The organism is Streptomyces sp. SudanB182_2057 (assembly GCF_964272715.1).
Classification (GTDB): Bacteria; Actinomycetota; Actinomycetes; order Streptomycetales; family Streptomycetaceae; genus Streptomyces; species Streptomyces rubradiris.
Genome location: NZ_OZ186798.1, coordinates 8199518 through 8257188, shown reverse-complemented (window position 1 = coordinate 8257188; position 57671 = coordinate 8199518). Strand labels below are relative to the sequence as shown.

Here is a 57671-nt window from a genome sequence, read left to right as displayed (position 1 = left end):
TGGCCGAACGGGTGGCACGCTTCACCCTTGAGGGGGGCAAGCGCACGCGCGCGCGGCTGCTGTGGTGGGCCTGCCGGGCCTGCGCCGGCCGGGACGCGGCGGCCGCGGGGGCGGCCCTGCGGCTCGGGGCCGCCCTGGAACTGCTCCAGACGTGCGCGCTCGTCCACGACGACGTGATGGACCGCGCGGTACTGCGGCGTGGCCGGCCGGCGCTGCACACGGATCTGGCCGACCGGTATGCCGGCCGGGTCGGGCCCGAGCGGGCCGGGCGGTTCGGGCAGTCGGCAGCGGTCCTCGCCGGGGATCTCGCGCTGGCCTGGGCCGACGATCTGATGGCGGAGACACCGCTGGCGCCGGGGACGGGGAAGGTGGTGCGGCGGCTGTGGAGCGACATGCGCACGGAGATGGTGGCGGGCCAGTACCTGGACGTACAGGGGCAGGTCACCGAGGCGCGGTCGCTGCCCCGTGTGCTGCGCGCCGCCTGCCTGAAGAGCGCCCTGTACTCGGTCGAGCGGCCCCTCGCCCTGGGGGCCGCGGTGGCGGGCGCCGACCGGGTGACGCTGCGCCGGCTGGGCGACGCCGGGCGCTGTGTCGGCATGGCGTTCCAGCTGCGCGACGACCTGGACGACGTCTTCGGGGACCCGCGGGTGACCGGCGAGGTGTGCGGCGACGACATCCGGGAGGGCAAGCCCACCTATCTGGTCGCGGTCGCCCGCGCGCGGGCGGAGGCCGCCGGTGACGGTGCCGCGCTCGCCGTGCTGGACCGGTGGCTCGGTGACCCGGCCCTCACCGAGCGCGGCCTGGACGAGGTGCGGGAGGTGCTGGTCGCGACGGGCGCGCGCGCCACCGTGGAGGCCGAGCTGGACCGGCTGGCCGCGCGGGGGCTGCGGCACTTCGACGGCGCCGTCCTCGACCCGGAGGGCGCCGGGCCGCTGCGCGATCTGCTGCTCGCCACGGCGGGGGCCCGGCCGGAAACGGACGCCACGGTAGGTCCGGCCGCCCGTGCCCGCGGTGGCGCGAGGGGTGACCGGTGACGCGTACCGTGCCCGGTCCGACGGACCGGGTGGTGGTCGTCGGTGCCGGGCTCGCCGGGCTGTCTGCGGCGCTGCACCTGCTGGGCGCCGGACGCCGGGTCACCGTCGTCGAGCGCGAGGAGCTGCCCGGCGGCCGGGCCGGGCGCATGGACCTGGCCGGTTACCGGATCGACACCGGGCCGACCGTGCTGACCATGCCCGACCTGGCCGACGAGGCGTTCGCCGCCGTGGGGACGAGCCTGTACGACCGGGTGGAGCTGATCCCCCTGCACCCCGCCTACCGGGCCTGCTTCGCGGACGGCAGCGGCCTCGACGTGCACAGCGACGCCGAGGCGATGGCCGCGGAGGTGGAGCGGTTCGCCGGGGCGGCGGAGGCGGCGGGCTACCGGCGGCTGCGCGACTGGCTCCAGCGGCTGTACCGGGCGCAGCTGCGCCGGTTCATCGACGCCGACTTCGACTCGCCGCTCGGTCTGCTGCACCCCGATCTCGCCCGGCTGGCCGCCCTCGGCGGTTTCGGCCGCCTGGACGCCCGGATCGGCCGTTTCCTGAGCGACGAGCGGCTGCGCCGGGTGTTCTCCTTCCAGGCCCTGTACGCGGGTGTGCCCCCGGCGCGGGCGCTGGCCGCCTACGCGGTGATCGCCTACATGGACACCGTCGCCGGCGTGTACTTCCCCCGGGGCGGCATGCACGCCCTGCCCCGGGCGATGGCGGAGGCCGCCGCCGCGGCCGGGGCCGATCTGCGGTACGGGCAGCCGGTGACCCGCCTGGAGCGGTCGGGCGAGCGCGTCACGGCCGTGATCACCGACGCCGGCCGCATCCCGTGCGACGCGGTCGTCCTCACCCCGGACCTGCCGGTCGCCTACCGGCTGCTCGGCCGCCGGCCACGCCGGCCGCTCGGACTGCGCCACTCCCCCTCCGCGGTCGTGCTGCACGCCGGCACGGACCGCACCTGGCCGCACCTCGCCCACCACACGATCTCCTTCGGCGCGGCGTGGCACACCACCTTCGACGAACTCACCCGCGCCGGAAGCCTGATGAGCGACCCGTCACTGCTCGTCACCCGGCCCACCGCGACCGATCCCTCTCTCGCGCCGCCCGGCCGCCACCTGCACTACATCCTCGCCCCCTGCCCCAACACCGACATCGGCCCGGGCCCCGCGGCCTGGTCCGACCTCGGTCCGCGCTACCGGGACACGCTGCTGCGGGAGCTGGAGCGGCGCGGACTGGACGGCATCGAGGCCGCCATCGAGGAGGAGTGCCTGGTCACCCCGGCCGACTGGCACGCGCGGGGGCACGCCGCCGGCACCCCCTTCTCGGCCGCCCACACCTTCGCGCAGACCGGGCCGTTCCGGCCGCGCAATCTGGTACGCGGCACGCGGAACGCGGTCCTGGCCGGCTGCGGCACCACGCCCGGCGTCGGCGTGCCGACCGTGCTGCTGTCGGGGAAGCTGGCGGCGGCCCGCATCACGGGCCTACCCGGGCGTGGCGGCGGCCGCCCGCGCCCCTCACCGGCCGCCGCGAACGCTCCGCGGCGGGCCGACGCCCCGGCCCCCACGGGCTCGCGGGCCGCCCGGCGGGAGGCGGCCGCCGCCCCACGGGCGCATGCGGAACGCCCCCACCGCCTCGCCCCCGCGCGGGAACCCTCAGCCTCGTCACCGGACCGTCCGGCCTCCTCACCGGACCGTCCGGCCGCCGCACGGCAGTCCCCGCCGCCGGGGAGCCCCCGGGCCGACCCCACGGCCCCCGCGACCGAAGGCAGGACCGGATGACCGATCGAGAGCTGGACGCGGCGGGAATCGACGATCCGGCGCTGCGCGCGGCCTACCACCGCTGCCGGGCCCTCAACGCCCGCCACGGCAGGACCTACTTCCTCGCCACCCGGCTGCTGCCCGTCGCACGCCGGCCCGCCGTGCACGCCCTGTACGGCTTCGCCCGCTGGGCCGACGACATCGTCGACTCCCTCGACCCCGGCACGGGAACGGACGTACGGGTGCGGGCCCTGGCCCGGCTCCAGGAGGAACTGGCGGAGGGGCTGCGGCGGGGCGGCAGCGGCGAGCCGGTGGTGCGCGCGCTCGCCGACACCGCCCGCCGCTACGCCATCGACCACGCCCACTTCCGGGACTTCATGACCGCGATGCGCTCCGACCTGGTCGTGACGGCCTACCCCACCTACGCCGACCTGCGCGCGTACATGCACGGCTCGGCCGCGGTGATCGGGCTCCAGATGCTGCCCGTGCTGGGCACGGTGGCGCCGCGGGAGGAGGCCGAGCCGTACGCCGCCGCGCTCGGCGTCGCCTTCCAGCTGAGCAACTTCCTGCGGGACGTCGGCGAGGACCTGGACCGCGGGCGCGTCTACCTGCCCGCCGACCTGCTCGCCGGGCACGGCGTCGACCGGGACCTGCTGGCCTGGAGCCGCGCGACGAGCCTCCCGGACCGCCGGATCACCGCCGCGCTCAGGGAATTCGCGGAGCTGACCCGCGGGGTGTACCGGGAGGCGGTGCCCGGCATCGGGCTGCTCGAACCGGTGGCCCGGCCCTGTATCCGGACCGCGGCCGTCCTGTACGGCGGCATCCTGGACGCCGTCGCCCGCGACGGCTACACCGTGCTGCACCGGCGCTCGGCGGTGTCGCGGCGGCGCCGGGCGGTGGTCGCCGCCGACGGGCTGGTCCGGGTGGCGGCGGTCCGGCTGCGGACGCGGGCCGCCCTGCCGCACCGGCCGGCCGCTCGCGCCCGCGCGCTGCCCGCGGCCCCGCTCGCGCCGGTGCCGGTCCTCCGCTCTCCCGAGGGGGTCGCGTGAGCCGCCGTCGCCTGCCGCTGTCGCTGCGCCGCCGTGCAGTGCCCTGGGCGGAACAGCGGCCCACGTGGCGCGAGGCGCGGCCCGCGCTGATCGCCGGGGCGCTGAAGCGGGCACAGGCGCGGCCGTCCGGGAACTGGTACGTCGTCGGCGCCTCCCGGGCCCTGCGCGGGGACGGCAAACTGGCGCGGACCGTGGCGGGACAGGAGATCGTCGTGTGGCGGGGGCCCGACGGCCGGCCCGTCGCCGGCCCGGGGAGCTGCCCGCACCTGGGGGCGCCGCTGCGGGACAGTCCGGTGCGCTGCGGCACCCTGGTGTGCCACTGGCACGGACTGGCCCTGGACGGCACCCCGTACGCGGGCTGGTCGCCGCTGCCGGTGCACGACGACGGGGTGCTGGTGTGGGTACGGCTGGACGCGGTGGGTGGTGAGGAGCCCCTGGACGCACCGGCCGTCCCGCCCCGGCCCGAGCCCGCGCGCGCCCTGACGGCCGTCTACACCGGGGTGGGTGTCTGTGAGCCGGAGGACGTGGTGGCCAACCGGCTCGACCCGTGGCACGGGGCGTGGCTGCACCCGTACTCGTTCGTCGATCTGACCGTGGTGGACTCCCCCGCCGACCCGGCCGACACGGTGGACGACGGTACGGACGCCCTGACCGTCGACGTGTCCTTCAAGGTGGCGGGCCGCATCGTCGTACCGGTCCGCGCCGTCTTCACCGCGCCCGGCCCCCGTACGGTCGTCATGCGCGTCTGCGAGGGCGAGGGCACGGGGTCCGTCGTGGAGACACACGCCACCCCGCTCGGCACGGACGGGGCCGGGCGGCCCCGCACCGCCGTGATCGAGGCGGTGCTCGCCGCCTCCGCCCGCCCGGGCTTCGCCGCCGCCCGCCGGGCCGCACCGCTGCTGCGCCCCCTGGTACGCGCCACGGCCGGCCGCCTGTGGCGGGACGACCTGGCCTACGCGGAACGGCGCTGGCACCTGCGGTCCACGGGCCGCTTCCCGAACTGAAACGGACATAAGCGATGAATAGTACGGAAGTGGGGGGTTACTCCAGGAGGGACACCCGAAAGAACGGAGACGCCCGATGATCATCCAGAAGATGCACGACATGGGCATCCGCAGCGAACACGCCTACCTGGCCGCCTTCGCCTCCATCGGCCTGAGCGTCGCCTCCTGGGCCGGCTCCCTCAAGATGGAGCCGGGCACCGGCCTGGCCCGCGCCGACCGCTGGGGCCTCTTCGTCGGTGAATGGGCACCCACCTTCTTCGGCCTCGGCCTCGCCCTGTCCCACTACGAGCAGCAGGACGGCACCCTCACCGGCACCGTCCATCCGCTGCGCGAGGCCGGCTGACCGGCGCTCGCGGACAGACTCCGAGGCAGGCGCACGCGGTCCGGTGACCGGCGCCCGCCTCGGAAGGGCCCGTCCCCTCAGGCACGTCGCAGGAGCACGACGTTGTTGTGCCCGCCGAAACCGCAGGAGTTGCTGGCCACGGCCTCCATGCGCTGGGGGCGCGGCACCTTGGCGACGACATCGAGGTCGATGTCGGGGTCGAGCTGATCGAGGTTGGCCGTGGGCGGGATGGTCTGGTGCTCGAGGGTCAGTGCGGCCAGCACCGCCTCGATGGCGCCCGCCGCGCCGAGCGTGTGACCGGTCACCCCCTTGGTGGAGGTGACAGCGAGTGGCTGCCTGTGGAACAGGCGGGCGAGGGCGGCGCCTTCGATGCGGTCGTTGATCGGGGTGCCGGTGCCGTGGGCATTGACGTGCCCGATGTCGGCGGTACCGAGGCCGGCGTCGCGGAGGGCCGCCGTGAAGGCACGCTCGACGCCGGTACCGTCGGGGCGCGGAGCCGCGTAGTGGTAGCCGTCGGTGGAGGATCCGTAGCCGCTGAAATAGGCGCGGACACGGGCTCCGCGCGCACGGGCGTCCGCCGCGCGTTCGAGGACCATCAGACCGGCGCCTTCCGCGAGCACGAAGCCGTCGCGGTCCACGTCGAAGGGCCGGCTGGCGCCCTGCGGATCGTGCAGGCGGCCGGAGAGAGCTCCCATCTGGGCGAAACACGCCGAGGGGAGAGGATGGCAAGGGGCCTCGGCACCGCCGGCCAGCGCGATGTCGCAGCGGTCCGCCAGGAGGAGGTCGCGGGCGGTACCGAGAGCGGTCGCCCCGGACGCACAGGCGGTGGTGACCGCCATGCTGGGGCCGTGGGCGCCCAGCGCGATGCAGATCTCCGCCGGTGCCGCGTTGGTGGTGGTACGGGGAACCAGGAGCGGCGAGAGGCTGTGGTAGGCGCCGTCCATGAGTTTGCGGACCGCCGGGACGACGAGGTCCTTGCTGTCGTAGCCGACGCCGATGACCACCGCGACCCGGGCTCCGTCCCAGGTCGCCGGATCCAGGCCGGCGTTCCGTACCGCCTCGTGAGCGGCGATCAGGGCCAGGTGGGTGAACCGGTCCATCCGCCACACCTGAGGTCCGATCAGGGCCTGGGCGTCGAACGGCGGCGCCCGGCAACTGAGCGGGACGGGGACGTCGCCCAGCGCCGGATCGATCACGGCCGTGGGGGTTCCGGCACACACGGTGCGCCACGTGCTCTCCGCGTCGGTTCCGGCCGGCGTGATCAGGCCGATGCCGGTGACGGCGATGTCACGGGTGGTCATGCCGGAACTTCGGCCGCGCGGGCGGCAGGCTGCGCTGCGTCGATGAGGGCCACGGTCTCGGCGAGCGTGAGCCGGAGGGACTTGAGGCCCTCGTGACCCGTGGGGACGGTCATACCCAACTCGTCCTGGAGCACACAGAGCAGTTCGACGACGGCGAGCGAGTCCAGACCCAGGTCCTCCAGGGTCGAATCGGCGCGGACCGTGTCGGCAGGGATGTTGAAGTGGCTGGTCAACGCGGTTTTACGGTGTCGTAGGTAGAGGTCATCGCGAGATCCTTCGGCGTGGAGGGCGGGCTTTCACAGGCGGAGCGCCAGCAGGCCGGCGCTGCTGCCGGCGGCGAGGCCGATGAGGGCGACGAGGTCGCCGGGGTGGGCCTTGCCGGTCTCGATGGCGCGGGTCAGCTGGAGGGGCAGGGAGGCGGAGGCGACGTTTCCGTGCCGAGGGAGGGTGACGATCAGTTTGTCGCGGGGGACGCCGATCTCCGGTCCGCAGAGTTCGTCGAGGTCGGCGAGGGCGACTTGGTGGACACCGATGAACGCGAAGTCATCGAAGCCAAGGCCGAGTTCGGTCAGCGCGCGATGCAGATGGTCACGCCCGAGGGCCCGCAGGCTGTCCCGCATGCGCATGCTGTCCATGCGGAAGAACGCGGTGTCCTCCGGTCCCGTTCGCCGGCGCAACGAGGCGATGCCGCCGTGCGGGACGGTGGCCGAGGGCCAGGCCGCGGAGTCGGCGGCGAAGCGGCAGCCGAGGATCCCCCGGGGCGGCTGGTCCCCGGGCGCCTCCCCCGCTGTCAGCAGGAGGGCGGCGCCGGCGTCGGAGAATCCGTAGGCCGGCAGTGATCGGGCGAACGCGGAGGCGTCGGGGACCCGGAGCCGGGCGGAGACCGAGGGGGCCTCCCCGCAGGTGATCAAGACGGTGCGGTAGCGCCCGGACGCGATCAGGGCCTGGGTGATCTCCAGGGCGTTGAGCACACTGTTGCAGGCGTTCTTCACGTCGAACACCGGGCAGGACAGCCCGAGTTTGGCGGCCACGACGTGCGACGTGGCCGGCTCGATCATGTCCTGGCTGGCCGCGGCGAAGATCATCAGGTCGACCTCGGCGGGCTGGACTCCGCTGTCGGCCAGGAGCTTGCGCGCGGCGCTCACCGCGAGGTCGGACGCCTGCTCGTCGTCGCCGCTGAGGTGTACGCCCTGAACCCCGGTCAGTTGGGTGATCAGCCCGGGGGGCGGGACGAAGCCGTCGCTGGCGGCCGCGATCTGGGCTTCCCTTTCCTCCATGCTTACCCAGCGCTCGGGCAGATGGACGGCAACCCCTGCCAGGTGGGCTCGAACGTTACTCATGTGACCACAATGGGTCGGCGGAGACGCCTTTATTCTGTCGATGCGTCATTAGTGTTGCTATATGGCCGCTTTGGCGGCGCGATGCTCGCCCGACGGGGTGGCAGCATGTTGCCGCCTTCCGTCCCTGGCTACACATGAGCCCCGACAGGGTGACGATGCCTGCCTGGCGAAGGACGGTCGCGATGATGCGTGGATCCCTTGGCTCCAGGTCCAGGCCGTGGGTGGTCCTGGCGGTGGCCGCGGGACTGGCGGCGGTGTGCGCCTGGTTCGGTGCCTCGGCGCACGCGCGACTGTCTCCCGGAGGCATCGTGCCGACCACGACCGAGGCGGCCCGTGCGGACCAGGCATTGCAGCGCGGATTCGGCGCCACCCCGCCCCAACTCGTACTCGTCGCCCGCGTAACGGGCGCCCGGACCCTGGCGGACCCTGGCGCGGCGGCCGAGGCGGAACGGCTGGCACAGCGCCTGTCGGCCGACCGCTCGGTCTCACAAGTGGTCTCCTACTGGCGCACCGGGGCACCGTCGCTCCGCGCGGCCGACGGACGCAGCGCCCTGGTGCTCGTACGGCTCCGAGGGGGCGAGCAGGAGACGACCCGGACGGCCGAGCGGCTGTTGCCGCGGCTGGCCGGGCACCACGGCCCGCTGGACATCGCGGTCACCGGTGAGGCGGCCTCACGCGCCGAGGCGCTGCGCACCGCGCGCGAGGACCAGGTGCGCGCGGAGCTGCTGGCCCTGCCGCTGACCGCGCTGCTGCTGGTCGTGGTGTTCGGGTCGGTGGTGGCAGCCCTGCTGCCGGTGGCCGTGGGTGTGCTGGCGGTGCTGGGCACCACGGCCGTTCTGCGGCTGCTCACCTCCGTCACGGAGGTGGCGGTGAGCGCCGCCAACGTTTCCTCCGCGCTCGGTTTCGCCCTCGCCGTCGACTACAGCCTCTTCCTGCTCGCCCGCTACCGAGAGGAGAAGGCCGCCACCGGCACCGAGGCCGCCCTCCGCACGACACTGCGCACCGCGGGCCGGGCGGTGGCGTTCTCCGCGGGGACCGTCATCCTCTCCCTGGCCGCGCTGCTGGTCTTCCCGCACACCATCCTGCGCTCGGTCGCCTATGGCGGTATGGCGGTCACCGCCTTCGCGGCCGTCGGCAGCCTGGTCGTGCTGCCGGCCCTCCTCGTGGTGCTGGGAGACCGCGTCGACCGGTTCGGCATCCGTTCCCGCCGGCACCGCGCCCGCCCGGTCGCCGAGCACCGGGCGGAGGCACTGGGACGGTGGGGACGGACGGCCCGCGCCGCCATGCGGCGCCCCGGTCTGGTGACCGTCACCCTCACCGCCGCGCTGCTGCTGCTCGCCGCCCCCTTCACGCGCGTGCAGACCAGCCTGTTCGACGACCGGGTGGCGCCCGCCTCCTCCACCGTTGCCGAGGCAGGCGCGCTGCTGCGGGCGGGCTACCAGCTCAACGCCGTCATCGCGCCGACGACCGTGGTACTGCCGCACTTCGACCTGCGACGGCAAGCCGCGGCGCTCGATGCCTACGCCCGGCGTGTCGCCCGCCAGACGGGCGTGGACAAGGTGGAGACGGCGACGGGAACGTACACCGCGGGCGGACGCGAGAGGCCACCGGACGCCACCGCCGCGGCCTTCGCCTCCTCCCGCGGCGTCTGGCTGTCGGTGGCCACCTCCGGCGAGCCGTACTCCGCCGCCAACCGCGATCTCGCCCGGACCTTGCGCGCGCTCCCCGCTCCCGCCCCCGTCCTCGTCGGCGGCCCCGGCGCCGTCCTGAACGACGTGCGGCAAGCGCTGTTCACCCGCCTGCCGCTGTGCCTGTTCCTGGCGGGCGCCGCGCTGTTCGCCCTCACCCTGGCGCTGACCCGGCGACCGGTCATGGCCCTCACGGCACTGCTGCTCAACGCGCTGAGCCTGGCGGCCAGTTTCGGCGCCCTGGTCTTCGTCTTCCAGGAAGGGCACCTGGCCGGCCTGCTGGGCGGCTTCCCCGTCACCGGCACCACCGACGCGCTCACGCCCGTCCTCGTCTTCGGCATCGCCTTCGGGCTGTCCATGGACTACGAGATCCTCCTGCTCGCCCGTATCTGCGAGGAGTACCGGCGCACCGCCCCCGACGGCGCCGCCGCCATCGTCCGCGGACTGGACCGCACCGCGCGGCTGTTCACCTGGGCCGCCCTCACGCTGGCCGTCGTCATGGCCGCCCTGGCCGCCTCGGAACTGATCCTGCTGAAGATCATCGGCGTCGGCCTCGCACTCGCGGTCGTACTCGACGCCACCGTCGTCCGCGGCCTGCTCGCCCCCGCCGTACTGGCCCTGGCCGGACGCGCCGCGTGGTGGAGTCCGTGGCCCCGCCCCAAGTCCCCCGTACCGCCCCTTACCGGAAGCCCGGCCCTCGCTCCGGCAGGGCCGACGGGCGCCGAGCACCCCAGGAGTGATCGCTGATGACCCACCAGGCCCTGCAGTCTTCCCGGACCCCCGACGCCGTCGCCCGGCGGCTCCTGACCGCCACCGCGGCCCGCTCCTACGACCCCGACACCGAGATCGACTGGGACACACCCCTGCCGGCCGACACCTGGTTCTGGCCGCCCGAGCGTCTCACCCTCTACGGCACCCCGCTGTGGGAACGCATGGACCACCGCCGGCGCGTCGAACTCTCCCGCCACGAGGCGGCACACATGGCAGAGCTGGGCCACTGGTTCGAACTGGCCATCATCCGCATGTTCTCCCGGTACCTGATGTCCCGGAACGGCCTGGACGCCCGCGCCTTCTACGCCCTGACCGAGATGGCCGACGAGACCCGGCACATCACCATGTTCGGGCGGCTGCTGAACAGACTCGACCGCCCGTACCACGGTGTCCCCGCCCGGGTCCGGTACCCCTTTCCGCTGGCCGACTCGCTCTTCCAGGACATCACGACCTTCGCCGGCGCCCTGATCGTCGAAGAGGTGCTCGACCGGCTCCAGCGCGAGGTCGCCCAGGACGAGCGCGTCCAGCCCCTGGTCCGGGCGGTGTGCCGGCTGCACGTCAGCGAAGAGGCCCGGCACGTCGGCTTCGCCCGCGCCGAGCTGCGCGAAGCGGTCCGCCTCGCGTCCCGCGGACACCTGGCCCGCCACCGGGTCCTGACCGCCCTGGTCGCCTTCTACACCGTGCCGCCGCTCCTGCGCCCCGACCGCTACGGCGACGTGGGGCTGCCCGCCAAGGAAGCCCGGCGCCAGGCGCTCCGCAACCCGCATCACCGCGCGACCATGCGCTGGTCCGGCGAGAAACTGCTCGCCTTCCTCACCGAGGTGGACCTGATCAGGCCCGCTCAGCACCCTCTGTGGCGCCGCGCGGGCCTGATGGCCTGACCCTCACCACGGAGTGCACCAGCGCCGGGCCGCGTACGCGACCAGCGGATGAGCCTCGGCGCCCATCGCCGCCCGCTTGACGTGGTCCTTGACCCGTACCGGCGCCAACGCGTCGGCGACCGGCCCCAGTCTCGCCTGCCGGCCGACGACATACCTGGGGCGCGGGCGGGCGGCGAAGAGTGCCCGGCACACGGCCGACGCCACGGGCTCCGAGCCCGGCAGACGGGTGGCGGACTCCCTGAGCCCCGCCTCCGCCGCCCTATACAGATCACCGAAGACCGTCTGCCCGCGGGCCGCCAGTGCCGCCAGAGCGTCAGCCGCGCGGTTCTGGATCGCGCTCGCGTAGGCGCCCGCCTCGACGACGACCACCTGGACGCCGCCGGGCCCCGCCTCCATCCTCAGCGCGTCGTTCAACGCTCCCAACGCCGATTTGCCGGCGCAGTACCATCCCATCGCCGGCGCAGTGACGCGGCCTGCGAGGGAAGAGACGTTGACGATGCGCCCGTCGCCGCGCTTCCGCATGCCGGGCAGCAACAAGCGCGCCATCCGCGCCGCGCCCACCACGTTGACCTCCAGCAGATGCCGCGCGGCCGCGTCGTCGATGTCCTCCACCGCGCCCGCCAGCGGGATGCCGGCGTTGTTCACCAGCGCCCAGGGGCCGCCCCCGGTCGCCTCCGCGACCTGTGCGCACGCGTCACGGCAGGAGCCGGCGTCGGCGACGTCCAGCAGCACCGTCCGCAACGTCACGTCCCGTTCGGCTGCCTCCGCCCGGAGCTTCTCGGCCTTCTCCTCGTCCCGCGCTGTCGCGAAGACCTCGAATCCCGCCTTCGCCAGCTTCAGCGCGGCCCCCCGGCCCACGCCGCTGGTCGCGCCCGTAACCAATACACTTCGACGCACCACACACCTCCTGGAGGACTACGGTCTGCGAACACGATGCGCCACCCGTCCGCCCTCCAAAGCCGAAGAGCCCGGCGTGTCCGACAGCCACCCGCCCGGTTCAGCCGTTCACCTCGGACCCGGGGCCGCTCGGGGGGCGGAGGCCGCGTCGCAGGCGCTGCGTGACAGGGGTCCGCCCACGCGGCGCGTCCCGTTCCGGACAATGAGCGTATGGATATTCGATCCCCTCGTGTGAGCGAGCTGCCCGTTCTCCAGGACATCGAGAGGGCCGCCGGTCAGCGGTACCACGAGATAGGCATGCCGGAGATCGCCGAGGACGAGCCGCTTCCGCTGGACGCGCTCGCCCGGTACCAGCGCGACGGGAGGGCCTGGATGGCAGTCGACGCGGCCGGTATCCCGGTCGGCTACCTGATCGCCGACCGCGTCGACGGCAACTTCCATGTCGAGCAGGTCTCGGTGCACCCCGGCAGCGCCCGGCGCGGGGTGGGCAGGGCCCTGCTGGAGCATCTGGCCGACCACGCCAGGAGCCGGCAGGCGCCCGCCCTGACCCTCACCACCTTCGCCGACGTCCCGTGGAACGCCTCCTACTACACGCGCTGCGGCTTCCGGGTCCTGACCGACAGCATGCTCACGCCCGGCCTGCGGGAGATCCGTGAGCGCGAGGCGGCCCACGGCCTGGACCGGTGGCCGCGCGTGTGCATGCGCAGGAATCTGTGACGTCATGGGCGGTCGCCGCGGGCGGGGCGCGGTCCTGGGTCAGCGCAGGCGGCAGATCGTGTGCGGATCGGCTCCCTTCGGGCCGGGGGGTGCGACGAGGGGCGCCTCGCTGCCCGCGGGCCGCCCGCACACGTTCACCGAGCGCACCTCACCGCCGTCGTAACTCACCCGCACGATCGCGTGAGCGTGGCCGCGCTGGTCGGCGTAGGGCCGGCTGCCGGCGAAGCCGACCGTGCCGATCGGCAGGTTCGGGACGGGGTGCCAGCGCAGGTCAGCCCAGGTCTCCGCGGCGGTCTGCGGGACGTCGCCGTTGCGCGCGGCCCGGTACAGGACGGCCGTGGCACTGTAGGACAGCACCGTCTGCCCGCTGGAGAACAGCGCGTCGGTCCACGGCCGGGCGGGATCCGCGAGCGCCGTCCGCCGTGCTCCGGCCGGCAGCAGACGCATGAGGACGCGGTGCGCGTCGATGTAGAAACCGGTCCTCGCCGCGAGGTCCATGGGCGCGAGGGCGAAGTGGTAGAGGGTGACCTCGTCGGGGATGCGGAGGACCTCCCCCTCCTCGTAGTTGCTCTTGGTGAGGTCGTCCCCGGTGAACACGGTGATGCCGCGTCCCGAACAGCCCGGGGTGGAGCCGAGTTGGGACATCAGGTTGGGGACGTCCTCGACCCGGCCGGCGAAGTAGAGGGCCTTCGGCACGGGCCGGCTGCCGCAGATGTCGCCGATGGGGGTGGTCAGTTCGGGTTCGCCCTCGGCGCTGAGCCGGTACGTCCGCGAGGGCGCCGGGGCGAAGCCCGCCTCGGCCAGCATGCGCTTGCCCACCCTGGCCTGTTCGGTGGTGTAGAAGTCCTTCTCACTGCCGACCGACCGGGACAGCACGGCGCCCTGGGCGCCCTTCTCCCGGGCGGCCAGCTGACGGGCGACGACCAGCAGGGCGTTCGCCTCCTCCTCGTCGGTGGCGGCCAGCCCGAACCAGTTGGACAGCCTGCGCGCCAGGTGGCTGCCGGAGTTGGTGGTGCCCACGACGGGCAGGCCGGCTCCCTTGAGGATGCGGACGGCCTGCTCGGTCTCGGTGGTGTCGCGTCCCACGCCCACGACGCCGACGACGGAGCGGTCGCGGCGTGCCAGGTTCGCGATGTGCCGGGCCATGGGGACCACGTGCAGCATGTTCTCGTCGGCGTTGGCGAGCAGGACCTTGATCTTGGTCGGCTGATCGGTGCTGACGTTGGCGTAGTGCTGGAAGAGGTACACCCCCGTGATCTCCTCCAGCCCCTTGCGGGTGTCGGCCTGCCTGGCGGCGGTGACCGGACCGGCGTAGACGATCGTCACATAGGCGTCGCGCGGTCCGATGGCCGCGTTCTCGGCCCGGATGGCCCGCTCCACCGCGTCGAAGGTGACGCCCTTGCCGGCGCCGGACAGACTCAGTGCGTTGCCCTGCGCGAGCCGTACGTTCCCGGTGGCGACGCCGACGCACTGACCGTCGTACAGGCCGGAGTCGGTGTTGGAGCCGAGCAGCCGGCCCTCGCAGTAGCGTCCGGCGAGGTAGTGGTTGCCGAGGAAGCCCGCGGCCAGGCCGAGGGCGAGGACCACGGCGAGGCAGGGCCGGGACCACAGGAGCCAGGCGGGCGTCCGGCGGATGCGGTCGGTGGAGTGCTGTGCGGAGTGCCGGTGGCGCAGCGCGTCGCCGGGTATCGGGATGTACAGGATCCACGGCAGGGTGGCGGCCCGGCCCGGGGACTGGCCGGCGCTGAGGTTGGTCACCCACCGCTGGTACCTGGTGTCCGCTCCGAATGCCTCGTCGTCGGCGTCGGGGAGACCGGGTGCGGTGGCCGGCACCGGGGCGGCGGGAACCTGCGGCCGCAGGCGTTCGGCCGCCGGGACCGCGGCCAGCACGAGCAGGGGGTCGACCTCGCTGCGGCGGCTGCGCACGTCGCTGATGGTGCGCAGCAGGAGCAGACCGCCGTCCTCCTCGGTGACCCTGGGCAGATACACCACGGGCGGCACGGTGCGCTTGCGGCGGCGCAGGTCCAGCGCCCGCGGCCGGAAGTTCTCGCGCAGGTCCTCCAGCAGCGCCAGCACGCGCAGTTCGAGGTGGAACTGGCGTGCCGTCGAGTCGCCCGCCTGTGCCGCGACCACCTGCTGGGCGACGGCGAAGGCGCGGCCCCGGATGGTCTCCCAGGACTTCGTGGGCCGCCAGCGCGACCAGTCGGCGGCGGCCGGCCGGTCGCTGAGCGGGGCCAGGAAGGTGGTCGTCGCGAACCAGCGGGTGGCCCGGCGCAGCCACAGCAGCGGCGGCGCGCTCCGCGCGAGCAGGTGCAGCAGGCAGAACACCGTCAGTGCCAGGGCGCCGCCCCATAACGCCGTACGCCAACCGCCCGCGCCCAGCAGCACGCTGAGGCAGGCGATGAACGTGGCCCCCGCGAATCCGGAGGGGTTGACGACGGCGCCGACGGCCTCCGCGAGTGCCGGAACGCGGCGCCGGCCCTCCTGGTCGCCGGAGCCGCCGTCGGGACGCCAGCGCAGCTCGGCCAGCCGGCGCAGCAGGCGCTCGCGGCGCTCGGCCGCCGTCCACACCGTCGTCACCTCGGCGCCGACCTCGGGCGCGGCCTGCTCGATGGCTCGCAGCAGGCGCGAGCGCGGGAAGGTGAACGGTTTGTACTGCGACTGCCGTGCGTTGTCCCAGGAGTGCTCGCACAGCTGGCGCACCATGTCGACGGCCGAGGAGTACGGGTTCGGGCCGCCCCCGCCGTCGAGCCGCTTGGCGATCAGCCCCCGCGGCTGCTGGCTCTGGCGGACGAACTCCACCACCTGGGCGACCCGCCGGTCGAGGGCGCCGGTCTCGTCCTCCTCGGTGGCCTGCAGCACCACCAGCGGGGTCACCGGCGGGTTCGCCCGGAAGCCGTCGATGAGCCGTCTCATCAGCGCGAAGACAGCGTCGGCGGCCTCCACCCCGGCGCTGCCTGTCCAGACCCGTCTGCCCATGTGCTCCGCCCCCGTCGCATCGACCTCATCGGACATCGAGTTCGATGGGGATACCCAGACCTGAGCGAGGAGGAACACGCGTTCCGGGCCTTCGTGCCCGTCGAGCACACCGCGCGGGCCCGCCGGGCCATGGGGCCGGATGCGTTCCTCGCGGCAGAGCAGGCCGTCGTACCGTACGCCGGCTCGGCTTCGGCACTGACCCGCCTGTCGTGCGTCCCGCGCGGCGGGGGTGTCGGTCAGTTGCCTGTCATCGACAGGTGGGCGTGCGCGGCTCGCAGGAGCGTCGCCGCGCCGCGGACCGCGGCGGTGTGCGGGGCGGGGACCGTGTGCAGCCGTGCGGGGAGCAGGGTGCCGAGCCGGTGCCTGATGTCGGGGCGCAGGGCGCCGCCGCCGGCCAGGAGGATGTCGCGGCGCAGGGCGTCGGCGGTCAGCGAGGTGCGGTCCTGCTGGAGCATCGCGGTCAGCATCCGGGCGACCGCTCCGGCGATGTCCCCGGGCGTGGTCGTGTCGTCCAGGTCGCTGGTGCCCAGGGCGGTGCGGCGCGCGTCGGTGACGGCGCCGTCGCTCAGCAACACCACTTCCGTGAGGTGGGCGCCGACGTCCACCACCAGCAGCGGGCGGGTCAGGTCCGCGCCGGAGGCGAGGGCGATGCCCCGCGCGCCGGGCACGGTGAGGACGGCACGCGGTCGCAGCACGTCGACCGCGGCACGGGCCTGGGCGCGGTAGGCGAGCCCGTCGAGAACGGGTGCGGTGACGATGACCACCGGGTGTACGTGGCGGGGCAGGCGGTCCGCGAGCAGGCGCCGCAGCATCCGAGCGCAGCCGGGGGTGTCGATGATCGTGCCGCGCTGGACGGGATGGACCGCGTCGACGCCGGGGAAGGTCACGGTGGGCGCGTCCACGATCACCCCGCGGCCGGCGATCAGGACGCGGGTGCGGGCGCTGCCCATGTCCAGGGCGATGCCGCAGCAGTGCCGGCACAGCGGCCAGGGCCGGTGCCGCCCGGGGGCGGCGTACGGGCGCCGCGCGCCGGTCAGGAGGCGAACTCCTTGGCCTGCTGGCAGCGGGCGCAGTAGCGGGCCTGCGGCACGATCTTCAGGCGTTCGAGATCGATGGTGCGCCGGCACAGGCGGCAGATGCCGTAGGAACCCTCGTCCATGCGCTTCAGGGCCGCCTCCACGTCGGTGAGCACCATACGCGCGGACGCGGCGAGCTTCGCGCCCACTTCGGCCCGTGCGGCCGTCTGCCGTGCCGCCACTCCCCCGGCCCGGGGAGCCGGCGGTGACGCCAGCCGGCGCAACTGCTCCCGGCGGAACAGGCGCTGCTCGTTCAGGTTCTCGCGCAGCGCGGCCAGGTCCTCGGCGGACAGGGCGGTCGTACTGCCGTCGTGGGTCTGGCGGTTCACCTGGTCATCCCTCGTCATGGTGCCGCGATGAAAGACGCGTACGGGTGGTGTCAGGAGGCGCGAAGCCGGCAGGCGACGCAGTAACGGGTGTGGGGAAGGATCTCCAGCCGTTCCGCGGGAATCGGTGTGGCGCACACCAGACAGGTTCCGTAGGTGCCGTCCTCGAGCCGGGCGAAGGCCTCCGCGATCTCTTCGAGGGTCTGCTTGATGGCGGCCTTCTGTTCGGACAGCAGGGGATCGTCCGTGCCCCGTCCGCTCTCGTCGAGCGCCTGGACCTGTGCGAGCCGGGAGGAGCGCGCGTGCTCCAGGCGCTGCCGCACGTCGTGCGGGTGGAGACCGGCCCGGGTGGCGTCGAGCGACATGGCTGTTTCCTTTCTGGCGGCGTACGGCTGTCCCGAGCTCGTACGGGCCACGCGATGGCGGGGCGGTGGGACACCGGCGCGCCGGTCTGTGACAGGGCGCGGGTGGTCCGGAGGCGCCTCCGGACCACCCGCTGGTGGGGTGACCTCTTCCAGCCTGGCCGGGCCGGCCGGCCACGCCTATCGGGCGCGGGCCCCATTTGCCTGGGGGCGGAAGATCCATGCGTGCCTCCATGGGTGGTCGCGACCAGCGCGAATGGGGTGCGCGCCCCATGGACGGCGCGCGTCGGCAGGGGCAGGCTGGCCGCGGGCTCGTTCGAGCGTTCCGGCACCATGGACGCCGGTGAGGATGCCGCGTCGCCCGACAGCGGGAGTGAACCGCCGGCATGGTGAAGGGGAGGCGCGAGCCTGTGTCGTTGTTCTGGCGGATTTTCGCTCTGAACGCCGTGGTACTGGGTACGGCCACGGCACTGTTGCTGTGGGCACCGGTGACCGTATCGGTGCCGGTGCTCCTCACCGAGGCGATCATCCTGGTGGGCGGACTGGTGGTCATGCTGGTGGCCAACGCCGTGCTGCTGCGGCTCGGCCTCGCCCCGCTGGACCGCCTGACGAGACTGATGGCCACCGTGGACCTGTTGCGCCCGGGCCAGCGTCTGGCCACGCAGGGCGGCGGCGAGGTCGCCGAGGTGATCCGCACGTTCAACGCCATGCTGGAGCGGCTGGAACAGGAGCGGGCCATCAGCAGTGCCCGGGTCCTGATGGCCCAGGAGGCCGAGCGCCGCCGCATCGCGCAGGAACTGCACGACGAGGTCGGCCAGAGCATGACCGCGATCCTGCTGGGGCTGAAGCGGGCCGCGGACAACGCTCCCGAGCCGCTGCGCGAGGAGTTGAGGGAGGCTCAGGAGATCACCCGGGAGAGCCTGCACGAAGTACGGCGCTTGGTGCGTCGGCTGCGGCCCGGCGTGCTGGACGATCTGGGGCTGGTGAGCGCGCTGACCTCGCTCGCGGAGGGCATCGCCACGCACACCGGGATGCGGGTCGGCCGGCGTTTCGACGCCGAGCTGCCCGAACTGGACCCGCAGACGGAGCTGGTCCTCTACCGCGTCGCGCAGGAGTCGCTGACCAACGCCGCCCGGCACGCGGACGCGGAACGGGTCACCGTCGCCCTGCGGCACACCGAGGACGACGTGGTACTGGCCGTCACCGACGACGGCTGCGGCATCACGACGCCGCGGGAAGGCGCGGGCATCCGTGGCATGCGCGAACGGGCCCTGCTCATCGGAGGAAGCCTGGAGATCGCCCCGGCCTCCCCTGCCGGCACCCAGGTAACGCTCACCGCGCCCGTCTCCAGGAAGCAGCCCTGACCATGTCCGACACCCCCATGAGCGACCGTACCGGCGGCGGCACCAGCACCAGCGGCGGCACCGGCACCGGGACGAAGGCGATCCGCATCCTGCTCGCCGACGACCACGCCCTGGTCCGCCGCGGTGTGCGGCTCATCCTCGACCAGGAGCCGGACCTCGAAGTGGTCGCCGAAGCCGGTGACGGCGCCGAGGCCGTGGAACTGGCCCGCACCCACGAGGTCGACCTCGCCGTGCTCGACATCGCCATGCCCCGGCTGACCGGACTGCAGGCCGCCCGTGAACTCGCCGCGGCCGTGCCCGGGCTGCGCATCCTGATGCTCACCATGCACGACAACGAGCAGTACTTCTTCCAAGCCCTCAAGGCCGGGGCCTGCGGATACGTCCTGAAGTCCGTCGCCGACCAGGATCTGGTCGCCGCCTGCCGGGCCGCGATGCGCAACGAGCCGTTCCTCTACCCGGGCGCGGTCACCGCGCTGATCCGCAACTACCTCGCCCGGGTCCGCCACGGCGAGGAGACCGCCGACCAGATCCTCACCCCTCGTGAGGAGGAGGTCCTCAAACTGGTCGCCGAGGGGCACTCCTCGAAGGGGATCGCCGACCTGCTGTTCATCAGCGTGAAGACCGTCCAACGGCACCGCGCCAACCTCCTGCAGAAGCTGGGGCTGCGCGACCGCCTCGAACTCACCCGCTACGCCATCCGCGTCGGCCTGATCGAGCCCTGACCTCCCGTCGAAGCCGGGGCCGGGATCGTGCCGTCCCACAGCGAGTGACCAGCATAGAAGGGGACGGCGCATGCTCCACTCGGCTCGTTCCGGCCCCGGCGCCCACACCACCGACGGCGTGGACCGGGCCTCCGGCACCGGCACCGTCCCCCCTCGCACGGCCCGCACTTCCGCCACCGCGGCCGTCGCCGCCCTGCTCTGGGCACTGCTTGCGGTGTTGCCGTACGCGTTCGGTGCCTTCGGCCACGATGCCGCGCCGGGCGGACCGGCCGCCGCCCGCGTGGTGGCGGCCGACGGTCGCGGGGAGGCGGCCGACGGTCGCGGGGAGGCCGTACCGCGCGTCGACGACAGGTGCGACACCGCCTGTACCGTCCACGCGGCCGTCCGCGCCGCGCACACCGAGCACGCCGCCCCCCGCGGCGACCTCGCCGCCTGCCTCGGTACCGCGGTGCTCGTCCCGCCCGGCCCGGCGCGGCTGCCGTCGACGGCCGGGCGCGTCGCCGCCACCGCTCCTCCCCCACCTCCTGACCGCGGGCGGTCGCCTCCGGCGCCCTCCGGTGAACCGCACCCCTTCCCTTTCCCCTGAACACCACCGGGCCGTTCCCTTTTCCGCGGCCGTGGTGCGCCTGCCGGAGGCTTCCTGTGACCCGCTCCGTCCGGGTGAGGGCGCTGCTCGCCCTCACCGTGATCGCCCTGTCCGTGTACATCACCGTCACCGTGCCGCTCCGACTCGGGCTCGACCTGCGCGGTGGCACTCAGATCGTGCTCGAAACCCGCTCCACCCCCACCGCCCGCGCCGACCGCGAGACGACCGACCGCACCCTGGAGGTGCTGCGCGGTCGCGTCGACGCGCTGGGCGTCGCCGAACCGGCCCTCGTCCGTTCCGGCGCGAACCGCATCATCGTCGAACTGCCCGGTGTGCGGGACCCGCGGAAGGCCGCCGAGGTACTGGGCCGCACCGCGCAGCTCACCTTCCACCCGGTGCTCGACACCGTCCGGCAAGACGGGAAGACCCCGCATCCGCTGCCGGAGCGGTCCGGGCAACGGATCCTTCCGGACGAGTCGGGGACACCGCTGCGCCTGGCCTCCCCGGCGCTGACCGGTGGTCACGTCAAGAAGGCCGCCGCCCGGTTCGACCCGCAGGGCGGCGCGGGATGGCACGTCACCGTCGACTTCGCGGGCGCCGGCCGGGACGGCTGGGCCAGGCTCACCGGTGAGGCCGCCTGCCGCCCGGTGGGCGATCCGGCCCGGCGGGTGGCCATCGTCCTCGACGACAAGGTCATCTCCTCCCCGCAGGTCGATCCGTCCGTCTCCTGCACATCGGGCATCCGCGACGGGGCCACGCGGATCACGGGTTCCTTCACCCCGGAGGAGGCCCGCGAGCTGGCCCTGCTCATCAACGGGGGCGCGCTTCCCGTGCCCGTCGAGACGGTGGAACAGCGCACCGTGGGCCCGACCCTGGGCGCGCGGGCCATCGCGGCAAGTGCCTGGGCCGCGGTTCTCGGTACGGCCCTGACCGCCCTGTTCGTCATCTTCGTGTACCGGTTGATGGGCGTGCTCGCCACGGTGGCCCTGGTCTGCTACGGCCTGGTCTCGTACGCGGCACTGGCCGCTCTCGGGGCCACGCTGACCCTGCCGGGGCTGGCCGGTTTCGTCCTGGCGATCGGCATGGCGGTGGACGCCAATGTGCTGGTCTTCGAAAGGGCCCGCGAGGAGTACACCGCCGGGCGCCGCCCCAGTACCCGCTCGGCGCTGGCGGCCGGTTTCCGCAACGCTCTCGGCGCGATCGCCGACTCGAACATCACCACACTGATCGCGGCCGGCTTGCTGTTCTTCCTCGCGTCCGGGCCCGTGCGGGGCTTCGGCGTCACCCTCGGCATCGGCGTGCTCGCCTCCATGTTCAGCGCCCTCGTGATCACCCGTGTGCTCGCCGAGTTCGCGGCGAGCCGCACCACGGTCCGCCGTCACCCGCGGGTCACCGGCCTCGCGACCGCGGGGCGCGTCCGCGAACGGCTCGCTCGCCGCAGCCCCCGGCTGATGCGCCACCCGGGCCGCTGGCTGGTCACGGCGGTCGCCGGGCTCGTGCTGGCCTGCTCCGGCATCGTGGTCCGGGGGATCGACCTGGGCGTGGAATTCACGGGCGGCCGCCTCATCGAGTACGCCACCAGTGTCCCCGTCGACCCCGGCCGGGCCCGTGCCGCCCTCGCCGACGCCGGATTCCCCCGCGCGGTCGTGCAGTCCTCGGGCGAGAGCGGACTGACGGTGCGCACCGGGGCACTGACCAACGCGGAAGAGGGCACGGTCACCGGAACCGTGCGGGGCCTCGCGGGCGGGGTGGACAAGTTGCGCGACGAACTGATCGGGCCCAGCCTCGGCGAGGAGCTGCGCCGAGACGCCGTGATCGCGCTCGCCGTGGCCCTCGCGGCGCAGCTCTGCTACCTCGCGTGGCGCTTCCGCTGGCTGTTCGGCACCGCCGCGGTCGCGGCCCTCGCCCACGACGTGGTGATCCTCGTCGGAGTCTTCGCGTGGCTCGGCAAGCCCGTCGACGGAGTGTTCCTGGCCGCCCTGCTCACGGTCATCGGCTACTCGGTCAACGACTCGGTGGTCCTCTTCGACCGCATCCGGGAACTGGCCCGGCGCACGCCCAAGGCCCCGCTGGGCGACCTGGCGAACGACGCCATCCTGCAAACCTTGCCCCGCACCGTGAACACGGGCATGGGCGCCGCCTTCATCCTGACCGCTCTCGCCGTGCTCGGCGGATCCTCGCTCACCGACTTCGCGCTGGCCCTGCTCATCGGGCTCGCCGTCGGCACGTACTCCTCCGTCTTCACCGCGGCACCCACAGCCGTCGCCCTGCATCGCCGCCGCCCGCCGGAGCGGTGACCGACACCGGTCCGAACGCGAACCGCATGCCACCGGCCTTCCCCTCCGTATATACGTGCGCACCCCCGCCGGGTGGGCGGGGGTGCGGGCGCGTTGTGGGGTGCTGTCGGCTGGGCTCAGTACCAGCCGTTGGCCTGCCAGAAGTCCCAGACCTTCACGGGGCTGCCGTAGCGGGAGTTCATGTAGTCGCGGACGCTCGGCGGCGGAATCAGTCCTCACCTGATCACCATGCCGCTGGTCCGGGCCGCGTCGGAGCGGTGGGGATGGTTCCGCGCCAAGGCTGCGGCTCGCGAACCCGGGTGAGATCCGGCGCGCTGGGTGAGAGAGAGCCGAGGTCTTGCTCGCGGCGAGGTGGGCGCAGCAGGTCCTGGAACTGATCGCCTACGCCGAACTCCCGCTTCGCCACGGGCGGCTTGAGGATCTGCGCGTGCTGGGTACCGGCGAGCGCGCGGGTGCTGGAAGACGTCGGGCAGCCGATGTGACCGAGACCGTGCTGCGGCGTTTCATCGTCACCGCCAAGCATCCGGGCCGGTTCCGCTGGCCTCTGATCGAACTGCTGGGCCGCCATGGGTCCCACCGGTACCTGTCATGTGCCTGGCGGGGTGGGACGTAGGGCGAGGAGGGCGATGTCGTCGGTGCTGCCGGCCCCGAGGCTGAGGATCAGTTCGTCGCAGAAGACGTCGAGGGGTGCCTGGGCGAGGGCGGCGGTGTGCCCGCGCAGGCGGCCCATGGTGTCGCTGAGGGATACTCCTGGGCGTTCGATCAGGCCGTCGGTGAACATCAGCAGGGTCGAGTGGGCCGGCAGCGGGTCGTGGGCAGTGGGTCGGGGAAGGGTGCTGTCCACGCCGATGAGGAGGCCGGAGGCGGAATCCAGGTAACGGGTGTCGCCGTTGGGAGAGGTCAACAGCGGGGGGAGGTGTCCGGCGGATGAGTGGTGCAGCTCCCATGGGCCGTTGCGGGGGCCTTTGACGACGGCGTAGGCGCAGGTCGCGGTGGAGTGCGGATACAGGGTGAGGGTCGCGACATCGAGGCGGCGCAGTACCTCCGAGGGCCGGTCCTGGCAGTCGACGGCGATGCCGCGGAGCATGTTGCGCAGTTGGCTCATCGTCACGGCGGCGTTCAGATCGTGCCCGGACACGTCTCCGATGACCAAGGCCGTGTCTCCGTCGGGCAAGGTGAAGGCGTCGAACCAGTCGCCGCCGACCTGGGCGGTGGTACTGGACGGGGCGTAGCGGGCGGTGATCTCCATGGACGGGATGTGCGGGAGGCGGGGCAGCAGGGAGCGCTGAAGGCGCTCGGCCGCGGTACGGGTGTGCTGGTGCAGACGGGCGTTGTCGACGCTCAGCGAGATGCCTTTCACGATGTCGGCGACGAGGAGCGCGTCCTGTTCGGTGAAGGGGGCGTCGTGGCCGGTGCGTACGACGATCAGGGCGCCCAGCACCTCGCGCCGGGCCCGCAGCGGGGCCATGATCGTGCTGTCGGCGCCCAGTCGCTCGAACAGCCTGAGCTGCCGAGCGTCCAGGGCGCTTTCCGCCTGGTCCGGTGAGGGAATGTCGGTGATCAGCAGCGGGCCCGCGCCGTTCAGGACCCGGGCCAGCGGTCCTCGCGCGTTCTCGGACACCGGGGGCAGCCGGCCGAGGTCCACCCCGGCGCTCAGTGCCCGGGGCTCGCGGTGGACGACGCAGACCCGTTCGGCGTCCCCGTGCTCGTCGAGCAGGTCGACCACGCACCAGGCGGCCATCCGCTGGGTGAGGACCTGGCACACTCGGCGCAGTCCCTCGCGCAAGTCGAGTGTGCTCGACAGCGCGCTGATGGTGTCGGCCAGCAGCCCCAACCGCTCCCAGGACCGTGTCGCCTCGTCATCGCCGGCCCGCGGTGCCGCTGTCACGCCGGTGTGCGGCCGTACCAAGGGCCCGGGATCAGGACGTGATACCGGCCGGTCCTCTCCGGGAGCCGTCGCTCTGGGCATGAACTGGCCGATCCGTACCGTGCGGCCGTCCACCGCCTCCTGACTCTGGACGTGCAGACGCACATGGACCAGGCTGCCGTCGCGGTGCAGCGCCGGCAGCGGGATGGACCGGCCCATGATGCGGGACCGGCCGGTCAGCCGGAGCGCGGTGAACCCAGCCCGATGGCGCTCGCGCAGGTGCTCGGGAATCAGCACGGTCAACGGTCGGCCGATCAGCTCGTCGGTCTGCCATCCCAGCAGGTCGGCCAGAGCGGCGTTGGCCGCGATGATCCGGCCGTCGTCGTCGGCCGCGACAGTCGGGACACTGTTGTCCTCCACGTCACCGGCGTCCCACGGCATCAGTTCGACGGAGGTCGCGTCCGGTACGCCGGGCAGCAGCGTCCACGCGGTGGGCGGGCCTCCGGAGAGTTGAGTGACCAGTTGGTCGAGCACCCACTGGAAGTGGCTCCGCACATGCGGCGGAGCCGGGAGAGTGAGCAGGACCCCCAGCTGCGCCGCCGCGTCGCCTTGTTCGCACACGTGCCGCAGCGTGTCCACGGCGGGCGCGGCGTCCAACGGGAAGGCGACGTCCAGGGTCACCGTGGGGCCGCCGGTGACCGTCTCCTCCAGCGCGGATGTCATGCACGCGCTGATGACGTTGGCCACATCGCCGGCGACGAGCAGGTCGGGGCTCGACACGCCGGCACGCTCCTCGACACGTGTGGTCAAGATCAGTTCGCGCAGTATCTCGTCACCGTGCTGCCGCGCCGCGAGGAAGAGGATGTGGGGCACGTCGATCAGTGTCACGGTGGCGGTTCGGCCGCACATGGGTACGGACTCCCACCCGGAGGTCGGCGGCACAGGGGCCTTGGGCCACAGCTCGAACCAGACCGTCTTGCGGCCCCCCGCGATGTGGGCTCCATGGCTGGAAGCCAGCTCCTCGACCACGGCAAGGCCCCGTCCGGCACCGGCATACGGTCTGGGCTCCCGCGGCACGAGCGGGCGGTCCGGGCGGCCATCGCCCACTCGGACGCGCACTCGCCCCTCGTGCGACCAGATCCGCACCTCCACCTCGGTACGCGCGTGCAGCACCGCGTTGGTCACCAGTTCACTGGTCAGCAGCTCGGCGGTGTCCACCACCTCCGGCGCGACACCACGCAACGCCGACCGCACGAACCGCCGGGCCAGCGGCGCACTGCGCGTCTCTGGAGGAAAACGCCGAAAGCGAACCCCGGATGCACTGGAGCTATCCATAGCGCTATCAATCCCTCTGAGAAGCGGAAAAATAACTCGCCCGCGCAGTGTGGTCCACTGGTGCGGGGACATCTCTCACTCCTGGTTGTGGGTGATGAAGCACGCTGGATCCCGCGACCGGCCGCTCCTCGGTTCCACGGCCTGAATTCTGGTAGTTGGCCTCCGGGCCCGGCATGACCGGCCCCGTCGCCGGCACGCTGATCACCCGCTCGTCAGGGGGAGATCTCCGGACCAGGTAGCGCACCGGACACCGCCGGAGTCGAAGATGATGCCCAGCGCGAGTCGCCCGCTGTCCGGGGCGATCTCTTCGCGCACGGCCCGGACCGTCTCACCGAGGTGACCGGCGAACGGAGTCTCCTCGCTGACCGGCGCCACTGGAGACGGCCCAGCTCCCCCATGTCACGTCCCTCGGAAGGAACCGACGACTCCACGTTCAGGCACGAGGAACCTTTCGGACCCTGCGGAAACGCGCCTTACGATCTTCTCGCAGAGGCTACGGCGCACAGGGGGCGGCACCGTGGATTCCGAACCGGCGGACTTCTGCCTGCGGGTGACCGGCTTCAGCGCGGTGACGTTGCCCACCACGGGCAAGACGACCGAGGCGCGCCGGCGCTGGGTGCTGGAGGCCGACGGGCTCGTGATCCACGAGGCCGACGTCCGCCTCGACGGCTCGACTTGGCAGGTCGATGCCTTCCGGGATCTGCAGACTTACTCGCGCTGGCGGGCGGATCCCCGTCGGCGGCTGGAGCACGAGAGCGAACTTCTCGACGAACTGGGCCGGTGGATCGCCCGGTACGCGCTCCTAGGGGATCGGCGGCATCCTGGCGACCGAAGGCCCTTGTGTGGTGCGGATGAAGGTTCCTCGAGAGGCCCGCTTCGTCGCGGGACTGCCCTGGGAAGCGGCGGTGGTCGACGGCAAGGCGCTGCCGCCGCACCGCGTCACCCTCGTCCGGGACCTCACCGCGGCACCCGTCTCACCGGCACGGCGGGCGAAGCAGCCGATCGGGCAGGCCCTGCGGGTACTGGCCCTGTTCAGCCTGCCGGACGACACCTCCGCCCTCAGACGGGAACGCCTGCGACTCGGGCCCGTAACGGCAGCACGGCACGTCCGGCCACGCGACGGACCCACCGGCCTGGCTGCGCCACGGAGCCTGGCGTGCGCGTGCGGCCGCCGACGGGAGCGGTCGGCCCGCAACACGTCCCGGCGTCCACATCCCGGGGCCGGCCATCTCGTGGTCACATCCCGTGCGACGCGCCGCACAGCTCCCACTTCACGGGCGACGCGCTCCATACGGGCCTCTGGTGCGGCGGCATGCGCGGCCACGGGCCGACCGCCTGTCGGTGCGGCGTCACCAGGGCGCCCTCGCCGTTACTCGAAGAACTTCAGGCCCCAGCCGGTGTCGGTGTTCGGGCCGGGGACGTTGGCTCGGCTGTAGGTGGTGTTGCCCCACCAGCAGAAGCTGCCGGTGTACCAGTACCGGTTCTCCCAGGAGTACGGAGTGCCCTTGGGCACCGCGTGGAACATCAGGGGGAACTTGGGGCCGGCCGGGGGGCTCGTACCGATGTCGCCGTCCAGCAGGACGAAACTGTGGTGCCCTGGGCCGTCGGCATACAGCGTCGGGTCCCAGCCACGCATCATCGTCTCCCGGTGCGAGCCGAAGAGGCAGCCGTTGGACTTGTACCAGTCCCAGACGTACGTCGGGTCGCCGCCGGCCCGCAGTCTCAGGTCGGCGAGGCAGTACTGGTCGCTCCAGCTCCCGTTGGCCGAGTACACGATGTGCAACTGCCCGTTCGGGTCCTTGATGGCCTCCGGGCCCTCGTTGATGTACGGGTTGCCGACCACGCGCTCCCAGCCCTCGCGGGGCTGGGAGATGATGTACCGACCGCCGGTCGGCGTGGTCGGGCTGCTCATCCGAGCGATGTAAAGATTCTGCTCGACGTTGGTGTCTCCGGCCCAGCCGGACCAGACGAACCAGCGCTGTCCGCCGAAGGTGAACAGAGTGCCGTCTATGGCCCACTTGTCGTCGGGCAGCGCCAGACGGGTCTCCGCGGTGTACCCGCTGTCGGGGGCCGCTGAGCTGATGACATACATACGGTGAGCGGCTCCGCGGCCCGCCGAGAAGTAGATGTAGTACCGGCCGCCGTCCCTCACGACCTCGGGGGCCCATACCTCACCGAGGGCACGGGTGTCCGACCAGACCTGGCGGGCCGGTGCCGAGGCCAGCGCTGCTGTCGACGGGGCCAGCCGCACGGCGATGCCGCCGCCGGTCGACTGGACCGACATGTAGGTGTCCCCGACGCGAAGCACGCTGGGGTCGGCGGCGCGCAGGCCCGTCCGCTCCGCCCGCGCGGGCGGAGCGGACGTCAGAGACAGCACGGCCGCGAGCAGGCCGGCCAGCAGGAAAGCGGCGGTGTTGTAAAAGCGGCGGGACGGCTTCATGACCGCGTTCCGTTCTCGATGTCCGCATCGCTGGGAAGGGTGACGCCAGCATCCGAGACTTGCCTGGAACATGTCAATATAAGGCCGAGCAACCGGACCCACCAGGTCCCCACCCGGCCAAGTGGCGGGCGAGAGTGTCGGCGCCGAGACCGGTTGAGCGGTGTGTCCCCCGCCCCCACGCGACCGGGGCTACAGATCTCCGATCTGCGCGCGGACGGCCATCGGCCGGGGACCGGGGGGCGCCGCCCCTGGAGGGCTCAGCGCCCCCCAGGAGAACCGGGCGCCATCTGCGGCACGAGCTCAGTACCAGCCGTTGGCCTGCCAGAAGTCCCAGGCCTTGACGGGGCTGCCGTAGCGGGAGTTCATGTAGTCGAGGCCCCACTTGATCTGGGTGGCCGGGTTGGTCTTCCAGTCGGCACCGGCGGAGGCCATCTTGGAGGCCGGGAGGGCCTGGACGAGGCCGTAGGCGCCGGAGGAGCTGTTGGTGGCGTGGGGGTTCCAGCCGCTCTCGTGGGAGACGATCTTGCTGAAGGCGTTGAACTGCGCGGCGTCCGGGATCATCTTGTGCGCGATCGCCTGGGCGGAGGAGGCCTGGGCCGGGGCGGCGTGAGCCGGAGCGGCGGTGAGTGCCATGCCGGCGGTGGCGGCGGCCACGGCGGCGGTGGTGAGGACCTTCTTCGGGGAAGCGATGCGGCGGATGACGGAGACGGTCACGAAGTACCTCTTGCGTTCGGGGACAGGAGCGTCGTCCGCATGCGGTGGACCACTTGGTGTGTCCGGCATGCGTCGGCGCCGCGGCCCGCTGCGGGGCTCGTGGCGCCTGGCGACGTCATCCAGATAAGCAGGCCCGGCAGGGGCCCGCAATGACCCCCTTTACTAGTGGTGGCCGGATTCATGAGGGATGCGAAGTATGTGGCGTGCGTCTCAATCCGCAGGTCAGGCGGGGCGCAAGGTGGAGTGAATCGGGCAAAAGGTGCTACGGCTCGGGGTCGTAGGTGACGTGCGTCATGTGGGGTCCTTCACCGGCCCGCTCACACCCCGCGCCCGGATCGCCGCGCCAGGTCACCGTCCGGGAGCTCAGGTGGCGGCGTTCCGTCGTCGGGATTCAGGGGCGCAGCCGGTCGATCTCGGCGAGTACGTGGTCCACATGCGGACGCACCTGTGCCCGCAATGCGTCGCTCCAGCTCTCCTCGGCGTAGGAGCAGGTGAGGTAGAGCTGCCTGGCGCGTGCGAGGGCGGCGCGGTGCTCGGGCGGGAGGTGGGCGAGGGCCCAGTCGGCGGCGGCGTCCTTCGGCTTGATCCGGCCGGTGGCGAGCGTGGTCCAGATGCGGGCGAAGGTCAGCAGGACGTTGCGGGTGTCACCGTCCAGGTCGTCGAGCAGGCTGGGGATACCCACCACACTCGCCCGGATCAGGTCGGCCCGCGGAACCGGGTCGAGGACCCGCGCCGGGCGTGGGCCGGAGAGGGGTTGGTCGCCGGTCAGCGCCATGGTGATCAGCAGGGCCAGGTCGGGCATCGGCTCCGGCCGGGGGACCTGCCCGGCCTCGTATTCCGCGCGCAGCCACTCGCCGTAGAGGAAATCGCCGGTCGGCGGGTACCGCCACGGCCGGATCTCGGACTGCACGACCACGGTGAGCTCGACCGGACGGGCCCGGTTCCGGGAACCGGAGATTCGGAGCAGTCCGTCGAGGAGTGTCCGGCGATCCCGCTCGTCCATTCGCCGCCGGGAGACGACTAGGACGTCCACGTCGCTGGCCGGCCTGAGTCCACCGAGTACGGAGGAGCCGTGGAGGTAGGTGCCGATGACGTCTCGGCCCAGCACTCCGTCGACCAGTCCTACGATTTCCCGAACCTGATTCATCGCACCAGCGTCTCCTGTCATCCGGCGGACCGCATGGTTGTCACGTGCCGGCCGGACCGGGTTCCCCGCTGATGGCCTGCTGGTAGATATCCGCGTAGGTGGGAGAGTCCTCGATCAGGCCGTCGCAGAACGCGGCGACGTCGGTGCCGATGAGTTCCAGAACTCCCTTGCCCGCGGCGGCGCCCTCCTCGAAGAAGTCGAGGATGCCGGGGAGGAGAGACCCGTCGGACAGGCTGACCGGTCCGACCTTGAGGAGGTACTTCTGCATCTCCTTGTAGACGATCTGGTAGTCCGTCGGGAGTGCCTTGATCCGGGCAACGTGGGCCCGCCACTGTTTCTTGCCTTCGATGATGTCCTGGATGCTCACGTCAGCCTCCCAGCCGGCTCAGTTTCCTTGCGACGGTACTGTTCAACTGCTCGCGCCACCGGTCGCGTTGGGTCCGGGCCCCGGCTCCGCCGGCCAGCGCCGTGGTGAAGCCCTGGATGTCGTCGCCGAGCACCTCGCGCACGCTCTGCCCGTCCGCTGCCGACACTTCGAGCAGCCCCAGGGCGGAGTCGAGGATCGGCGTCAGGTTGCGGCCGGTGAAGTCCCCGTAAGCGAAGAGGTGGGCGACGATCTGGTTCCACGCCTCCTGGTAGTCGTCCGGCAGAGCCTCGACCCGGGCTCCGAACGTCTTCCAGTCCCTGGTGAGATCGCCCCCTGTGACCTTCTCCCAAAAGTTCATCTCCCGCCCTCCCTGAGCATGTCGATACGTGTCGAGAGGTACTGCCATTTCGCCCAGAACTTGGCGAGTTCCTCACGCCCTGCGTCGTTGAGCGCGTAGAACTTGCGCGGCGGACCGATCTCGGACGGCCGTTTCGTCACCTGGACGAGCCCGTTCCTCTCCAGCCGCAGCAAGATCGTGTACACCGTCCCCTCGACGACGTCGGCGAAGCCGAGTTCGTTCAGCCGGCGAGTGATGCCGTACCCGTAGGTTTCCTCGCTGCCGATGATTTCGAGCACGCACCCTTCGAGCGTGCCCTTCAACATCTCCGTCAGGTCGTCCAACGCGGGTGCTCCTCAGCCCTGCCGGTACTACGTGGTACTGAGTACCGCTATACGGTATCACCGAGTAGTGGAGTCGGGAACGTCTTCGGTGGAGCGGACGGTAAGTGGGCCGGCCTCTCGCCTGCCCGCGCCGCGCGCCCGTCGTCGGCTTGCCGCTCGGTTGGATGCCGAGGAGCCTTCATGCCCCACGGGCCGTTGTGCTCGCCGTCTCCGAGCGGAAGCCGTACCCGACCTCCGGTGCCAGACCGTGGTAGTGGCGGAAGTTGTAGATGAGCGGGCTCCAGAGAGCGGGGTCGATGTGGTGCGTGCCCGGCACGACGATGCGTTCGTCGGCGTGGACGCGCAGCACATCGCACTCGACGCTGAAGAAGAGCCCGGCTCCGCCCGGCGTCAGTGCGCGGGCCCGTGCCTCCAACTGCAGCGCGCACTCGGCGACCCGCGGCGGCTTCACCCTGTGGGAATCGGCCGGGGTGAACCCGGAGGCGGCGAACTTGTCGGGCTCGTACCGGTACGCCGCCCGCTTGCTCTCCGGCACTGGATCGGCTCCGGTGAGCGGTGCCAGGCGTTCCACCCGCTCCACAGCTCCGGCGAGGCGGCGTTGATCACCAGCTCGGGGCGCGCCGCGAGATTACGCGCGGTCTGGCTCTCCCTGCCCAGGCCCAGGACGATGTGCTGTCCCAGCGCCCAGGCGGAGGAGATCGGGGCGAGGTTGAACGTGCCGTCATCGTTCTCGGTGGTCAGCAGCACCACGGGCGTGCCGAAGTAGAGGATGCTCGGCCGGACCACTCGGTGGGTGTCAGTCGTCATGCCTCAAGACGCTAGGGGCGGGACGTTTCGGTGGGTGCCGAAACATCGCCTGCCGACCTCACATCAGCACCGCGAGCGTGCCGCGTACTCCTCCCGTCCGGCGGGTCTCGACGGCCTCCGCCAGCCGCGCGAAGGGGAGGACGGTGGTGCGAAGGGTGAGCCGGCCGTCGGTCAGGTCCCTCAGCAGCCGGTCGAACACCTCGGCGGGGACATGGCGGCGCACCATGTTCATCGGGAGCAGGGCGACATCCTGGGACATCAGCGTGGGCAGGTCGACACGGAGTGTGGTGCCGGCCACGTATCCGATCAGCACCGCCCGCCCGCCGGGCCGCATGGCCATCAGGAAGTCCGCGACGGTGTTCCCGCCGACGGTGTCGAGCAGGACGTCGACCTGGCCTTTCCTCGCGACCTCTTCCGGGGCCGGGCGGACCAGGACCTCGTGCGCCATGCCGGGTACGGCACCGGCCGCGTCCTCGTCCCGTACCACGGCGACGACGTACGCCCCGGCTCGCGCGGCCAACTGCACGCAGAGCGAACCGACGGCGCCGGCCGCGCCGGTGACCAGGACCCGCTCCCCCTCCCTGATCCGGCCCACCGCCTCCACCGCGGCCCACGCGGTGGTCATCGGCGAGTAACAGGTGGCGGCGAGCGCCGCGTCGGCTTCCCGGGGGATCTCGCGGATCGCGTCGGCCGGGACGCTGACACGCTCGGCCCAGGTACCGTCACGCTCCAGGCCGACGCCACCCCCACGCATCAGCACCCGGCGTCCGAGCAGCGCGGCGTCGCCCGCGACGACTGTCCCGACTCCCGCGGTACCGGGGGTGAACGGCAGCGCGGGCCGGTACGTGAAGGTTCCGCTCATGACGGTGAGGTCCAGGTGGGTGACGGCGGCGGCCTCGACCTCCACGGTCACCTCACCCTCCCTCGGCGGGCCCGGAAGCTCGGTCTCCTCCAGGTCGGGTGCGGTGTCCCAGGTGTGCAGACGAGCGGCGATCATGGCGTACTCCAGGGGTCGATTCCGTCAGGACCTCCCGAGCAGAACACCGCGGCGAACCCCTGGTCCAATACTTCCCCAAGGCGAAAATGCCCGCGCGTGCAAGCATCGACGCGAGCGACTCGCGGGCGGGACGCGGACCTGCCGGACGGTGCCCGTCAGACGGCCGGCGCCTGCCGGACGGGCGTGCCGGTGATCTCCACAAAGACACGCAGGACACGGTCCGCGTAAGGAGACGCGGCGAACCTGCGTACGACGTCCGTGCCGGAGTACAGACCGGCTTCGATACCGATTCCCGGGCGAAGGCGGCACCGCGACGGGGGTCCGGTTCGGCCAGTGCCGCGGAGTGGTTTCATCCTGGCTGGTAGGTTCAACTGGTGTGGGAAGAGTGAAGCGACCCGTCGATGAACTGCCTGGCGATCCGGGGCGGCTGAGCCTGGAATACCGCCACCAGCACCCGGCTCAGCTCCGTGCGGAGTACGACGCCATTTATGAATGGACGGTGTCGGTGGCCGAGCAGCGACGCCGTCACAAGTGGGCTGCCGCCTGGGACACCGTTCCTGGTCCCGAGATCGGTTCCTTCACCTTCTTCCGTCTGCGCGACGTCGGGCCATGCAGCGCTTTGTCGGCCGCCGAGACCTATGACACGGAGCTCTACAACACCGTTCTGTCTCTCGTCGCCTGGGACAGCAGTATCGAGGAAGCTTTCCGGGGCATCGTCGAGAAGCCGTCCGGCGACCTGCTGGTTCTCTTCCGGGCCTGGCTCGACAGGTCGTGGCGGGGTTTCGGCCTCGGGCCCGTCCTCGCGGCCGAAGCCATGCAGACGCTGGGCGCCGGGTGCTGCGCGGTCATCGTCTGGCCCAAGATGACGGAAGAGCCCGAGGGCAACACCCCGGTCACTCGTGAGTACTGGACCGATGCGAACGCCAGGATCGCGGCGATGTGGGAGACAGCCGGCTTCCGTCGCCACGCCGGTACCGGAATCTATGTGCTCGACCCGGCCCGCCCAGATCACGCCGAGACCCAGGCAGCGCTTCGCGGCGATCTCGCAGCACTCACTGACGCCTACAAGGCCGCTCTCCGCTCCGGCTAGCCTGCTCCATCTCCGCCACGTCCACGTCAGCCACGGTCAGCGATGACTGCGGGAATCCCGGGTACGGCGTGAGCGTCCGGTAGCCGTGCCGGGCGATCATGGGCGGGAAGAGCACGGTCAGCTGCTGCTCGACGTTCTTGTCGAGGCCGTGGCAAGTCCCCGAGTGGCACCCAGCGCAGGGCAGGGCCCGCTCGCCGGTGCCGTAGACGTCGTCGGGCGGTCGGTGTCGTCGCCGGGCGGGGGCCTTCACCCTGCCCCGCCCGGCGGCTCACTCACGTTCCGTCGGCGCGCGGCGGGCGGAGCGTGCGGTGGTGCGCAGACGTCTGGTGACGTGTGCCGGCGTCAGCGGGGCGTGTTCTCCGAGGGTCTCCAGGAAGGATGCGGTGACCGGGTCCGGGCTGGTGCGGGTGTAGCCGGTGAGTTGCCGGAGCAGGGGCGGATCGGGGCGCAGGAAGGCGCCGGGGAAATGCGGTGGGATGGTGTTGGCGGGCACGAGTGTGGGACCGAGCCCGGCCGCCGCGTACCCGATGGCCGACGGGGCCTGTTCGGTGCGTACCGCGACCCGGGGGCGGAATCCGGCGGCGTCACAGGCTCGTTCGAGGATGTCGGCCAGGCCGCTGTCCGGGGTGAAGTGCACCCACTCCCGCTCGGCGAGATCGGACAGCCGGACACGTGGTGCCCGGTCCGAGAGTGCCACCGGATCGTCGGAGCGGGTGACGACCAGGAACTCCTCGGCTCCGATGTGCCGGGCGGTGCCTTCCCAGTCCTCCGGCAGCGGGCCCACGGCGACGTCGGCTTGGCCCGCGCTCATGGCTTGCGCCATCTCGTCGCTCCGGCGGTGTTCGAACAATCGGATGCGCACGCCCGGGTGCTTCCGGCGCCACACGCCCAGCACCGTGGGGAGCACGCCGGAGCTGACCGAGTAGAGCGTGGCCAGGTGCAGCTCACCGGTGGACACGCCGGCGGCACGGCGGGCGGACACCGTGGCCCGGTCGGCCTCGGCCAGCGCGGCCCGGGCGTGGGGCAGCATCGACCGGCCGGCCGGGGTGAGCCGCACGCCGCGCGGCAGCCGTTCCAGCAGCGGCCCGCCGACCTCTCGCTCCAGCGCCTGGAACTGGTGGGAGAGCCCGGGCTGGGTGACGTTCAGGCTCTCGGCGGCGCGGGTGAACGATCCCTCGTCCACGATGGCCACCAGGTACTCCAGCTGTCGCAGCGTCGCCATGTGCTCAGCTTATAGAAAGGATGCCGAGGGGTTCTTGGACTTATGGGCTGCCATGGGGGCACCATGAACGGGCCTCGCCCCGTTGCACGCCGCCGACGGTGCTGCCCGGCCAGGTACGGTCACGCCCTGACGGAGTGACACGCCCGGCGGCGACGCGCGGTGGCCCCGCGCACCACGACTTCCCTGCGCACGACCGAACCCGAGAGCGAAGATCCTTCCATGAACCAGACCACCATGCGGGCCGTCGGGTACCGCGAGAGCCTTCCCGTCGACGACGCGGAGAGCCTGATCGACGTCGAGCTGCCCGTCCCCGAGCCCGGTCCGCGCGATCTGCTGGTGAAGGTCGAAGCCGTGGCGGTCAACCCCGTCGACTACAAGGTCCGGCGGAACCACGACCCGGGTGGCGGGATCAAGGTGCTCGGTTGGGACGCGGCGGGCACCGTGGTGGCTGTCGGCGAGGAGGTCGAGCGGTTCGGAGTCGGCGACGAGGTCTATTACGCCGGTGCCCTGGACCGGGCCGGCGCCGACGCCGAGTACCACGCGGTCGACGAGCGCATCGTGGCCCTCAAGCCCGCCACGTTGTCCTTCGCGGAAGCCGCGGCCCTGCCGCTGACCTCCCTGACCGCCTGGGAGGGCCTGTTCGAACACCTCGGCCTGGAGAACGGCGGTCTGCACCAGGACGGCGCCCTGCTGATCACCGCCGCGGCCGGAGGTGTCGGTTCCATCACCGCCCAGCTGGCCCGTGCCCTGACCAGCCTGACCGTCATCGGCACCGCTTCCCGTCCCGAGACCGTGGAGTTCGCCACCCGCATGGGTGTGCGGCACGTCATCGACCACCGCGAGCCCCTGGTTCCGCAGATCGCCGAGGTGGCTCCGAGCGGCCTGACACACGTGTTCAGCACCGTCAACACCGACGGCAACCTCGACGCCTACGCCGAAGCCCTCCGCCCCTTCGGCCGGATCGTCGCCGTCGACGACTACGACTCCCTGCCCATCGGCGTGCTGAAGGCCAAAAGCATCTCCTTCCACTGGGAGTTCATGTTCACCCGCTCCCTGTTCCGGACCGCCGACCAGGACCGGCAGCGGCACATCCTGACCCAGGTCGCCCGCCTGGTCGACGCGGGCGTCGTCACCACCACCGCCACGCGGGACCTCGGCAGGATCGACGCGGCGAATCTCCGCGAGGCGCACCGCGTGATGGAGTCCGGCACCGCCATCGGCAAGATCACCCTCACCGGCTTCTGAGCCGGTCGCCGGCGACGGGCCCCGGCACCCCGTGGCCCGTCGCCCATGGTGGCGGCATCGTGGCCGGTCCTTCCTCCGCGGCATAGTGGCCGGTCCTTCCTCCCTTTCCGCCGTCCCGGCTTCGGTCATCCGGCCGGAGCGTGGGCCCCGGGCCGCCCCGGCCGGTCCGCTGGGCGTACGGGGAGCGCGAGCAGGCCGCGGGAGCGCATGGACGGCCGTCGGCGCAGGGCGTGCGGGGGTACGGCGAGCGAGAGGCCGGGGAAGCGGTCGAAGAGGGCGGTGAGTGCGATGCCCGTCTCCATCCGGGCGAGCGGGGCGCCGAGGCAGTAGTGGATGCCGTGTCCCAGCGCCAGGTGTCCGCCGGCGTCACGTCCGATGTCGAGCCGGTCGGGGTCGGGGAAGCGGCGCGGGTCGCGGTGGGCCGCGGCGAGCGACAGCAGGACCGTCTCACCGGCGGGAACGGTGACGCCGCCGATGACGATGTCCTCGGTGGGGAAGCGGCGGATGGCCAGGGGTACCGGGCCGTCGTAGCGGGCCAGTTCCTCGATCGCCCGGTCCAGCGGAGCGGCATCGGCGCGGAGCGAGGCCAGCTGTTCCGGGTGGGCGAGCAGTGCCGCGACCGCGTTGCCGATCAGGTGCACCGTGTTCTCGTACCCCGCGACCAGGATGAGGAAGGCCAGTGACATCAGCTCGTCCTCGCTGAGCCGGTCCTCCTGGTCGCGTACGGCGATCAGGGCGGACAGCAGGTCGTCGGCCGGGTGGGCGCGCTTGTCGGCGATCAGCCGGGTGAAGAAGGCCAGCAGGTTGCCGACCGCTTCCCTGGCCCGTTCCGGCCGTGTCGGGTCGGGCGCGACCAGGGCGTCGGTCCAGGCCCGGAAGTCGGCGCGCCGGGTCTGGGGCACGCCCAGGAGGTCGCAGATCACGATGATCGGCAGCGGAGCGGCGTAGGAGGGGATCAGGTCGAACTCGTCCTGGCCCGAGAGGGAGTCGAGCAGCCGGTCCGCGGTGCGCCGGATCGGCGCCCTGAGCGCTTCGACGCGCCGGGGGGTGAAGGCTTTGGACACCATGCGCCGGATGCGTGTGTGGTCCGGCGGGTCCATGTTCAGGAGGTTGGCGTCCAGCGCGGGCGGCAGGGCCATGCCCCGGTAGCCGCCCGCCGTCGCGTTGCGCTTGTCCAGGGACAGCCGGGGATCGGCGAGCGCCTGGCGGACGTCGTCGTACCGTGTGACCAGCCACGCGGGAAGCCCGTCCGTGCCGGTGATCCGGTGGACCGGTCCCTCCTCACGCAGCCGGCCGTAGACGCCGTAGGGGTCCTCGAACAGCTCACCGGGGTCAACGGCTGGCATCGAAGGGGACGTTGGGTTGCTCATCGCGCCAGCTAAGCAGATCCGGTGGCGCGTGCGCGGAGCCCCCTCGCCGGCGGCCGGGTGTCCGGCGCCCCGAACGCGGCGGCTCACCAACTGCGGCAGGACGAGGGTACCGCTATGGATATTTGCTGTTGCGATCAATATCGCAACTTCCGTGGACAGCCGACCCCAATGACCCGACAACCCCCCGAACTCGCCCTTACATCACCGATTCAGGGCACTAGAGGCTCATTTATACCTTACCGACTGTCCGCACGTGCTCACACAGGAGAATGTGACCTCCTTCACAGTGAACTCACATCCCGCGATGAATATTTGCAATATCGAACGGTCCATCCGCAGGCGCCGCACAAGCCTTGACCTCCGTCAGCTCGCCGTTGGCCGTGCCGTCCAGGCACAGGCGCCCTCCCTTGTCGCGGAGGTCGATGACGAACTTGGTGACCGCACCGGACCGCTTCAGGCCGTGGATGCGTTCGTCGATGTAGCCGAGGCCGTTCAACGCCTTCCTGACCTGGGCGGGACCGGACTCCTGGAGCTGCGAGACCGCCTCGGCCACGCGCTGTTCGTGCTGGGCGCCGGCGCACCAGTCGCGGGCGTCCAGCTCCGCTTCCGGGCCCGCGGTGGGAGCGGCGGGCTCGACCGCGCCGCCGGGCGGCGGCTCCACCGTGGCACCGGGCGGCGGCTCCACCGGAGCGGTCGGCGCCCCGCCCTCCGGGGTGGCCGGCGGCTTCCTCTTCGTGCCCGGCGGGGGGCACTCCCGTGCCACCTCGTCCAGCATCTTGGTGAAGGCCGTGTCCTTCCGGGCCGAGACGGCGTCGGCGGTCTTGCTCCGCCCTCCTTGGGATTCCGGTTGTCCGGAGCCGCAGGCGGTCAGGGCCAGAGCGGCGAGAGCCGTCACCGCGAGGGTGCGCCGACGGCGGCGCGTTACGGGGACGACTGCCTCGATGCGGGCGCGGGTTCGCTTCATGCGCACAGTCTTGGGCCGGGCCGTACCCGCCACATGAGTACGCGTACTCAACCTCGGCCGCGGCCGGGAGTTCTTCACTGCCGCAAGGAAGCGGAATCAACTCCTTCCACTTGTAAGGCACTTGTGGCCGTGATCGACGCCGGTCTAGGGTCCGCTCCGATCAGGCAACACACCTACGACACGAGGGGGGACTCGTGCGCAAGACAGCTCTGCCTGTCATGGCCGCGCTCTCCATGGCGCTGCTGCTCCCGCAGCAGACCGCCGGAGCCGCTGTCAGCGAGCAGCCGCAGGCCGCGGCCGCCACCGTCGAACCGCCGCTGGCCGAGGGGGAGATCCAGCAGGTCGGTCCCGGTCTGTACTCCACCGCGGAGAAGTCCTTCGAGCTGTACGAGACCGATGTGGCCGAGGGCCTCATGGGCCGTACCCACACGGTGACCGAAGGCGCGGACGGAGTCGCCAGGCCGGAGTCGGCGCCCGCGACCCGTCCGGACCAGGGCGTCTTCGGACCCGGTTGGGAAGCCGGGTTCCTGGGGGGACAGCTCAACCGCAAGCTGGAGCAGAAGGCCGATTCCGTCGTGGTCACCGACCTCGACGCCAAGGTCTCCGTCTCGTACGCTCTGAAGAGCAGCGTCGACTACCCGAGCGGTGGCGGCGTCAAGAAGTACGAGACCACCACCGGCGACAAGCTCACCGAGACGACCACGTACAACGAGGCGACCGGCACGCTGGTGACCACCGCGGTCGAGACCCTCGCCCCCGCCACCGGCACCCCGGACACGGACGTGACCGGCGACGAGGACGCCGACGCGGCCGTCGGGGTCGCCGACCTCACGGCCACCTACAACTGGAAGCAGGTCGCTCCGGGGACGGACAAGTGGCGTGTGACCGGTGTGGGCAACCTCGCGGCCGGCGCCACCGCCACGGTCTCCTACGACACCAAGGGCCGGGTGGCCACGGTCAGCGAGCCCGCCACCGCCGACGCCCCGGCGCAGTCGCTGACGGTCAAGTACTCGACCGCCACGACGGCCACCGGATCGGCGCTCGGTGAGTACACGGGCCGTGCCAAGGAGATCACCCTCACGTCGGGTGCCACCACGCAGACGCTGGCGCGTTACTCCTACGACGCCTCGGGTCTGCTGCGCAACGTGACCAACCCGGTCGAGGGCACCGACCCGGTCTCGTCGTACGCCTACGACTCCACGGGCCGTGTCTCCGACATCGCCTCGCCGTCCAACGGTGAGTGGGACCTGGCGTTCCCGGCCGATTCGGCCGCCCCGAACGCCGCGCCCGTCGGCACCGACCTGCCGTCGGCCACCGAGCCCCTGCAGGGCCCGGCCGGCGACGGAACCGCGACCACGCCTCCGGCCGGGGACTTCACCACCGGTGAGATCACCGACCCGCAGGCGTACCCGCGTTACTGCAACCGCGCCACCGAGTGGATGTGGTACCTCAACCGCGGCTGCGTCGCGTGGTCCGCGCACTACGGCTGGCACTGGCCGTACTTCCGCTACACGCCGACCGGCTTCCGCGTGGCGGGCATCCTCTACGACGGCTGCAGCACTCCCGGCCCGAACGTCAGCCGCCCGGGCGGCTTCAACTTCCGCGCCGCGTGCGACACTCACGACTACGGTTACGGCCTGATCGGCAACACGTACAAGGGCTACAAGTACTACCTGGACCGCAGCAAGAAGTCGAACGTCGACAACGCCTTCTACACCACGATGAAGACGCACAGCTGCAAGGCGTACAACATCCTGGTCCGCTGGAAGTGCAACTCCTACGCGTACGTCTACCTCAAGGCCGTGGCCTGGAAGGGCAACCCGAAGAACGGTGCCAACAAGACCTGATCACAGGTCTCGCACCTGCTGACGACGCACAGCACAACCTCCTGACGGAGCACGCCCCTCGGGCGTGAACGGGCCGGGTGGCGGGACACCTACCGCCGCCCGGCCCGTTCCGCCGGGGCCGCACCACATCGTCCCCCGCATCTCCCCCGGGCCGAGCCCTGGCTGCTTCCCCACGGACCCAGCCACGGCACGCCCCCCTGCTCACCGAGGCAATATGAAGAGAACGATCTGGGCCACGGTCGTCACCGCGATGACGGCCGTGACCCTCGGCGCCGCGATACCGGCCCACGCCGTCACACCGCCGAGCACCGCGACAGCGGGCGGAGCCGCGACCGACCCGGTCGACCCGCCGCTCTACGACCGGACCGCGGGCGGCGGCAAGGTCCGCGTCAACGTCGTCACCGAGACCCTCGCGGACGTCGCCGACGCGGCGGGGGCCGGTGAGAAGCAGCAGGACTTCGAGACCGTGCCGGTGGTCACCCTCAAGGTGGACCGGGCCGGCCTCGACCAACTCGCCGCGAAGCCGGGCGTGGTCAGCGTCACCGAGGACAAGGTGGAGCCGCCGACCCTGGACGAGAGCATCCCGCTCATCGGCGGTGACGACGCCGTCAAGGCGGGCAAGACCGGTACGGGCCAGGCCATCGCCGTCCTGGACACCGGCGTCGACACCAGCCACCCGTTCCTGAAGAACCGGGTCGTGGCCGAGGCCTGCTTCTCGCCGAGCGATGCCGAAAGCGGCGTCGTCAGCCTGTGCCCCAACGGCGCCGACACGCAGGAGGGCACCGGTGCCGCCAACACCGCGGCCGGCGCCTGCGCGACCACGGCCGTCTGCGACCACGGCACCCACGTGGCCGGTATCGCCGCAGGCAACGGCACCGGCATCACGGGCGCTCCCAAGCAGGGTGTCGCGCCCGGCGCCAACATCATCGCCATCCAGGTCTTCAGCCAGTTCACCACCGAGGAGTTCTGCGGTGGCGCCGCCCCCTGCGTGGGCAGCTACCAGAGCGCCCAGCTCAAGGGCCTGGAGCACGTGCTGAAGCTCAAGCGGGCCGGCACGCCGATCGTCGCGGCCAACCTCAGCCTCGGCAACGGCCGTTACACCACCGCCTGCGACAGCGATCTGCGCAAGCCCGTCGTGGACAGCCTGCTGAGCGCCGGCGTGGCCACCGTGATCGCGGCCGGCAACAACGGCCACACCGACGCGGTGAGCATGCCCGGCTGCATCTCCTCCGCCGTCACGGTCGGTTCGACCACCGACGACGACGAGCTGTCCGCCTTCACCAACCGGGGCCCGCTGCTCGACCTGTTCGCCCCCGGCACGGGCATCGTCTCCTCCGTGCCCGGCGGCACCTACGCCTCCAAGAACGGCACCTCCATGGCCACGCCGCACGTGACCGGCGCGTTCGCGGTGCTCAAGCAGGCGTTCCCCACCAAGAGCGTCGCCGACCTGACGGCCCTGCTGAAGAGCAGCGGCCGGGGCATCACCTACACCGGTGCCACCACCCCGCGGATCGACCTCGGCACCGCTGTCAGCGGCGGGGGCACCACCCCGAAGCCGGCCGGGATGACCGACTTCAACGGGGACGGCGCGGAGGACATCGCGATCTCCGATACCCAGGCCACCGTCGGCCCCGACGCGAAGGCCGGCCTGATCCGCGTCGTGTACGGCGGCGGCAAGGGCACCGCGGAGATCAGCCAGGACCTGGACTGGGTGCCCGGCGGCTCCGAGGCGGACGACTACTTCGGCGAGACCCTGGCCACCATCGACTGGAACAAGGACGGCTTCACCGACCTGGTCGCCGGAACGCCGAGCGAGAGCCTCGGCACCGCCGCCGACGCGGGCTTCGTCGACATCCTGTACGGCGCGGCCGGCGGACTGGGCACCGGCACCCTGAAGGCCACACACTTCGAACAGGGCTCCGGTACGGGTTCGATCGCGAGCGCGGCGCCCGAGACGGGCGACCGGATGGGCCACACCATCGCGGCCGCGGTGAACGACGCCGGCCGGCCGTACCTGGTCATCGGCGTGCCCGGCGAAGCCCTCGGCGACGCCGCGAAGGCGGGTGGCGCGTTCTACGTGTACGGCACCAACAGCCTGGCGCTGAACCAGTCGACGGCCGGTGTTCCCGGTGAACCCGAGGCGGGTGACCAGTTCGGCTGGTCCGTGGCCGCCGACCAGAATTACATCGCCATCGGCAGCCCCAACGAGGCCCTCGGCAGCACAGCGAAGGCCGGCGGCGTCGTGATCTTCGACGCCAACCGTTTCGGCTCCACCGGCCATCCCCTGCCGCTGGCCGGGCTCGACCAGGACAACGCGGCCATCTCCGGCGGCGCCGAGACGGGCGACCAGTTCGGGTACGCGGTGGCCATGGCCCCGTACCGGGCCGGTGGCGCCGCGGCCGCCACGGAGTCGATCCTCGCGATCGGCTCGCCCGGTGAGAGCGTGACGGTCGGCACCGAGGACCGCGCCAACGCGGGCCGTGTGGTGCAGATCCGCATCAAACCCGACGGCACCTGGAGCTACCTGCGCGAACTCAAGCAGGGCACCGCGGACGACGACGTGTCCGGCACCTCCGAGACCGGTGACCGCATGGGCGAGTACCTCACCGCCGTCAACACCGCTCCGGGTTCGGTGAGCACCGTGGCGTCCATGCGGCTCGCCGTGGGAACGCCCGGTGAGGACCTCGGCACCGGCGCCAACGCGGGCGCGGTCCACACGTTCTCGCTGGCCGGATCGGCCGGCCCGAACGACCGCTGGATCGAGGCCGGCGACGGCGACGGCATCCCCGGCACGCCCGGCGCCAACCAGTACCTGGGCAAGAACATCCACTTCACGGCGACCAAGCTGTACGTGGGCATGCCCTTCGGGCCCCTGGCCACCGGCGCGCTCTACGCGCTGCCGATGTCCAACGTGACACAGGGCGGCACGGTCGCTCCCGTCACCACGTACAAGCCCGGCTCCGGCGGCCTCCCGGCCCACGGGGTGGCCTTCGGCTACTCGGCGCGGTAGACGGCGCCCCGCTGTCGACAGCCTCCGAAGGCACCGGCCTTCGGGGGCTGTTCGCTTGCTCGGCACCGCGAGCAGGAGGCATGGCGCACAGGCAGGAAACGGCCTCACTCGACCTCGCCGAGGCATGGCGTTCAACCCGGGACCGTGTCACTCACAGCAGTGGATCGTTGGAGTGTGAGCGGTGGGGGTCTCGCCGCGGGTGAAGGGATGTGTTGTCTGTGACCGCTCAGACATCGGCGCCGTCTTGGCGCACGGGCGTGGTGCTCGCGGGGGCGGCCGTGGGAGCGATGGCCGCCGCGACGCCCGCGAGCGCGAACATCGTCGGCGTGGGCAACGCCGTGTTCGGCAACTCGTGCACCACCGTGGGCGCCGCCCGGGCTTCGGGTACGACGGTCGCCGGCAGCGGGTCGGCGGCCGGCAACCTCGCACAACTACCCTTGGACCTGTCCCGCAACTCGTGCGGCAACAGCGGCATCATCTGCAGCGGCTACGGCGTGTAACCGGCGGTTTGTGTGGAGTGGCTGTGCTCTGCGGTGACGGTACGGACAGAGGGACACCAGTGACATGCGGGCTTTGACGGCGGATGATCCGGCGGTGGCCGACTGGCTGGCGATGAGCGGCCGGACCGTCGAAGGGCTGCGCCAACTCGCCGAGCGGCGGCCGGGGTGCGGGGTGGCCAGTGCCCTCGTGACCATGACGGACAGCGAGGCACTGGACGACGCCACTCTGCGCCGGGACCTGGTGGCCGCCTACGACCTGGCCAAGACGGCCGGGGCGCGCGAGCAGTCCCTCGTCTACGGGATCTACCTCTACACCCACCGGCATTACCGGGCCACGGCCGATCACCTGGTGGTCCACTTCGCGCAGTGGCCGGCCGACGAGGTCGCCGGGAACATGCTCGGCGCCTTCGACCTGGCCGGCCCCCTGGCCTACCGCGAACACGGCCACGCGCTGACCGAGCGGCAGTGGCGGCTCGCCGGTGAGGAGTCCTGGCCGTGGACCTCGTGGCTGGCCGGGGCGCGCGCCGAGCAGGGACGGCCCGAGGAGGCGTGGGAGCTGGCCGACCGTGCCCTGCGCCTCCACCCGCGCTCGGGTCCGGCGGCGCACGCCCGTGCCCACGCCGAGCACGACCACGGCACCGGACCGGCGTACGCGTCCTTCATCGACGCCTGGCTGGCCGCCGACCCGGCCGCGCTCCAGCGCCGCCATCTGCAATGGCACGCCGCCTTGCAGTCCATCGCCGCCGGTGACTTCGCCGACGCCCGCCGCCGCGCGGACGCCGAACTGGCCCACACCGACGTCGGCATGCGCGCGGCCACCAACTGGCGGCTGCTGCTGGCCGGACAGTCCCCCGCCCGCACCACCGACCTCGCACACGCCCACCGGCTGCTGGCCGAACCCGGCGGCTGGGCGGAGGTCTTCCACACCTTCCAGCTCGCCCTCGCCCTGGCCGTCGGCGCCGACACCGACGGCCTCACCGCCCTGGCCCGGCGCGCGGAGAGCGATGACCGCCCCGACTACGCCGAGGTCCTCGCCCCCGTCGCCCACGCCCTGGCCCACCTCACCGCCGGCCTCCCCGGCAAGGCCGTCGACCTGCTCACCGCCCTCAGCGAGAACACCGCACGCATCGGCGGGGTCCGGGTGGAACGCGAGATCATCACCGACACCCTCGCCCGCGCCCTCATCGACGCCGGGCAACCCCGGCGGGCCGCCCACCTCCTCCACCACCGCCGCACCACCCGCCACCACCACACCTACGAAGACCTCCTTCTCACCCCCAGGCATTCTTGAGCGACTCCGGCCTGGGCGGGTACCGCTGGATCATCGACCGCCAGTGTCTTTCCGCGTATATACGCGCGCACCCCCGCCGGCTGGGCTGGGGTGCGGGTGCGTTGTGGGGTGCTGTCGGCTGGGCTCAGTACCAGCCGTTGGCCTGCCAGAAGTCCCAGGCCTTGACGGGGCTGCCGTAGCGGGAGTTCATGTAGTCGAGGCCCCACTTGATCTGGGTGGCCGGGTTGGTCTTCCAGTCGGCACCGGCGGAGGCCATCTTGGAGGCCGGGAGGGCCTGGACGAGGCCGTAGGCGCCGGAGGAGCTGTTGGTGGCGTGGGGGTTCCAGCCGCTCTCGTGGGAGACGATCTTGCTGAAGGCGTTGAACTGCGCGGCGTCCGGGATCATCTTGTGCGCGATCGCCTGGGCGGAGGAGGCCGGGGCCGGGGCGGCGTGAGCCGGAGCGGCGGTGAGCGCCATGCCGGCGGTGGCGGCGGCCACGGCGGCGGTGGTGAGGACCTTCTTCGGGAAAGCGATGCGGCGGATGACGGAGACGGTCACGAAGTACCTCTTGCGTTCGGGGACAGGGGATCGCCCGCACGGGGTGGACCACGGGGGGGGACCGCGTGGTGTGTCCGGCATGCGTCGGCGCCGCGGCCCGCTGCGGGGCTCGTGGCGCCTGGCGACGTCATCCAGATAAGCAGGCCCGCAGGGGGCCCGCAATGACCCCCTTTACTAGTGGTGGCCGGATTCATGAGGGACGCGAAGTATGTGGCGTGCGTCTCAATCCGCAGGTCGGAGGGGGTGCGGGGCGGGGTGAATCAGGCGAAAGGCGCTACGGCTCGGGGTCGTAGGTGACGTGCGTCATGTGGGGTCCTTCACCGGCCCGCTCACCTCCCGTGCGTGGGTTCGCGCGCTGGGTCACCGTCCGGGGCGGTCGAATGTGACCGCGGTCTCGAACGCGGCGCGCCTCGTGGCCCGGCGCAGCGCCCGCAGTACCGCCGGACCGAGCGCGCCCCCGCCGACTGTTTCAGCGGCATGACGGTTCCGTGGGCTTCCGGCCCACGCTCTTGACTCCCCACCCGGCTCCATTAGTTTCTTGCGGAACGAAAGTAAGGAGCGCAGGTGTTCACCCTCCCGATACGCCGCATCATCTCCGTACTCGCGTCCTGTGTCCTCGCGGGCCTCCTCGCTCCGGCCGCGGAGGCGACCGCCCAGGACACCCTGCCCAGCACCTACTACGTCGACTGTTCTCGCGCTTCGGCCGGTACGGGCACCAGCGCCTCGCCCCTCAACTCCATGCCCGCCGTCAACGCCCGCGCCCTCGGTCCCGGCGACAGGGTGCTGTTCCGCCGGGGAACCACCTGCACGGGGCAGCTGTATCTGCACACCTCCGGGACCGCCGGCGCACCGATCACCGTCGGCGCGTACGGCGCCGGCGACACCCGGCCCCGGATCGACGCGCACGGCAACCTCGCCGCCGTATGGCTGAGGAACGCCTCGTACGTCCACGTCACCGACCTGGACCTGAGCGCCCCGGGCGACAACACCACCGCCCGGCGCGGTGTGTGGGTGCAGGCCGTGGACTCGGGTGACCTGAGCGGCGTCACACTGGAACGGCTCGACATCCACGACGTGCGCGGTGTGCTGCCCTCCGCCACCGGCGGCGCGGCGGGCAACGGCAAGTACGCGGGTGCCTCCGGCGGCATCGTCGTCGAAGCCCTCGGCAGCACGACCCCGTCGGCCTTCCACGGGCTGACCATCCGGAACAACACCGTGCGCTCCGTCGACCGGGCCGGGATCTACCTGTGGTCCAACTGGTGCCGCCGCCCCGACCTGGCCACCTTCTGGAACAGCTACTGCACCGCCGCCTGGCACCCGCACACCGGGCTGCTCATCGAGCACAACGCCCTGTCCGACGTGGGCGGTGACGGCCTGGTCGTCAAGAGCAGCAGTGACGTCCTGGTCCAGCACAACACCCTGGACGGCTTCAACATGCGCGCCGGTTCGGTCAACGCGGGCATGTGGACGGCGAACAGCGACTACGTCACCTTCCAGTACAACCGTTCCTCCGGCGGCAACACCACGCGGGACGGGCAGGGTTACGACGTCGACCACTCCACGAACCACGTGACGTTCCAGTACAACGTCTCCTCCGACAACGACGGCGGGTTCTTCCTGCTGTGCCCCTACGGCGCGGATGTCCCGGGCAACGCCAAGGACTTCACCATCCGCTATAACCTGTCGGTCGACGACCGCACCCGTACCTTCCAGGTGTGCGGCGGCGGTCTACGGGGCGGCCGGATCCACAACAACACGATCCAGCTTCCGGACGTCCCCGCGGGCACCGCGCACCACGTCGTCCTGGAGAGCGCCACCAAGGACGGCGCGCTGGACGTGGGGTTCCGCGACAACATCGTCCGGGCCGGCGGCACGGCCGGAACCGTCGACTGGGTCCTGGACGACTCCTCCTTCGTCGTCGACCACAACCTGCTGTACGGCGTCCCGGCCCCCGCCCGGGCCACCGCGACCCTGAGCACCGCGCCGTTGCTCACGGCCCCCGGACCCGGCACCGACGACCCCGCCGACTACCGGTTGCGTGCGGACTCCCCCGCTCGCCGTGCGGGCATCCCGATCGCCGACAACGGCGGCCGGGACTTCTTCGGCAATCCGATCGGCACCCCGCCGGGCATCGGCTTCCACGACCACTGAGGCCGCAGGGACCACCGAGACCGTAAGGACCGCTGAAGCCGTACGGACCACCGAGACCGTACGCTCCGCTCCCCCGCCACCACCGCACCACCCACCGCCATCCCCGGCTTCACCCCGGAAGGACAGGGTCACCTCATGACCAGCACCAGCCAGGAGCACGACGCCGCGCCCGCGCCGCCGTCGGCCCAGCCGGGTGTCAGAGCCGCGTTCACCCGTGTGTGGACGCCCCGGCTCGTCGCCTTCGGCGAGTTCATCGACGGGTACGACCTCCTCGTCATGGGCGCCGCGCTGCTGTTCCTCAAGCCGGATTTCGCGCTGACCTCCTTCGAAGTGGGCTGGCTCGGCGCGATCGCCTTCATCGGCACCGCGGTCGGCCTGGTCGTCTTCGGTGACCTGTCCGACCGCTTCGGCCGGAAGGTCATCTTCGTCGTCAACCTGGTCTTCTTCGTGGTGGCCTCCGTGGCCTCGGCGTTCGTCACCGAGGTCTGGCAACTGATGATCGCCCGCTTCCTCATCGGCGTCGCGGTCGGCATGGACATACCCACCTCGCACGCCTTCCTCGCCGAGATCGCCCCGAAGGCCCGGCGCGGCAGGGTGGCCGGGAGCCTGCCCAATCTGATGTGGCTCGGTGGTGCCATGACCAGCGTCGTCATCGCCCTGGCCCTGCGCCCCCTGACCGGACAGGACACCTGGCGCTGGCTGTTCGGACTGGCCGCCGTGCCCGCCCTCGGCGTGCTGATCGCCCGTCAGTTCCTGCCCGAGTCGCCGCGCTGGCTCAAGGCCCAGGGCCGTCACGAGGACGCGAAGGCCGTGTTCGAGGCCCTCGGTGTCGAGGAGCCCGCCACCGTGGACGCGCACGGCACCCGCAGCTACCGTGACCTTTTCACCAAGCGCGCCGCCCTCCGGCTCGCCGCTGTCACGTGCTTCTTCGCCTTCCAGTCCTTCGGCGGCGCGGTCGCCACCGTCGCCGGTCCCCTCGTCATCGAGTCCACCGGCATCGGCACCGGGAACTCCCTGTACTTCTCCCTCGCCGGGTTCGCCGTCGGCTTCGTCGCCGTCGCGCTCGGCGCCACGGTCATCGACCGGGTCAACCGCCGCGCCCTGGGCATCCGGGCCTGTCTCGGCGTCTTCGCCGCAGGTGTCGCCCTCGGCCTGTTCGGCGGCCGGAGCTCCGTGGTCCTGCTGATCGCCTACGTCGCCTACTCCTTCCTCACCTGGTTCGGGCCCGGCGTGCTCGCCTGGGTGTGGAGTTCGGAGGCGTTCCCCACGCCGGTGCGCGGCCTCGGTTCGGGCATCGCCCAGGCCGTCACCCGTCTGATGATCGCGCTGAACGTCGTGCTGGTGCCCACCCTCCCGACCGGTTCGGGCTGCGCACCATCGTCCTGTACGCCTGCTCCTACCTGGTCTGCGCCCTCGTCGTGGCGCTCTCCCCGTTCCTCGCCACCGGCGGCCGGGAGCTGGAGGAGATCCACGCGCGGCGGCCCGTGAAAACCTGAGCCGCACACCCGCGTACGGCACCCGAAGACACAGTGAGGACGCACCACGTGACCGAGCACCCGCGCACCGGCGCACCCCGGGACCTGCGGCGGGCCAACACCGCCGCGGCACTGAGGGCCGTACTGGACGAAGGACCGATCCCGCGCGCCGGCCTCGCCGCCAGGCTCGGCCTGGCGCAGGGCACCATCAGCCGGATCGTGGGCCCCATCGTCGCCGCGGGCGTCCTGCGCGAACTGCCCGCCCTGAGCGGCGGCGGCGGACGTCCCCGGGTACCGCTCGATCTCGACCCCGCCGCCCGGCTGACCATCGGCCTGCACATCGGCCGTCAGCGCACCAGTGCCGGACTGGTCGACCTGCGCGGCACGGTACAGGCGTGGTGCACGCATGAACGGGGTCCCGCCGCCCCCGGCGACCTGCTCCCGGGCGCCGCCGGCCTGGTGCGTCGGCTGCTGGCCGAGGCGGGCGGCACACCGGTGCTGGGCATCGGCGCGGCCACGGGCGGCTGGGTCGATCCGGAGCGCGGCACGGTCATCGACAACGAGGCGCTCGGGTGGCGGGACGTTCCCCTGGGGACGCTGCTCGCCCGGGCCACCGGTCTGCCGGTGCGCGTCGACTCCGGCGCGCGCGCCCACGCCACCGCCGAGGTCTGGTTCGGCCGCGCCCGGGCCGCCGGCTGTTCGGTGCACCTGTTCACCGGCAACGTCATCGACGCGGCCGTCGCCATCGGCCGGCGGGTGCATGTGGGCGCCCGGTCCGCCGCCGGGAACGTGGCGCATCTTCCGGTCACGACGCCCCCGGGCTCCTCGGCGGGGGACGACCTCCGCGCCGCCTGTGCCTGCGGACGGCGCGGTGTGCTGCAGGCGGTGGCGACCGACCGCGCGGTCCTCGCCTCGGCCGCCCGCCGGGGGGTGCTTCCCGGCGGCGCGGAAGGCACCGGTGACGGGCTGTCGCGCCTGGCCGCGCTGGCCGAAGCGGGCGACGAGGGCGCCGACGACCTGCTGCGCGCCCGCGCCCGGCACATCGGCGGCGCCGTCGCCCACCTCGTGGACCTGCTCGATCCCGACCTGGTGGTGCTGTCCGGCGGTGTACTGGCCGTCGCCGCTCACCTGACGGAGGTACGACGGGCCGCCGCGGCCCGCCTGGGCCCCTCCTGGGACCCCGCGCACGTACAGCCGACCGCCCTGGGCCCGCACAGCCTGGCCGCCGCCTCGGCCGCGCTGCTGCTGCGCGCCTACTACGACGACCCGCTGTCCTTCGAGGACTTCGGCTGACCGCCGCCGAGCCCCGATGCGCCGGGTCCGCCATGCCGGTGCCCTCGGCGGCGGCGCCGGTGCGTCCCACGCGGCACGCGGGTGCGCCGGGTGCCCCGGGTGCGCGGCCGTGGGCCGTGGCTCGCCCGGCCACCGCTCCCCTAGGAAGGGACCGCTCGTGACCCCAGAACCGACCGTGACACCGGCCGCCGAGGCCGCGCCATCCGTGGTGCCGCCGGCCACCGCCGCCCGGCCTTCCCTGGCCGGGCCCGGCACGCCCGGTGAGCGCGCCGCCGACAGCGAGCGCGTCACCGCGGTCCGGCTGCACACCGTTTCCGTGACCCGGCGCACCACCTGGCTCCTGGCCGAAGTGCGGGGCGGTGACGGCACGACCGGCTGGGGAGAGCTGTCCGACGTGCCGGGCGGAGACCCGGCCGCCCCGCTGTCCGAACTCGCCGCCGGGATCACCGGCACGACCTGGGTACGGGCCGTCACGTGGCTGGACACGCAGGGGCAGCGATGGGCCGACGCGCCGGCCGGCGCCACGGCCCGCCTCGCCCGTCGCACCGTACTGGGCGGCCTGGCCACCGCGGTCGCGGACGCCGCCGCACGCCGGACGGCCCTGCCGCTGGGCCACTGGATCCGGCGGTCTGCCGCGCTTCCACCGGTTCCGGCCGGACTACCGGACCGGGCCGCCTCGCCCTCGTCGGCCGAAGCTCCCCGGGTGGCCCTGTACGCCAACATCAACCGGGCCATGACCGCCCGTACCCCACAGGCCGCGGCACGGCTCGCCGCACGTGCGGTCGCCGCGGGCTTCCGCGCCGTCAAGTGCGCGCCGTTCGACGGTCTGCCGGCGGGTGTGCGGCTCGGCGCGGGGCTGGAGATCGCCCGTGCCGTGCGCGACACCGTAGGCCCGGAGGTGGACGTCCTGCTCGACGCCCACCATCTGGTGACGGTCGCCGACGTCCTCGGCCGGTCCGAGGAGTTCGCGGCGCTGCAACCGGGCTGGCTGGAGGACGCCGCCCGGCTGGACGACGTCACCGGACTGCGGCGCCTGCGGGACGCGCTCGGAGTCCCCCTGGCGGGCGGGGAGTTCACCGGGCGGGAAGAGGAGGTGCTGCCGGCGCTGCGCGGCGGGGTCCTCGATGTCCTCCTGCCCGACGTCAAGCATGCCGGAGGGCCCCTGCCCGCCCTGCGGCTGGCCCGCCTCGCGCAGCGGTACGGGGCGGACGTCTCCTTCCACAACCCCAGTGGCCCCGTCGCCACGGCCGCCGCCGCCCATCTCACGCTGCTCGCCGGGAGCGCTCTGCCCCTGGAGGTGATGTTCGGCGAGCGGGACGGCCCTGCGGGCTGGAGCGCGCCCCCGCACCTCCTCGTGGACGGCACGTACGCGCTGCCGTCCGGCCCCGGTCTCGGCCTGGCCCCCGCCCACGCTCCGCAGGACCCGTCGGTCAACAGGGGTGTGTCGTCGTGACCACCCGCTCCCCGGCCGTGACCGCACAGCCCCCAGCCATGACCGCCCGCCGCCCACAGGACGCCGCGATGACACCGAGTACCCCTACCCCGAGTGACGCGACCGCGCCGCGCACCACCGGTGACGGAAACACACCCGGTGCCCCCGGCACCGCGCACGCGTCCGGCCCCGCTCCCGCTCCCGGCCCCGACGGGAAGCCGCCCCGCCCCCGCGCCCCGTCCACGGAGCTCGCCGGGGTCTCCGCTGTCGTGCTCGGCGCGGCGGGCGGGATCGGCAGCGCCTGTGCCGTGCGCCTGGCCGCCTGCGGTGCCCAGGTCGTCGCCGTCGACCGGGATCCGGCGGTACGCGATCTGCCGGGGGTGGTGCCCGTGGTGGGCGACGCCACCGACCCCTCGCTGCTCGCCCGCGCCTACGACTCCTGCGCCGCCCGCCCGGCCGTCCTCGTCCACGCCCTGCTGGCCGAGGCACGTGCCCCGCTGTCCGAACTCGACCCGCAGCGGTGGCGCGATGTCCTTGACCTGGGCCTGGTGTCGGCCTGGCAGTGGGGCGCGGAACTGGTGCGCCGGTGCGCCGGTCCGGCGTCCATCGTCCTCATCGGCTCGGTGCACGCCCACGGAGCCGCCCCCGGCATGGCCCCGTACGCGGTGGCCAAGGCGGGCCTGACCGCGCTGGCGCGCGCGGCGGCGACCGAGTGGGGCCCGGCGGGCGTGCGCTGCAACGTGCTGGAACCCGGGTTCGTCGCCGTCGACCGCAACGCGCACCGCTGGCGGGACCCTGCCGAACGCCGGCGCGTCCTCGCCGCCTATCCGCTCGGCCGGCTGTGCGTGCCCGAGGAGATCGCCGAGGTCGCGGCCTTCCTGGCCGGACCGCGTTCCTCGTACGTCAACGGGGTGGCCGTGCCCGTCGACGGAGGCGCGCTCGCCGTCCTGCCCGAGGCCAACGTTCCCTGACCCCGTCTGTCCGCCCCGCTCTCCGATGCCGTGACTCAGGGAAGGCACCATGACCGATCCGACCCCCTCCCCCGCCCCCGGCTGGGACCCGCCTGCCGTGGACAGGTCCCCCGGGACGAACCGTCCCGAGCCGAGCCCCGCCGACGAGGCCCTGCTCCACGCCCTGGCCCGCCAGGGCCTGATCGCGATCCTGCGCGCCCGCCGGCCGGCACCCCTGGTACCCGTCGTGCTGACCCTGCTGGAGGCAGGAGTGCGTTGTGTGGAAATCACCCTGCCGACACCCGGCGCGCTGGAGGCACTGCGCGAGCTGACCGGGCGCCGGGCCGGCGAACTCCCGCCCGGCACCCTGCTGGGAGCGGGCACGGTCACCGACCCCGGTCAGGTGCCCCGGGCTGCCGCCGCCGGTGCCCGTTTCACCGTCGGCCCGGTGTACGAACCCGCCGTCGTCGACGCCTCCCGAGCGGCCGGGCTGGGCTCGCTGCCCGGCTGCCTCACGCCGACCGAGGCGTACGCCGCCTGGCGGCGCGGGGCGAGCGCGGTGAAACTCTTCCCCGCCGAGGCGCTCGGTCCCCGGGCGGTACGAGCCCTCACCGCGCCCTTGCCGGACATACCCCTGGTGCCCACCGGCGGCATCGGCCTCGACGCCCTGCCCCGGTACCTGGCGGCCGGGGCACTCGCCTGCGGCGTCGGCTCCCCGCTGCTCGGCGACGCCCTCGACGGCGGCCCGCTCACCGAACTGCGCGGCCGCGCCGGCCGGTTCGCCCGGCTCGCGACCCGCGCCCGGGCCGAGGACGCGGCCGGATGAGCGCCCCGGCCGAAACCCCGCCCGCCGGGCCGGCCCGTCTGGTCACCCTCGGCGAGACCATGGCCGCCCTGGTGCCCGACCGGATCGGCCCGCTGCGCCACGCCCGCTCCCTCGCCCTGACCACGGCCGGTTCCGAGTCCACCGTCGCCGTCGGTGTCCGCAGGCTCGGCCACCGCGCCGCATGGGTGGGACGGGTCGGCGCGGACGAATTCGGCGCCCTGGTCACCGGCCGGCTGCGCGCGGAGGACGTCGACGTGCACGCCGTCATCGATCCGGGCGCCCCCACCGGCCTGCTGGTCAAAGAGCGACGTACCGCCGCGCTGCGCCGCGTGCACTACTACCGCGATGCCTCGGCCGGCTCCCGTCTGCGCCCCGCCGACCTGCCCGACGGCCTCGTCGAGACCGCTGACCTCCTGCACGTCACCGGCATCACCCTCGCCCTGTCCGGCGACGCCGCCGCCACCGTGCACGCGGCCGTCGACCGCGCCGCCACGAGCGGCACCACGGTCTGCCTCGACGTCAACCACCGCTCCCGCCTGTGGACCGCCAAGAAGGCGGCAGCCGCCGTCGGCGCCCTGCTGCCGCGCGTCGGCATCCTCTTCGCCTCCCTGGAGGAGGCCGCGATGCTGCTGGGCCACGGCCCCGGCGATCCTCCGCCGCCGGCCGCGGAACTCGCGCGTGCGCTGCGCGACGCGGGCCCGCACACCGTCGTGGTCACCCTGGGCGCCGACGGCGCGGTCGCGGTGTCCGCCGAGGGCACCGTCCGGACCGCCGCGCACCCCGTGCCGGAGGTCGACCCGGTCGGCGCGGGCGACTCCTTCGTCGCCGGCTGTCTCGCCGCCCGCCTGAACGGCCGGGACACCACCGGCTGCCTGGCCCTGGCCACCCGTGTCGCCGCCTGCTCGGTGGCCACGGACGGCGACTGGGAGGGACTGCCCACACCCGCCGAACTCGCCCTCGACGAGGCACCCCCGGGGACGGTGACCCGGTGACACCGGTCGAGGAACGACGCCGGTCGAGGAAGGACGCCGGTCGAGGAAGTGACGGTCCCTTCTCGGGCAGCTGCCGGCGTGAATCTGCCCCCGGCACACGGACGCGCCGAGGCCGGTCCGGTCACCGGCCCCGGCGCGCCCGTCCGGGCCCTCGCGCGGCAACCGGCCGCCGGGCGGGCCCGGGCGGGTTTTCCGCGGTTCAGCCGCCGGCCAGTTCGCCCAGCAGCGCGAACGTCCGGCGCTGGTCGGCCTCCCCGCCCAGTTCGCTCGCTATGAAGACCACCTCTGTCGCTCCGGCCTCGCGGTAACGGCGTACTTCGGCGGCGACGGTCTCCTCGTCGCCGATGGCGGCGATGTCGACGGCCCGGGTGCCGCCGGACAGTTCGATGACCCGCTGGTAGGACGGGAACCTCTCGTAGAAGGAGAGCGTCTCGGCCGCCGTCTGCCGCACCTCTTCGGCGTCGGAGGTGACCACGCCGGGCACGAAGGCCACGATCCGCGGCGCCGGCCGGCCCGCCGCCTCGGCCGCCGCGGTGACGGCGGGGACGATGTGCTCGGCCAGCGCGCGCGGCCCGGCCAGCAGCGGGAGGATGCCGTCCGCGAGGGCGCCGGAGACCCGCAGGGCCTGCGGTCCCATGGCGGCCACCAGGACGGGGACCGGCGGTTCGGCGCCCGGCACGGCGGCCGGCAGCGGGGTGGTGGCGGTCAGCAGTTCGCCGTGGAAGTCGGCGCTGCCCGTCTCCAGCAGCGGTCGCAGGGCGGTGAGGAACTCGCGGAGCCGGGCGACGGGACGCTCGTACGGGATGCCGAAGCCGGTCTCGGTGAGGTGCTTGGTGCCGAGCGCGAGCCCGAGGTGGTAGCGGCCCCCGGTGGCGGCCTGGGCGGTCTGCGCCTGGCTCGCGACGATCAGCGGATGGCGCCCGAAGACCGGGATCGCCGAGGTGCCGACCCGGAGGCCGGGCACCTCACGGCCGACGACCGCGGCCAGCGTCGGGGAATCGTAGGAGAAGGTCTGCCCGAACCAGGCGGACGTCAGCCCGGCTTCGTGGGCTTCCCGGGCCAGCCGCACGGTGGTCTCGATCGAGTTCAGATGAGAGAGCGCTACTCCGATGGTCATGTTCAGGCAACCGGCTCACGCGTGACCGCCATTCCGGCCGAATGTGACAAACACATGAACGTTGGTTGCCCGGCCGGACCCCGGCACGCCGGTCGTCGCTGTCACGGCCCGCGCGCTACTGCGGCCGGGCCGCCTCGGCCGCCACCGGGCCGGAGGTCTGTCCGCCCGCCTGTCCGGTCCGCTGGTGGGCGCCGTCGGTGCGCAGGGGCGGGACGGCCGGTACCTCGGCCGCGTTCGCCAGGTCCTCCGCGGTCAGCCGGAACGCCTGCGGGTAGGCGGAGCGCCGGGTGCGCCGGTCCGGCTCGCTGGTCCGCCAGGTGTACAGGCAACGCGCGCACTGCATGACGTCCCAGACGCCGGGGACGGGCGAGGAGTACAGGTTGCCGACGCTCTCGTGGGCGCAGCGGGGGCAGCAGTCGGTCATGGAGGTGCCTTCCTTGGTACGAGCCTTGCTACAAGCCGGGTGGGTGCCTCGGACGGGTGTCAGCCGCGGGCTTCGGACAGCAGGCGCTGGAGCCGCGCCGCCCAGTCCTTGGCCTCGGGGAGGTCCTTGGTGGGCGTGGAGAAGTTGCCGCGCGCGTCGGGGTGCACGGGGGTGGTGGCGTCGATGATCATCTTGCTGGTCAGGCCCGCCGGCTGGGCGGCGGGTGCCAGTTCCACCACGGAGAGGTTGGGCAGGACCACGACGTCGTCGGCCGGGTTGACCTTCGACGACATCGCCCACATGACCTGCGGCAGGTCGAAGGGGTCCACGTCCTCGTCGACGACGATGACCGTGGTGATGTAGCCGAGGCCGTGCGGGGTCGTCATGGCGCGCATGGCCACGGCCTTGGCGAAGCCGCCGTACCGCTTCCTGGTGGAGATCACCGCCAGCAGCCCGTGCGTGTACATGGCGTTGACGGCCTGGACCTCGGGGAACTCGGCGCGCAGCTGCTTCAGCAGCGGGACACAGGTGTTGGGGCCCACAAGGTAGTCACACTCGGTCCACGGCATGCCCAGGTAGAGGGACTCGAAGACCGGGTTCGTGCGGTAGGAGACGCGGTCGACGCGGACGACGGGCATGCGGCGGCCGCCGGAGTAGTGCCCGGTGAACTCGCCGAACGGGCCCTCGATCTGCCGCTCGCGGCTCTCGATGACGCCTTCGATGACGACCTCGGATCCCCACGGCACGTCGAAGCCGGTGAGGGGGGCGGTGGCGATCGGGGCGGGCGCGCCGCGCAGGGCGCCGGCCATCTCGTACTCGCTCTGGTCGTATCCCATGGGCATCCCGGCCACGATGGCCATCACCGGGTCGTTGCCGAGGGTGATGGCGATGGGGAGGTCCTCGCCCCTCTCCTCCGCCGCGCGCAGGTGGAGCGCGATGTCGTGCACGGGCACGGGCTGTATCGCGAGCCGGTTCCCGCCGATGACCTGGAGGCGGTAGGTGCCGACATTCTGCTTGCCGAAGTGACCGGGGTCCTCGGGGTCGCGGGAGACGACGGCCGCCTTGTCGAGGTAGAAGCCGCCGTCACCGTCGTT

At 72.6% G+C, this 57671-nt stretch carries 49 protein-coding genes and 1 pseudogene (2 of these 50 running past the window's edge); 25 read left to right on the top strand and 25 right to left on the bottom strand.

The window, feature by feature from the left end; genetic code table 11:
• The 5 genes from ACSURM_RS36630 to ACSURM_RS36610 all read left to right on the top strand — a co-directional run.
• On the top strand, positions 1 to 1034 hold the 3' portion of the coding sequence (locus tag ACSURM_RS36630) for a polyprenyl synthetase family protein (RefSeq protein ID WP_436960383.1). The gene continues 265 nt to the left of window position 1, outside the view; only the last 1034 of its 1299 coding nucleotides appear in the window; its start codon lies off the left edge, out of view; its stop codon occupies positions 1032 to 1034.
• Positions 1031 to 2803 carry a phytoene desaturase family protein gene (crtI, locus tag ACSURM_RS36625; protein WP_436960381.1) on the top strand — a complete coding sequence of 591 codons (1773 nt, stop codon included), beginning with the start codon at positions 1031 to 1033 and terminating at the stop codon, positions 2801 to 2803. The genes ACSURM_RS36630 and crtI overlap by 4 nt, the downstream gene beginning before the upstream one ends.
• Positions 2800 to 3831, top strand: coding sequence for a phytoene/squalene synthase family protein (locus ACSURM_RS36620; RefSeq protein ID WP_436960380.1), 1032 nt, complete (start codon positions 2800 to 2802; stop codon positions 3829 to 3831). The genes crtI and ACSURM_RS36620 overlap by 4 nt, the downstream gene beginning before the upstream one ends.
• Entirely contained in the window at positions 3828 to 4835 is a 1008-nt protein-coding gene (locus tag ACSURM_RS36615) for a DUF5914 domain-containing protein (RefSeq protein ID WP_436960378.1), read from the top strand. Before ACSURM_RS36620 ends, ACSURM_RS36615 begins: the two co-directional genes overlap by 4 nt.
• A 76-nt stretch (positions 4836 to 4911) precedes the next feature.
• Complete coding sequence (locus ACSURM_RS36610; protein ID WP_436960376.1) at positions 4912 to 5178, top strand: hypothetical protein; 267 nt, start codon at positions 4912 to 4914, stop codon at positions 5176 to 5178.
• Between the two features lie 77 nt (positions 5179 to 5255).
• Here the strand turns inward: ACSURM_RS36610 and ACSURM_RS36605 are convergent, their stop codons facing one another.
• The 3 genes from ACSURM_RS36605 to ACSURM_RS36595 all read right to left on the bottom strand — a co-directional run bounded on the left by ACSURM_RS36605 (position 5256) and on the right by ACSURM_RS36595 (position 7819).
• Positions 5256 to 6479 carry a beta-ketoacyl-[acyl-carrier-protein] synthase family protein gene (locus tag ACSURM_RS36605; protein WP_436960374.1) on the bottom strand — a complete coding sequence of 408 codons (1224 nt, stop codon included), beginning with the start codon at positions 6477 to 6479 and terminating at the stop codon, positions 5256 to 5258.
• Positions 6476 to 6712: an acyl carrier protein gene (locus ACSURM_RS36600; protein WP_436960372.1), complete on the bottom strand. Its 237-nt coding sequence runs from the start codon at positions 6710 to 6712 to the stop codon at positions 6476 to 6478. The genes ACSURM_RS36605 and ACSURM_RS36600 overlap by 4 nt, the downstream gene beginning before the upstream one ends.
• Positions 6713 to 6775: 63 nt before the next feature.
• Positions 6776 to 7819, bottom strand: coding sequence for a 3-oxoacyl-ACP synthase III family protein (locus ACSURM_RS36595; RefSeq protein ID WP_436960370.1), 1044 nt, complete (start codon positions 7817 to 7819; stop codon positions 6776 to 6778).
• Between the two features lie 308 nt (positions 7820 to 8127).
• On the opposite strand from ACSURM_RS36595, the gene ACSURM_RS36590 reads away from it, so the two are divergent.
• Both ACSURM_RS36590 and ACSURM_RS36585 read left to right on the top strand, forming a co-directional pair.
• Positions 8128 to 10254, top strand: coding sequence for an MMPL family transporter (locus tag ACSURM_RS36590; protein ID WP_436960368.1), 2127 nt, complete (start codon positions 8128 to 8130; stop codon positions 10252 to 10254).
• On the top strand, positions 10254 to 11159 hold the full coding sequence (locus ACSURM_RS36585) for an AurF N-oxygenase family protein (protein WP_436960367.1): 906 nt from the start codon (positions 10254 to 10256) through the stop codon (positions 11157 to 11159). Before ACSURM_RS36590 ends, ACSURM_RS36585 begins: the two co-directional genes overlap by 1 nt.
• A gap of 3 nt (positions 11160 to 11162) precedes the next feature.
• On the opposite strand, the gene ACSURM_RS36580 is transcribed toward ACSURM_RS36585, so the two are convergent.
• Positions 11163 to 12056 (bottom strand): SDR family NAD(P)-dependent oxidoreductase, encoded by an 894-nt coding sequence (locus ACSURM_RS36580; protein WP_436960365.1) that lies wholly within the window; start codon positions 12054 to 12056, stop codon positions 11163 to 11165.
• Between the two features lie 210 nt (positions 12057 to 12266).
• On the opposite strand from ACSURM_RS36580, the gene ACSURM_RS36575 reads away from it, so the two are divergent.
• A complete protein-coding gene (locus ACSURM_RS36575) occupies positions 12267 to 12773 on the top strand; it encodes a GNAT family N-acetyltransferase (protein ID WP_436960364.1) in 507 nt (168 codons plus the stop codon).
• Between the two features lie 39 nt (positions 12774 to 12812).
• Here the strand turns inward: ACSURM_RS36575 and ACSURM_RS36570 are convergent, their stop codons facing one another.
• The 4 genes from ACSURM_RS36570 to ACSURM_RS36555 form a co-directional block, all read right to left on the bottom strand.
• Positions 12813 to 15752, bottom strand: a complete 2940-nt coding sequence (locus ACSURM_RS36570; RefSeq protein WP_436960363.1) for a hypothetical protein — start codon at positions 15750 to 15752, stop codon at positions 12813 to 12815.
• A gap of 236 nt (positions 15753 to 15988) precedes the next feature.
• A complete protein-coding gene (locus ACSURM_RS36565; RefSeq protein WP_436961258.1) occupies positions 15989 to 16789 on the bottom strand; it encodes a rod shape-determining protein in 801 nt (266 codons plus the stop codon).
• Positions 16786 to 17157, bottom strand: coding sequence for a TraR/DksA family transcriptional regulator (locus tag ACSURM_RS36560; RefSeq protein ID WP_436960361.1), 372 nt, complete (start codon positions 17155 to 17157; stop codon positions 16786 to 16788). The genes ACSURM_RS36565 and ACSURM_RS36560 overlap by 4 nt, the downstream gene beginning before the upstream one ends.
• 50 nt (positions 17158 to 17207) lie before the next feature.
• Positions 17208 to 17519, bottom strand: a complete 312-nt coding sequence (locus tag ACSURM_RS36555; protein WP_436960359.1) for a TraR/DksA C4-type zinc finger protein — start codon at positions 17517 to 17519, stop codon at positions 17208 to 17210.
• A gap of 407 nt (positions 17520 to 17926) precedes the next feature.
• On the opposite strand from ACSURM_RS36555, the gene ACSURM_RS36550 reads away from it, so the two are divergent.
• The 4 genes from ACSURM_RS36550 to secD all read left to right on the top strand — a co-directional run bounded on the left by ACSURM_RS36550 (position 17927) and on the right by secD (position 22485).
• Positions 17927 to 18880 carry a sensor histidine kinase gene (locus ACSURM_RS36550; RefSeq protein ID WP_436960357.1) on the top strand — a complete coding sequence of 318 codons (954 nt, stop codon included), beginning with the start codon at positions 17927 to 17929 and terminating at the stop codon, positions 18878 to 18880.
• 17 nt (positions 18881 to 18897) lie between these two features.
• Positions 18898 to 19602, top strand: coding sequence for a response regulator (locus ACSURM_RS36545; protein ID WP_436961257.1), 705 nt, complete (start codon positions 18898 to 18900; stop codon positions 19600 to 19602).
• 70 nt (positions 19603 to 19672) lie between these two features.
• Positions 19673 to 20188, top strand: a complete 516-nt coding sequence (locus ACSURM_RS36540; protein WP_436960355.1) for a hypothetical protein — start codon at positions 19673 to 19675, stop codon at positions 20186 to 20188.
• Positions 20189 to 20244: 56 nt separating this feature from the next.
• Positions 20245 to 22485, top strand: a complete 2241-nt coding sequence (gene secD / locus ACSURM_RS36535; RefSeq protein WP_436960354.1) for a protein translocase subunit SecD — start codon at positions 20245 to 20247, stop codon at positions 22483 to 22485.
• Between the two features lie 223 nt (positions 22486 to 22708).
• Here secD and ACSURM_RS36530 read toward each other — a convergent pair whose 3' ends face one another.
• The 10 genes and pseudogenes from ACSURM_RS36530 to ACSURM_RS36485 all read right to left on the bottom strand — a co-directional run bounded on the left by ACSURM_RS36530 (position 22709) and on the right by ACSURM_RS36485 (position 32840).
• Positions 22709 to 23053 (bottom strand): hypothetical protein, encoded by a 345-nt coding sequence (locus ACSURM_RS36530; RefSeq protein ID WP_436960352.1) that lies wholly within the window; start codon positions 23051 to 23053, stop codon positions 22709 to 22711.
• A gap of 18 nt (positions 23054 to 23071) precedes the next feature.
• Positions 23072 to 25687, bottom strand: coding sequence for a SpoIIE family protein phosphatase (locus ACSURM_RS36525; RefSeq protein WP_436960351.1), 2616 nt, complete (start codon positions 25685 to 25687; stop codon positions 23072 to 23074).
• A gap of 1369 nt (positions 25688 to 27056) precedes the next feature.
• The gene (locus ACSURM_RS36520) at positions 27057 to 28127 is read right to left on the bottom strand and encodes a glycoside hydrolase family 43 protein (RefSeq protein ID WP_436960349.1); all 1071 of its coding nucleotides are present in this window, start codon (positions 28125 to 28127) and stop codon (positions 27057 to 27059) included.
• A 300-nt stretch (positions 28128 to 28427) separates the two neighbouring features.
• Entirely contained in the window at positions 28428 to 28841 is a 414-nt protein-coding gene (locus ACSURM_RS36515) for a lytic transglycosylase domain-containing protein (RefSeq protein WP_436960347.1), read from the bottom strand.
• 391 nt (positions 28842 to 29232) lie between these two features.
• The gene (locus tag ACSURM_RS36510) at positions 29233 to 29988 is read right to left on the bottom strand and encodes an aminoglycoside adenylyltransferase family protein (protein WP_436960345.1); all 756 of its coding nucleotides are present in this window, start codon (positions 29986 to 29988) and stop codon (positions 29233 to 29235) included.
• A 40-nt stretch (positions 29989 to 30028) separates the two neighbouring features.
• A complete protein-coding gene (locus tag ACSURM_RS36505; protein ID WP_436960343.1) occupies positions 30029 to 30355 on the bottom strand; it encodes a DUF1048 domain-containing protein in 327 nt (108 codons plus the stop codon).
• 1 nt (position 30356) lies between these two features.
• On the bottom strand, positions 30357 to 30713 hold the full coding sequence (locus ACSURM_RS36500; protein WP_436960342.1) for a DUF1048 domain-containing protein: 357 nt from the start codon (positions 30711 to 30713) through the stop codon (positions 30357 to 30359).
• Positions 30710 to 31036, bottom strand: coding sequence for a PadR family transcriptional regulator (locus ACSURM_RS36495; protein WP_436960340.1), 327 nt, complete (start codon positions 31034 to 31036; stop codon positions 30710 to 30712). The genes ACSURM_RS36500 and ACSURM_RS36495 overlap by 4 nt, the downstream gene beginning before the upstream one ends.
• A 178-nt stretch (positions 31037 to 31214) precedes the next feature.
• Positions 31215 to 31843, bottom strand: a pseudogene (locus tag ACSURM_RS36490) (flavin reductase family protein).
• A 58-nt stretch (positions 31844 to 31901) separates the two neighbouring features.
• Positions 31902 to 32840, bottom strand: a complete 939-nt coding sequence (locus ACSURM_RS36485) for a quinone oxidoreductase family protein (RefSeq protein WP_436960338.1) — start codon at positions 32838 to 32840, stop codon at positions 31902 to 31904.
• Between the two features lie 385 nt (positions 32841 to 33225).
• On the opposite strand from ACSURM_RS36485, the gene ACSURM_RS36480 reads away from it, so the two are divergent.
• The gene (locus ACSURM_RS36480) at positions 33226 to 33930 is read left to right on the top strand and encodes a hypothetical protein (RefSeq protein ID WP_436960336.1); all 705 of its coding nucleotides are present in this window, start codon (positions 33226 to 33228) and stop codon (positions 33928 to 33930) included.
• A 268-nt stretch (positions 33931 to 34198) separates the two neighbouring features.
• On the opposite strand, the gene ACSURM_RS36475 is transcribed toward ACSURM_RS36480, so the two are convergent.
• The gene (locus ACSURM_RS36475; RefSeq protein ID WP_436960334.1) at positions 34199 to 35152 is read right to left on the bottom strand and encodes a LysR family transcriptional regulator; all 954 of its coding nucleotides are present in this window, start codon (positions 35150 to 35152) and stop codon (positions 34199 to 34201) included.
• Positions 35153 to 35371: 219 nt separating this feature from the next.
• On the opposite strand from ACSURM_RS36475, the gene ACSURM_RS36470 reads away from it, so the two are divergent.
• Positions 35372 to 36397 (top strand): zinc-binding alcohol dehydrogenase family protein, encoded by a 1026-nt coding sequence (locus tag ACSURM_RS36470; protein WP_436960333.1) that lies wholly within the window; start codon positions 35372 to 35374, stop codon positions 36395 to 36397.
• A 125-nt stretch (positions 36398 to 36522) separates the two neighbouring features.
• Here ACSURM_RS36470 and ACSURM_RS36465 read toward each other — a convergent pair whose 3' ends face one another.
• Positions 36523 to 37743 (bottom strand): cytochrome P450 family protein, encoded by a 1221-nt coding sequence (locus tag ACSURM_RS36465; protein WP_436960331.1) that lies wholly within the window; start codon positions 37741 to 37743, stop codon positions 36523 to 36525.
• A gap of 316 nt (positions 37744 to 38059) precedes the next feature.
• Positions 38060 to 38731: a hypothetical protein gene (locus tag ACSURM_RS36460; protein ID WP_436960329.1), complete on the bottom strand. Its 672-nt coding sequence runs from the start codon at positions 38729 to 38731 to the stop codon at positions 38060 to 38062.
• 194 nt (positions 38732 to 38925) lie between these two features.
• Here ACSURM_RS36460 and ACSURM_RS36455 point away from each other — a divergent pair, with 194 nt between their 5' ends.
• The 4 genes from ACSURM_RS36455 to ACSURM_RS36440 all read left to right on the top strand — a co-directional run bounded on the left by ACSURM_RS36455 (position 38926) and on the right by ACSURM_RS36440 (position 45379).
• A complete protein-coding gene (locus ACSURM_RS36455) occupies positions 38926 to 40578 on the top strand; it encodes a phospholipase A2 (RefSeq protein WP_436960327.1) in 1653 nt (550 codons plus the stop codon).
• A gap of 214 nt (positions 40579 to 40792) precedes the next feature.
• The gene (locus tag ACSURM_RS36450; RefSeq protein WP_436960325.1) at positions 40793 to 43588 is read left to right on the top strand and encodes a S8 family serine peptidase; all 2796 of its coding nucleotides are present in this window, start codon (positions 40793 to 40795) and stop codon (positions 43586 to 43588) included.
• Positions 43589 to 43806: 218 nt separating this feature from the next.
• On the top strand, positions 43807 to 44088 hold the full coding sequence (locus ACSURM_RS36445) for a chaplin family protein (RefSeq protein WP_436960323.1): 282 nt from the start codon (positions 43807 to 43809) through the stop codon (positions 44086 to 44088).
• 64 nt (positions 44089 to 44152) lie between these two features.
• Complete coding sequence (locus ACSURM_RS36440) at positions 44153 to 45379, top strand: hypothetical protein (protein ID WP_436960321.1); 1227 nt, start codon at positions 44153 to 44155, stop codon at positions 45377 to 45379.
• 124 nt (positions 45380 to 45503) lie between these two features.
• Here the strand turns inward: ACSURM_RS36440 and ACSURM_RS36435 are convergent, their stop codons facing one another.
• Entirely contained in the window at positions 45504 to 45917 is a 414-nt protein-coding gene (locus tag ACSURM_RS36435) for a lytic transglycosylase domain-containing protein (protein ID WP_436960319.1), read from the bottom strand.
• Between the two features lie 564 nt (positions 45918 to 46481).
• Here ACSURM_RS36435 and ACSURM_RS36430 point away from each other — a divergent pair.
• The 7 genes from ACSURM_RS36430 (at position 46482) to ACSURM_RS36400 (ending at position 55036) form a co-directional block, all read left to right on the top strand.
• On the top strand, positions 46482 to 48068 hold the full coding sequence (locus ACSURM_RS36430) for a right-handed parallel beta-helix repeat-containing protein (RefSeq protein WP_436960317.1): 1587 nt from the start codon (positions 46482 to 46484) through the stop codon (positions 48066 to 48068).
• A 135-nt stretch (positions 48069 to 48203) separates the two neighbouring features.
• Positions 48204 to 49556, top strand: a complete 1353-nt coding sequence (locus ACSURM_RS36425) for an MFS transporter (RefSeq protein ID WP_436960315.1) — start codon at positions 48204 to 48206, stop codon at positions 49554 to 49556.
• 56 nt (positions 49557 to 49612) lie between these two features.
• Entirely contained in the window at positions 49613 to 50836 is a 1224-nt protein-coding gene (locus ACSURM_RS36420; protein ID WP_436960313.1) for an ROK family protein, read from the top strand.
• Positions 50837 to 50993: 157 nt separating this feature from the next.
• Positions 50994 to 52289: an enolase C-terminal domain-like protein gene (locus tag ACSURM_RS36415; protein WP_436960311.1), complete on the top strand. Its 1296-nt coding sequence runs from the start codon at positions 50994 to 50996 to the stop codon at positions 52287 to 52289.
• A 68-nt stretch (positions 52290 to 52357) separates the two neighbouring features.
• Positions 52358 to 53239: an SDR family NAD(P)-dependent oxidoreductase gene (locus ACSURM_RS36410; protein WP_436960310.1), complete on the top strand. Its 882-nt coding sequence runs from the start codon at positions 52358 to 52360 to the stop codon at positions 53237 to 53239.
• Positions 53240 to 53288: 49 nt separating this feature from the next.
• Positions 53289 to 54044, top strand: a complete 756-nt coding sequence (locus tag ACSURM_RS36405) for a bifunctional 4-hydroxy-2-oxoglutarate aldolase/2-dehydro-3-deoxy-phosphogluconate aldolase (protein ID WP_436960309.1) — start codon at positions 53289 to 53291, stop codon at positions 54042 to 54044.
• Positions 54041 to 55036, top strand: coding sequence for a sugar kinase (locus ACSURM_RS36400; protein ID WP_436960307.1), 996 nt, complete (start codon positions 54041 to 54043; stop codon positions 55034 to 55036). The genes ACSURM_RS36405 and ACSURM_RS36400 overlap by 4 nt, the downstream gene beginning before the upstream one ends.
• A gap of 199 nt (positions 55037 to 55235) precedes the next feature.
• On the opposite strand, the gene ACSURM_RS36395 is transcribed toward ACSURM_RS36400, so the two are convergent.
• The 3 genes from ACSURM_RS36395 to ACSURM_RS36385 form a co-directional block, all read right to left on the bottom strand.
• Positions 55236 to 56153, bottom strand: a complete 918-nt coding sequence (locus tag ACSURM_RS36395; RefSeq protein ID WP_436960305.1) for a TIGR03564 family F420-dependent LLM class oxidoreductase — start codon at positions 56151 to 56153, stop codon at positions 55236 to 55238.
• Between the two features lie 115 nt (positions 56154 to 56268).
• Positions 56269 to 56577, bottom strand: a complete 309-nt coding sequence (locus tag ACSURM_RS36390) for a non-oxidative hydroxyarylic acid decarboxylases subunit D (RefSeq protein ID WP_436960303.1) — start codon at positions 56575 to 56577, stop codon at positions 56269 to 56271.
• A gap of 59 nt (positions 56578 to 56636) precedes the next feature.
• Positions 56637 to 57671 carry the 3' portion of a non-oxidative hydroxyarylic acid decarboxylases subunit C gene (locus ACSURM_RS36385; protein WP_436960301.1) on the bottom strand. Its footprint extends 396 nt past the window's final position, so the window shows 1035 of its 1431 coding nt (coding positions 397–1431); the start codon falls outside the window, past its right edge; the stop codon is at positions 56637 to 56639.

Bases quoted from the DNA above. Each gene is read 5' to 3' on its own strand.
- ACSURM_RS36620 (WP_436960380.1), top strand. From the start codon at position 2,800: ATGACCGATCGAGAGCTGGACGCGGCGGGAATCGACGATCCGGCGCTG.
- ACSURM_RS36610 (WP_436960376.1), top strand. From the start codon at position 4,912: ATGATCATCCAGAAGATGCACGACATGGGCATCCGCAGCGAACACGCC.
- ACSURM_RS36605 (WP_436960374.1), bottom strand. From the start codon at position 6,479: ATGACCACCCGTGACATCGCCGTCACCGGCATCGGCCTGATCACGCCG.
- ACSURM_RS36595 (WP_436960370.1), bottom strand. From the start codon at position 7,819: ATGAGTAACGTTCGAGCCCACCTGGCAGGGGTTGCCGTCCATCTGCCC.
- ACSURM_RS36585 (WP_436960367.1), top strand. From the start codon at position 10,254: ATGACCCACCAGGCCCTGCAGTCTTCCCGGACCCCCGACGCCGTCGCC.
- ACSURM_RS36575 (WP_436960364.1), top strand. From the start codon at position 12,267: ATGGATATTCGATCCCCTCGTGTGAGCGAGCTGCCCGTTCTCCAGGAC.
- ACSURM_RS36570 (WP_436960363.1), bottom strand. From the start codon at position 15,752: ATGGGCAGACGGGTCTGGACAGGCAGCGCCGGGGTGGAGGCCGCCGAC.
- ACSURM_RS36555 (WP_436960359.1), bottom strand. From the start codon at position 17,519: ATGTCGCTCGACGCCACCCGGGCCGGTCTCCACCCGCACGACGTGCGG.
- ACSURM_RS36545 (WP_436961257.1), top strand. From the start codon at position 18,898: ATGAGCGACCGTACCGGCGGCGGCACCAGCACCAGCGGCGGCACCGGC.
- ACSURM_RS36540 (WP_436960355.1), top strand. From the start codon at position 19,673: ATGCTCCACTCGGCTCGTTCCGGCCCCGGCGCCCACACCACCGACGGC.
- ACSURM_RS36530 (WP_436960352.1), bottom strand. From the start codon at position 23,053: ATGGCGGCCCAGCAGTTCGATCAGAGGCCAGCGGAACCGGCCCGGATG.
- ACSURM_RS36525 (WP_436960351.1), bottom strand. From the start codon at position 25,687: ATGGATAGCTCCAGTGCATCCGGGGTTCGCTTTCGGCGTTTTCCTCCA.
- ACSURM_RS36520 (WP_436960349.1), bottom strand. From the start codon at position 28,127: ATGAAGCCGTCCCGCCGCTTTTACAACACCGCCGCTTTCCTGCTGGCC.
- ACSURM_RS36510 (WP_436960345.1), bottom strand. From the start codon at position 29,988: ATGAATCAGGTTCGGGAAATCGTAGGACTGGTCGACGGAGTGCTGGGC.
- ACSURM_RS36500 (WP_436960342.1), bottom strand. From the start codon at position 30,713: ATGAACTTTTGGGAGAAGGTCACAGGGGGCGATCTCACCAGGGACTGG.
- ACSURM_RS36485 (WP_436960338.1), bottom strand. From the start codon at position 32,840: ATGATCGCCGCTCGTCTGCACACCTGGGACACCGCACCCGACCTGGAG.
- ACSURM_RS36475 (WP_436960334.1), bottom strand. From the start codon at position 35,152: ATGGCGACGCTGCGACAGCTGGAGTACCTGGTGGCCATCGTGGACGAG.
- ACSURM_RS36470 (WP_436960333.1), top strand. From the start codon at position 35,372: ATGAACCAGACCACCATGCGGGCCGTCGGGTACCGCGAGAGCCTTCCC.
- ACSURM_RS36465 (WP_436960331.1), bottom strand. From the start codon at position 37,743: ATGCCAGCCGTTGACCCCGGTGAGCTGTTCGAGGACCCCTACGGCGTC.
- ACSURM_RS36460 (WP_436960329.1), bottom strand. From the start codon at position 38,731: ATGAAGCGAACCCGCGCCCGCATCGAGGCAGTCGTCCCCGTAACGCGC.
- ACSURM_RS36450 (WP_436960325.1), top strand. From the start codon at position 40,793: ATGAAGAGAACGATCTGGGCCACGGTCGTCACCGCGATGACGGCCGTG.
- ACSURM_RS36440 (WP_436960321.1), top strand. From the start codon at position 44,153: ATGCGGGCTTTGACGGCGGATGATCCGGCGGTGGCCGACTGGCTGGCG.
- ACSURM_RS36425 (WP_436960315.1), top strand. From the start codon at position 48,204: ATGACCAGCACCAGCCAGGAGCACGACGCCGCGCCCGCGCCGCCGTCG.
- ACSURM_RS36410 (WP_436960310.1), top strand. From the start codon at position 52,358: ATGACACCGAGTACCCCTACCCCGAGTGACGCGACCGCGCCGCGCACC.
- ACSURM_RS36405 (WP_436960309.1), top strand. From the start codon at position 53,289: ATGACCGATCCGACCCCCTCCCCCGCCCCCGGCTGGGACCCGCCTGCC.
- ACSURM_RS36400 (WP_436960307.1), top strand. From the start codon at position 54,041: ATGAGCGCCCCGGCCGAAACCCCGCCCGCCGGGCCGGCCCGTCTGGTC.
- ACSURM_RS36395 (WP_436960305.1), bottom strand. From the start codon at position 56,153: ATGACCATCGGAGTAGCGCTCTCTCATCTGAACTCGATCGAGACCACC.
- ACSURM_RS36390 (WP_436960303.1), bottom strand. From the start codon at position 56,577: ATGACCGACTGCTGCCCCCGCTGCGCCCACGAGAGCGTCGGCAACCTG.